This window comes from Nocardia sp. NPDC047654, assembly GCF_043205035.1.
In the GTDB taxonomy this organism is placed as follows: domain Bacteria; phylum Actinomycetota; class Actinomycetes; order Mycobacteriales; family Mycobacteriaceae; genus Nocardia.
In genome coordinates, this window is record NZ_JBIDDF010000007.1 from 57487 (window position 1) to 113177 (window position 55691).

The window sequence follows — 55691 nt, forward strand, 5'->3', positions numbered from 1 at the left end:
CGCTAAACCTTCTCGTCGACGTCAAGGCAAGCGGCCGAGAGCGCTGCCCGGCGTGGTCGCCCGAGCGCTACCGCGGTCTGCGAGTGTTCCGCTCCGGCGTGGTGTGGCGCTCGGCCAAGAACGCCGACATCGCCTCGGCGACCGCGGCGGGCTGGTCGAGCATCGAAAGGACGTAGGCGTCATCGATCTCGACCAGTCTCGCGCCGGGGATGAGTTCGGCGAGCCTGCGGCCGTGCTCGCGCGGCATCACCTTGCCCGCCGACGACCACAGGATCAGCGCGTCGCCCTGGAAGTCGCGCAGTGCCTCGGTATTCGCGATCAATTCCGGCTTGCGGAACCCCGACTTGGTGTAGGCGAGCAGGTCGCGCCGAATCCCGGCATCCCGCAGCCCCGGTTCGGTCCAGTCGCGCACCAGCGCGTCGGACAGCGGGCGCCGCGCCATCCAACCGAACAGCAGCGGCGAGCGACGCAGCCATCGAACGCGTAATTGCCGCAGCGCCAGTGAAACGCCGCCCGGCAGATAGGTGGCGACGGTGGCCATCTTGCCCGGCAGGCCGGGCGGGAAATTGTCGAACGCCTCGCACGGCAGCACGATGAGCCTGCCGACGCGTTCGTCGAGCCCGTAGGCGGTGAGGAACAGCGCACCACCCCAATCGCTGTGCACGAGCGTGACATCCCGCAGATCCAATGCGGCGAGAAGGTCGGCGACGAGTTGATTAAGGCCGCGCAAGCTCAGGTCCACACCCGGCCGCAACGGTAGGGGATGGGCGCCGAGCGGCAGGTCCGGCAGCACGTACCGGAAGCCGTCGGGCAGGGAGTCGATGACCTCGTCCCACACCGTGTGGTTCATCAGCAGACCGTGCAGCAGAACGACCGGCGGTCCTTCGCCGCGCTCGACGTAGTGCACCCGGCCCACCGGTAACTCGACAACGGGCATGTCCGCCTCCATCCGAGCGATCACTCTAGAGTAGTTGCTCTAGTCTGGAACGGTGACCGAGAAGATGTCAACCAGCACCCGGGAACGCCTCGTCACCGCGATGGCCGAGCTGATGCGGACGCAGGGCTACGCGGGCACCAGCGTCAAGCAGCTCACCGTGGCCGCGAGCGCGCCTATGGGGTCGCTCTATCACCACTTCCCCGAGGGGAAACCGCAGATCGCCGCCGCGGCGCTGCGCACGTCCGGAGCCGCGTATCTGCAGTTGCTCCCTCTGCTGTTCGACGCCGACGAAGACCTGCGCGAGGCGATCCCCGCCGCGTTCGCGTCGGCGGCCGAGCAGATCGAACAGACCGGCTGGATGAACATGTGCCCGGTCGGCACCGTCGCGGGTGAGGTCGCCGACAGCGAACCCGGCCTGCGCGAAGTCGCCGCCGAGGTCATCGCCTCTTGGATCGACGAGGGCGCCGACTACTTCGCCCGCCGCGGCTTGCCCGCACCGGACGCCCGCGAGCTCATCCTCGCCGTCCTCGCGGCGCTCGAGGGCGCTTTCGTGCTCAGCCGCACCCTTCGCTCGACCGAACCCTTGCACGCGGCCGGCCGGTCGTTGCGCGCCCGCATCGAGCAGATGCTGAACGGGGTGGGCGAATAGCAGATCGATCCGGCGCGAACCGATTCGACATCATCGACGCGAGGGCCTGCGGCGCGCGGGCGACCAACGGGCGTGATCCCGGAAGCCGGGGTTGACGACTCGCGGGTCTTCTCCGGTCTCGAGAATATTCCCGATGGACTCGACATCAGCCGTGAGCATCGCGCGGAAGGACTCCTCGGTAGCGCCCGCCGCGTGCGGCGTGACGAGAAACCTGTCGTCGCCCAATGCCATCAACCCGAGGGGATCGTCTTTCGCGGAAGGGGCGGGCACGATGTAATAGCCGTCCATGGCAGCGGCCGCGAGGCGGCCGTCGAGCAGCGCGGCTCGCAACGGCGCTGGATCCACGAGCTCCGCTTCGGAAGTGTTGAGCAGAATCGCACCGGGCTTGACGGCAGCCAGCTGCGCTTCACCGATCATCCGGGCCGTCTGCGGGCCGTATGAAGCATGGAGACTGATGACATCGGACTCGGCGAGCAGCTCGGCCAGCTCGACCCGGCGAGCGGGGATGTGCTGTTCCAGTTCCGGTTTCGCTGTTCGGCTCACGTAGACCACGCGCATCCCGAACCCATCGGCCGCCATCCGGGCGACGATAGCGCCGATGGTCCCCATTCCGACGATACCGAGCGTCTTCGCATGAAGGTTGCGTCCCTTGCTCTCGGGCCATCGACCGGCCTTCGTTTCCCTTGTCAGGTCCGTGATCCGGCGCCACGCGTCGAGCATGAGACCGATCGTGAATTCCGCGACCGCACGTGCGTTGGCTCCTGGCGCGTTGGTCACCGCGATTCCCGCCGCGGTCGCTGCCGCGATATCGATGTATGGCTGATATCCGACGCCCATGAACGCTATGACTCGGAGGTCGTCGGCAGTGGACAGCACGGTGGCGGTCGCACGCTCCACACCACCGAGAATGTATGCGTCCTTGCCTATCAGCGCGCGCGCCAATTCGGCTTCGGATAGGTCGTAGCGACGAACATCGACTTCGAGATTCCGCTGACGCAGCCATTCGATATCGGCCGGTGTCGGGTCGGCCCCGGTCAGCAAGGTGCGATAGCGGCTCGATCGAGCGCTCATCGTCATGCGTCCTTCGCGGTGAGCCGGGCGGCGGTGTCTCGCAGCAGTCGCGCGCCCTCCAGCACCAGCCGCGGGTCGCGGGCCAAGGCGACCCGGACGAACTCTCGCCCGCGCTCCGGCTGATTCCAGTAGAAGTTCGTTCCGGGTAGAACGTGGACTCCCTCCCGAATCGCCTCGTGGACGAAGAGCTCGCAATCGAGTCCCTCCCGCAGGCGCAGCCAGTCCACCGAAACAGGCGACCGCAAGTCGGTGAGGAATTCTAATTCACCGTCCGGCAGAATCGATCGGAGGATATCGCGGTTCTGTAGTACGGAAGGAAGGATGCTGCGCTCCATGCCATTCTTGCAGCTGTCCTCGATGAATTCTGTCAGCACTCGGAGATGGAAAGGGGAGACGCTCTGCAACAGGTCGTCGTGCAGCCGGTACATGTCTTTGTACATATCCGGACTGCATGCCGTCAATCCGACCTTGATTTCACTGGTCGGCCAGGTCTTGCCCGTGTCTTCGAGGACGATATAAGAGATTCCCGATTCCTCCAGGACCTCGTACTGCGACCAACCGATGGGTTGAGGCGAGAAGAAGCGGAAGGAGGCGTCGAGGACCAGGGTGCAACGACGGTCGGCGCAACACTGGACCAGCGTTCTGAACTCCGCTTGCGACAGTGTCCATCCGGTGGGGTTGTTGGGCGAGACCAACCAGATCACCGCGGGTTCGAGCCGGGTCATCGCCGCGGGCAGGCGTTCGACGGTGCAATCTTGTTCCGGCAGCGGTACGAGCTCGACATTCTCTCGGCGCAAGATCGATGAGATATTGTCGAAGACCGGCTCGATCAGGGCGACTCGCTTGCCCGCGCGAGCGCAATGACTTACCACCATCGTTATCGCGGACGATGCGGAATACGACAGCATATATCTGGACGCATCTCCGTGCATCGGCTCGCCGGCCAGACGCAGGAAAGCGGCGAGGAACGTTTCCTCCAGCTCGGATTGCGATTGCTCGCGCGCCTCGTAGAATAGCTCCGGGAACCGCTCGACGATGTTGTTCTGCGAGGCCGTCAGCGGTTGACGGCAATGGGCATCCGAAAGGTTTACGGCTCGATCGAGACTGCGTCGCTCATATGTAGTGCTGGTAGTGTGCCCGAGCGGGTTCGGAAGATTCGAACAGTGCGTGCGAATAGATGTCACGGTTGATAAACCTTCGAGATGGTAGGTGCATGCGGGGGCGTGTAGTTTTGTGGCCGTATCGGATGCTCACTCGGCTGAGGGCGAAATCCGGACAGCCGGCAGTTGGCAAGACCCGGGAGTTAAACCGGGCGTCCGCTCCATGGCGAGTCTTTTCGCTCGTGCGGTGACGGAGTTTCGGTCCAAGGTGTCGGGAAGCGTTGCCCGGTCCGGACGGCCTCGACGGCTTCGGAACCCATGGACGGTACGGCCGCGATCTCCGTTCGGTTTCGGTGTCCGGGAACGGGAGGGTCCGCATTCTTCTCGGAAGTGTCACTTCCGTCGGGCCGGGCGTCGAGGGAGCCATAGATATCGTCGCCGAGGACGGCGTCCACTATCCGCCTTGTCGTGGTGACGATGAGTTCTCGACTCACTTCGTCGGGCGCCCCGGGGGTAGGGGCAGCGCGCGCCGCGATCCGGCCCAGCCCGATTCCCGCCCCGATACCGATCGCGGTCGCGGAGAGGAAGCCGCCTGATGAACCGGCGAAGTCGACGGACTGGCTCGCCAGAATGCTTCCCATGGCCACGCCAACCCACATCAGGCTGAAATGAAAACCGAGGGCTTCACCGAGTGCGTCCTCGGAGACAACGGCATTCATCCGATCGGTGCTGGCCGGGAAAACAGCACCGGCCAGCACTCCGACGATGAAAACGGCTATGGCCAGCGAAACCGGCCCGGTGGCCAGGGCACAAGGCACCACGCCGATTCCGAGCCCGACCAGCAGGACATACGGCGAGATGGTTCTGGAGATCGCGCCGTAACCGTACCCGCCGGCCACCGCACCGGCTGCGCCTATGGCCAGCACCAGCCCGATCGACTTCTTGGCGTGGAAATCGTGCATGGCCGTGATGACACTCAGTTCCTCCGCACACAGGACTGCGGCGGCCGCGGCGTATCCGATATTCGGCGCCACGAAACCGATCTGCAACCAGAATCGCTGAGGGGTACGGCGTGATACTCGGCTCGGACCGGTTCGCAGCGGTGGATTCTGCCGCAAGAACACGACCCCGCAACCCACGGCCACCAATCGGACCACGAGCAGCACTACCCCCGTGTCCCAGATACTCATCGCCGCGACACCCAGCGGCGGCCCGACCAGGAGCGAGATATCCGCGGTCACCTCGTACGCGGCGAGCGCCGGTCGCCGCTCGCGTTCGGTCGTGGCGACCGTAATGGCCTGTTTCGCGACGTTGATGATCGGTATCTCGAACCATGCCGCCAACGCCGCCAGCAGCAACAACAGCGGAAAGGGGGCGAATGGTGCGACCAGCCAACAGATCCCGTTCACCACGATCGCCGGTGCGAGAGTGGGCCGCAGGCCCGAGCGATCCAGCCGCGGGCCGCGCTGTAGCTCGGTGCCCGCCATGCACAGGTAGACCACGGTGCTCAGAAGGCCCGCAGCGCCGTAGGAGAGGTCCAACGTGTGCCGCACATGCATGACCAGCAACAGCGATTGGGAGTTGAGAACAGTCCGGAACAGCAGACTGAACAAAATCATATTGCATACTGTTCGATTTGCCAGAAGCTCTCGGTAGGCTTTCACCCCCACTCACCTCTCGGGGCGGGAATCCTACTCTTGGAGGTGATCGGCACGGTTTCGCTCAGGCGAACTCTCTTCCCGTGTTCGCTACCATGCCTTCGTGATCTATACGCACCACGTCTTCGATTGTCGTGCGAGAACTGCCATATTCGACAAGTCATTCATCGACACGCAATGCTAGGCGACGGATGTCGTCTCGAGCAGACCGCACAACTCCGGGATCGCGACCGAGACAGCGTGCGCGAATCGGCGCAATGACTGTGCGATGCCCTCGGCCGCGCTGAGGTGGATGTTGACAGCGCCGGGCTGCACGAGGTAGCCGATCCCGATGCATCGGTCGGCTGTCGGCCCGAAACCGAAGAATCGAACGTTGACCGATGACACGGCACTCGTGCTGAGATAGTCATCGCGCAGAATTCGCCAACCGGGAGATTCGTGCAGCGCCAGCGGCTCACCGCCGTGGAGTCGCTGGATTCGCAGTAGCTCCGCGAGGTGCCGTTCGGGAGCACGCCCCGCCTGGCAGTCTCTGGTGTGAGCGACGTGTACCGCCGCGGCGGTGCGCAGCGCTTCGGCCCGAGCGGTGGCCGTAGCGGTCTCGTCGTTCATCAACGCGACGAAACGAACGACTTCGGGGGTGACCACACGGAGGGCTTCTGTGCGGCCGTGGCGGTAATGCCGCACGGCAACGGATTCATAGGTGGTGCCGAGCGATCCCCTGGACCGCTGATGAGCGAGTTGGTAAGCCATCTGTACCAACGCATCCGGTGATATTCCGAGCCGTTTGGCTGTGTCCGAGCCGAAGCCGTCGAGCGTGACGACCTCCGTGGCGGTCCCGCCCGCTTGCTCGGCGAAGTCGGCCGAGGCTTGCCGAATATCCTGCCGGATAGCCCCGTCGAGACGGAATTCGACCGGTGATATCGCGGGCGCCCGTCCCGGCTCGTCCGCCGAGATCGCTGTCGCACCCGCCAGAACCGCGTCGCACAAGCCGGCCACGGTGGTTCCGTCCAGGCCGGACTCCTCGATGTTGACGCCGGCGCGACCATCGGCGAACACGATGAATGTCAACGCTTTGTCGTACCAGCGGTTCCCGCCGTCGCCGTGCATGAGCTGGTTACACGCAGCGAGTTCGTCTCGGGGCGCGAAGTCGTCCAGCGCGAGGCAGAACAGCGCCGTTTCGATCGTCTCGAATGCGGCGACGTTGTCCGGATCTTCCATGAGGGCCTGGCGAGCCCTCGCCCAAGTGGTGCGTGGTCCAGTTGTCAGCGCACCCGGCGACACCTCCCCGGCCGGATCGGCTCTTCTGATCGCGTCCAGCCCGGCGATCAGGTCCTCGATGGAATGCGGGATGCCGTCCGCCGCGACGACGTCCATTCGGAACGCATGACTTCGGAAGAAGACGACGATGTGCCGGGCCGTCGACGGGCCGGGCTCGGCGGCACTGTAGGCGGAGCGCACGGTGTCGCACTCGATGCCGGGGATCCGGGTGGTGGAGAACAGGCGCCTGTTCTGATGCATGGACAGTGGCCGGCCGCGCAGCAGCACAGGCGCTACCATCTCGGCGTCGAGTTCGAATTTGTACGCGGCGGTACGGAAGATCAGTTCGGCGGCACGTTCGAGTTGCCCATGTTCCGAGTCCGGGAACAAGAAGAAGGAATTCGCGTTGTACGCGATACTGTCCCGATAGCCGAGATGGCGAGAGTTCCAGAATGCGTCGAGCCAACTATGGACGCCGGGTGTCCGATCGAATCGCTCGATCTCGCTTTGCCGAGTCCGCGCCGGACTGTCCGGTGCGAGGAACTGCTCCACGGCCGCTTTCGTGGCAGTGAGTTCCTCGTCGGTCAGCAACGGCGAGCACCTCTCGAGAAACCGTTCGCACGTTTCCTCCAATGTCGGGATGGGAAGCCGTGGCAATTGCTCGTCGTAATCGTATGTGCTGACGGACATCCCGGTGGCGAGTTTCTCGGTCACCGTGAGAGTGTCTCATCGCTACCGCAGCGACTGACTCCAACGGTGGGAATGCCGAAGGAGGCTTTTCCGCGGGCGGTACGCGGATCTTCGAGCTGGACTCACCGCGGTCGGCCGGCTCGGCGCGGGCATCGAACCCTGCTCCCCGCGCAGCCGCTGACCAGCGCGAACACCACCGTAATGGCCACCTTCGGCTCGTCGGCCGTGGCGGTGCCGCCGCCTTGCGAGCGCGGAGCGAACCTGAGGTGGCGGCGGCTCTGCCGGTGTCTGCAACCCTGCCGGTTCCCGCCCTCGAGGCAGCTCGGCGACAGCCGCGAGACATGCTGCGACACAACGAATCACGGTTGTGGTCTCGAACGGACCGGCACCGATGCCGGAAGCTGTCCATCGGCGGCGCGAAGGGAGGTGGCATCGGCAAACGCGCATCCCCCGTACGCATGCCCCCGAATATTCGGGCCGACCCATATCCATGTCGAGGGCCACCTCCTGGTCGCGTACGCCGAAGCAGTCTGTCCGACAGGAAGTTTCACAGTATCGGATGTCTCGAATCGCGCGCTCCCCACGAGTGGGGAGCGCAATGGGCTGTGGTCTGCCCGGTCCCCCCGGGCAGCCGACGTGAGACACAGTCTTATCGCTGTGTAATCGAGCCGGTCATAAACCAGACGGAAGCGGACAAAAACGGACGAAAACGGATCGCGATATGCATTGCCGCAGCGCTGGTTTCAGGGCCTTAATGGTTACAGCCGGGCAACCAAAAGGTCGAGCACCCCCCGGTGCAGGTAATCAACTCTGAAAAGGGGCAATGCCATGCCTACTATCACTTCGGTATCGCCGACCACGGGCCCGACTTCGGGGGGTAACAGTGTGGTTATCACCGGAACCGGATTCACCGGGCCGACCACGGTGCGATTCGGCGCGACCGCAACGACTTTCACCCTGGATTCCGATACGCAGATCACGGCGATCGCCCCGCCCGGCGCCGGCACCGTACAGGTCACCGTTGCCAATGCGGGTGGAACCAGCAATGGTTTTCCGTACACCTATGTCGTGCAGCCACCTGTGGTGGCCGCGGTGATTCCGAATTCCGGGCCGTCGACCGGTGGAACCCTGGTTTTGATCGTCGGAACCGGCTTCACCGGAGTTACTTCGGTCAAATTCGGTGCCACGCCGGCCACGCTCTTCTTCGGAGTCTCCAGCACGCTGATCATCGCGATCGCTCCGCCGGGAACGGGTACCGTGCCGGTCACCGTCACCACTCCGGCCGGTACAAGTCCGGGAGTGCCGTACACGTATGTCTCGGTGCCGACGCTGATTTCGATCACGCCGAATACCGGGCCGGTGACCGGCGGTACCGCGGTCACGATCACCGGCACCGGATTCACCGGCGCCACCGGTGTGTTCTTCGGTTTCCTTCCGGCAGTGTCGTTCACGGTGAATTCCGACACGCAGATCACCGCGATCACCCCGGTGGGATTCGGTCCGGTGCCGGTCACGGTCACCGGTCCGGGCGGCATCGCCACCGGCGTGTTCTTCATCTACAGCTGACGCCGCCGCCCGCATGTGCCCGAGCCTGAGGCAGTAGTACTGCGCAGGTGGCGGCATCCGAAGGCCGGAGGGGTCGACCCTGATGCACGGGTCGGCCCCTTCGGTCGTGGTGAGGTCGACTCGGGGTCGTCGGACGACTCGATCGTCGGCGGGCCGGAGACACCGGTACGGCGACCGCTGCGCGACGCGGAGCGGCAGGCGAGCTAGAGGATCGGTAACCGGTTCACGCGGTCGGAGCCGCGGGGTGGGGCCCGGGAGTATGTGGCGGGGCTCGAGCGGAAGAACGGGTGGACGCTGGCCGAGCAAGCCGGTGAGGTGAGCCCGGACGGGATGCAGCGGTTGTTGCGGTGGGCGGACCGGGACATCGACGGAGTCCGCGACGATGTGCGCTCGTATGTGACCGAGCGGCTCGGTGACCGGGACGCGGTGCTGATCGCCGATGACACCGGTTTCCTGAAGAAAGGCATCCGCTCGGCGGGGGTGCGGCGCCAGTACTCCGGCACGGCCGGGCGGACGGAGACCTGCCAGATCGGAGTGTTCCTGGCGTATGCCTCCCGCCATGGCGATGCTGGAACGGGCAGTGTCGGCGAAGGTGCCGTTTCGGTGGTTCACCGCCGACGAAGCCCACGGTCAGGTCAAGTACCTGCGGGTATGGCTCGAACAACACGACATCGCCCACGTACTGGCGACCCGCCGCAACGACACCCTGATCGCCGGCCTGTTCACCGAGGCCCGCGCTGACGAGCTCGTTGCCGCGCTCCCGCCCAAGGCGTAGCAGCCGATCTCCGCTGGTGCCGGTGCGCACCGCCCCCCGACTACGACTGGGCGCGGGTGCCGATCCGTATCGGGTGGGAACTCGGGCGCGGGCACTGGTTGCTGGCCCGGCGCAGCATCTCCAACCCTGCCGAGTTCGCCTACTACGTCTGCTACGGACCCCGCAGATCCACCATCGCCGATCTGGCCTGGATCGCGGGCGCCCGCTTGGCGCATCGAGGAATGCTTCCAGCAGGGTGGGTCAGCGGCTCGGCAGCATCTGGGCCAGAAATGCGGCTGTATCGTGGCGGGCGTGCGGCAAGAGTGTGAAGTGGTCGGCCGCGGGGTAGACAAGCAGGCGGCTGTCGGTGCCGCTTTGTTCGAGTTGTTGCTGGAGCAGGACGGTGGTCGGGATCGGTTGCACAGTGTCGGCTCCGCCCTGCAGAAGCAGCAGCGGCCGGTCGTAGCCGGTCATGGGCGCGGCCATGTACTCGCGCAGTGCGGCGGTCAGGGCCGGATCGGACAGGGGTTCGGCGAACAGCTGACCGAAGGGACGACCGGTGAGGGCTTGTTCCGCTGACCTCAGGCAGTCTTCCCCGGACTCCGCGATGGCCACCACATGTTTGCCTCGTTCGCTGAGGTGGTCGGCAACGCCCAGCTCCGGATGCGCGTGGTCGAGGCCGGCCAGGATCATCAAGACCCTGAGCTGCAGTCCCGCGGGGAGCGGCACAGCCAGGCCCGGTCCGGAGAGCGCGGAGATCAACTGCTCGTAGTTGCTCGTCGGAGCGAATGCGGCGGTGCCGCGCAGATCGAGTTCCGGTGCGTAGCTCGAAGACAACTGTGCCGCGTGCAACACCGCGTGCCCGCCGATCGAATGTCCGGCCAGCGCATAGGAATCCGATAGGTCCGGCTCGACGAGGCGGCCGGCGCGGACGATATCGAGCACCGCGTGTCCTTCCGCGCGCCCGGAAAGATACTCGTAGCGCCCGGGCGCCCCGAGCCCGATGTAGTCGGTGGCCACCACGGCGTACCCCTGGGCTAGCAGGTCTGTCAGCTGCGGTGTTTCGTCGTGTGTATCCGCGATCCCGCCGAGGAGATTGGGTGCACACCCCTGTGCCATCCCGCTCGTGCCGTGCGCCCAGGACACTACCCGCCACCCGCCCGGCGGTGCAGCCCCGGCGGGCAGGTAGACGTTTCCGCCGCTGATCGCCGGCTCGCCGTCGCGGCCGGTGGTTCGATAGACGAGCCGATACCCCTCGCCCGCCGCGGGAATGAGTTCGGTCGCCTCCAGCGACCGGGACGACACGATGGCTCCGGGGCCGCTCGAAGCTACCGGGTCCGCCGCTGCCACTCCTGCGACCGGTACCGCGCATCCGGCGACCAGCAGCGCCGAAATCGCGCGTCGTACGGCGATCCGCACGCCTGGCCCGGTTGTCGTATTTCGCATAGAACGCCTCTCATGTAATGGGGTGAACGAAAGGAAGGTGCCGGGTATGGCCGCTTCGCCGACCGGCCGTATAGCCCTCGACCGGCGGCCGGAGTCGGCACACCGCACTCGCGGGCACGAGCGACTACGCATGTCGGCCCGCTCGCCCGAAGGGGAACGGTGCCCTTTCACGAACCGCCGTGAGCCCGCCAGATCGCCGACGGGTTCGGCGACTGAGGCGGGCACGTCTGCTCGCTGGGCCGTGCCAGCAGGTGGGTACGGAGGTAACCGAGGATCTCGGCGCGGGCCGGCCGGGCCGCGGGAACCAGCCCGGGCATGGAAAGGAAGGCGTGCACCGCGTCCGGATAGTGCGTCAGCGTCGCGTCGACGCCCGCCTGCCGCAGGCGGTCGGCGTAGGCCGGGGCCTGGTCCGCCAGCGGGTCCAGCCCCGCGGCTTGGATGAGCGCCGGGGCCGCCCCCTCGAGGTCGTCACGCAGCAGGGGGGTGATCGTCGTGCGATCGAACGGTTCGGGAATCGCGAAACGCAGCATGGCACGGCAGAAGGCCGGCGTCGGGCTCGGTGCGTCCGCGTTCTCGGTGAACGAGTGATAGTCGAATATACGGTCGGTCCAATCGAGTTGCGGATTTATCAGCACCTGCGCCCGTACCGCCAGCCCGAGTTCGCGGGCGTGGATCGCAGTGAGCGCCGCGAGCGTGGCTCCCGCGCTGGCGCCCAGCAGGGCGATTCGGGCGGGGTCCGCGCAGAACGCCGGGGCCGATTCGGCCAGCTGGGCCGCGGCGTCGTGGGCGTCTTCGACGAATGCGCCGATGCGATGTTCGGGGGCCAGCCGGTAGTCGACGGAGGTGACCACGGCCGGAAGGTTCGCCGCCAAGTGCCCGAGCAGCCAATCGTCCTGATCCGGGGCACCGCCGAGGAATCCGCCGCCGTGGAACGCAATGATCAAAGGCAGCGCCGAGTCTTCCCGTTCGGGCCGGTAGACCCGCACGTCCACGCGTCGTTGTGGGAGATCGAGTGTGTGCGTGGTGATGCGAGCGCGCTGATCAGGCTTGCCGGTGACCAGCCTGCCCAGTGCCGAGCGGCGCTTGTGGGCCTGAGCCTCACGTACCTCGATGATCTGTTCGGGGGTGATCGAATCCCAGTCCGGCTCGGTGGTAAGCGCGGACAGAATGCGAACTCGCAGTGGAACTTTGCCTCTCACGCCATCGATTCTCGATCCGGTGGGCACGTCCCGCGTCCGTCAGCGGTCGGCACTGTCTACGTCGATCCGCGTACGCAGATCGCGAACGTCTGCGCGGGAGGTCGTAGCCGCGCGGACGTCGACGAGGACCGAGCCGTGTGGCGGCTGTGCCGGACGAATGCGATCGCCGCGGGCTGCCGCAGCCAGGGCTGGGTCAGCCCGGTCTGGTAGGCGATGACGACCAGCAGGGCGTCGCCGTCGGCGATCACCCGGATGGCGTGCAGCAGTTCGGCGGCTCGCGCGTCTTTGCGCAGGAATCCGCTCGCGCCCGCCCGCGAGGCATGGGCAGCCCGCTGTGGGTCGACACCTTCGATGTTCGCCCCGGAGAAGTCTGGGAAGTCGTGTTTCGAGCATCGAATCCGGGCATCTGGATGAATCACTGCCACAACCTGCCGCACGCACATCAGGGGATGATGCTGCCCGTACGCTACGACGGTGTCACCACTCCGTTCGGCGGCATGCGGGACGCAGGCTCCCGACGCCACCATTGACGAGCGCACCGGCCCGCAGCCCTGGCGCGGCGAGGTCCTGCTGCGTCCCGGCGTGCTCGCCTTCAGCGGATCGATCGGCCCGACCGGCACCCACGCCCACCACGCCGTCCAGGTGATAGTCGGGGCCGGCCCGATCACCGTTGCCGGCGACCACGCCGAGTGCACCGGTACCCACATGATCATCCCCGCCGATGCATCGCATCGCGTTCTGCGCGGCGCCCCCGCAGGTATCGCGGTGTTCCTCGATCCGGACAGCACCGCCGGTCGTGCCGCCACGCACCGCGCCCACACCGCCGGCTGGTCCGGTGGACCGGCGCTGTCCCTGCCCGATCAGGATGCGCCGGTGGCCGCGGCCGTCACCGAACTGATGGCGATCTTGGCGCCGCACAGCACAGCCGTCTCCCACGCCGTCCGCCACCCGGCGGTGGCCTCCGCGCTGCACTGCCTGCCGGTCGTCGTCGCCTCCGGGACCATTCGCACCGCCGATCTCGCCGCCCGCGTTGGCATTTCGGCGAGCAGACTGACACATCTTTTCACCGCTCAGGTCGGGCTGCCGCTGCGCCGCTACGTGCTCTGGTTGCGGCTGATGATCGCGCGGGACGCGGTGGCCGGCGGCGCGGACCTCACCACCGCCGCGCACGCCGCCGGGTTCGCCGACAGCGCCCACCTGACTCGCACCTGCCGGGAGACCTTCGGCCTGCCGCCCTCGGCGCTGAGCCGGAACCTGTCCTGGCACAACGATTCGCGTTAGCCGAATCGTTCAAGCCGGATGCGGTGTCGAGCCAGCACGCTCAACGCATGCACACGACCATACTGTTGGCGACACAACGAATCACGCGGTATGCCTACGTACCGTTCATGCTGCTCGGGCTCAACGGGCTCGGTATCGCCCTCTCGGCTGCGGGCGCCCCGAAATACTGGCTCCTCGCGATCCTGGCCTCGGCGATCGCAGCCTCGTTCCTGGCCGAACGGATCATCCCGTACGAGCAGGGCTGGAACCACGACCTCGGCGACAGTCGCCGCGACCGCATCCACGCGATGGTCAACGAAACTCTGATCCTGATCAGCGTCGCCGCCATTCCGCTGCTGGCCGCGATCGTCCCGAGCGCGCGGATCTGGCCCGGCGAGCTGCCCTTCGCCGGACAGGTCCTCCTTGCCGTACTGATCGCCGACTTCGGCATCACCACGGTGCATCTGGCCAGTCACAAGATCGGGCTGCTGTGGCGATTCCACGCCGTGCACCACAGCGTCACCCGGTTCTACGGACTCAACGGCCTGATGAAACATCCCGTCCACCAGACCGTCGAGATGGCCGCCGGCGTCGCGCCGCTGATTCTGCTCGGCCTGCCCGTCGACGTGGCCTCCGTCCTCGCCCTCGCCGTCGCGATCCAGCTGCTGCTACAGCACTCCAATGCCGACTACCGTGTCGGTCCCGCCGGATACGTCCTCGCGCTCAACGCGGGCCACCGCTTCCATCACCTCAAGTGGGCCGGTATCGGCGACGTGAACTTCGGGCTGTTCACCCTGCTCTGGGACCACCTCTACCGCACCTACTCCTACGATCCCGGCCGGCGCTTCACCTCCGAACAGCTCGGCATGGCGGCCAAACCCGATTACCCGGTCGACTACGCCCGCCAGCTGATCCACCCGTTCACCGCCGCGGGCGGCTGCGGGACGACCACCACGAACACATAGACGCGACGCTTCGCTTCGACCACGCCCAGCGCGCCGTGTCAGCTGTCTGGCATCTAGCCGACACCCAGCTCTCGGCCACCCACCCCGGATGCGAATTCCCGCCAGCGCCAAGCCCCGCCCGCGTCGCGAGCCAGAGGTGGGGTGTCTTCCCCCGCGCCGGCGCGCAAACCGGAGAGCAAATGCCGGATGGCATCGACCGCGGTGAACCGCGGCGTCCAGCCGAGCTCCGCCCGCGCGCGGCCGGTGTCCAGGATCGGCAGGCGCATCACCGCGTCGAACAGGTCCGGCGCCGCGGGCAGGGTCCGCGCGTGCCACCCCATGGCGAGCGCGGCGCGGACGAGTCCGGGCGGCACGGACACCACCCGGGCACCGAACAGCTCGGCCAGCCGGTCGCGGTCGATCACCGGTTCCGCGGCCAGATTGAACGGCCCACGCGCGTCGGTCGCGATCGCGAGCGCATAGGCGCGACCGACGTCGTCGCTGTGTACCGCTTGGAAGCGCAGGCCCCGTGGAAGCGGCAGGATCGGCGGGAGCCCCGGCCGGATCAGGCGATTCGGCAGCAGCGGCCCGGCGAACAAGCGCCGCTGCTGGCTGGCGGTCTCCCGGCGGAAGATGAACCCCGGGCGCATCCGCACCACGCGGCGATCCGGATTCTCGGCCTCGAACCGATCCAGCAGCCGTTCGACATAGGCCTTCTCACGGGTGTACGCGGCAGGCGGCCAGCCATCGGTCGGCCAGCTCTCCGGCACCGGCTCGTCGTCGTGGCACGGGGAGTAGGCGCCGACCGACGAGGCGTAGATGAAAGCCGGGACCTGCGCAGCGGCCACGGCACGCAGCACGCGCTCCGTGCCGCCCACATTCGCCCGCCAAGTGACCATGGGCTGATGGCTGGGCTGGAACAGCCATGCCAAATGCACCACCGCGTCGGCGCCGTGGAAGTGGGATTCCAGGTCGTCGGTTCGCACGTCCGCCCGCACCCATTCGACGCCATCCCACGACTTGCTCGGGACGCGTCGCGCGATTCCCACGATCGAACCGACCCCCGCTTCGGCCGACAGGGTCTCCAGCAAGCTCGTCCCCACGTTTCCGGTGGCACCGACCACGACTACGCGCATATCTGCTCCTCGGCTCGGCGGCGAGATTCGACAGCGATGTACCCAGCCTCCGGACGACGACACCCGGCCATCCGTTCCAGCTGGATAAAGATGGAAACAGGCGGGGAGGACGGCCGCGCGGCCGTCCTCCCCGCCTGTCGTCGGGAAAAGCTCAGATATCGGATTTGGCGAGGCGCTGGGACAGCAGCTCTTTACCCATCCGACCGCCTTTACGGCTGTCGGCCTGCGCCTTTCGGAAGAATTCCACCAGCTCGCTGTCTCCGTCGCGTTCCGCGTCCCGGATGAACGTATCCAGACGCAGAGCATTCTCCAGGGACGCTTCGACGAACCAGATCAGGTTGTAGTCCTTGTCCCTGGTGCCGGTAACGGTGCCCGTTTCCTGCTGCTCGGCCATCTCCACTCCTCTCGCTTCTTCGGCGTCGAGCGGCGCGCCTGCTCAGTCCCGTCCGAGCGCGTGCGCCAGCTCCTTCTTCGTCATCTTCGAGCGGCCTTCGACATTGCGTTTCTTGGCCTCGTTGTACAGCTGGTCGCGCGTCGGCCCTTGTGCGCCGCTGTGCGAACGCTGTCCGCCGCGCTGTTGCGGCGACTTGTCGTTGGTCGACGTCTTGCTCGCGGTCTTGGACTGCCCGGACTGGGCGCGGTTCTTGTTGACCGTGCGAGCGGCGATCTCCTTCGCGCGACCGGTGCTCGCGCCGCGGGTTTTCGCGGAGTCCTTGATGTGCTCGTATTGGCGTTCCTGCTTGTCCGACCAAGCTTTCGGCATGTGATCACCTCCTGTGATGGCGGTTTACCCCGCAGATCGCCGCGCAATCCGGCTCGGGTCTGCCGCTTGCTGCCTCCGCTCCCCGAGCGCTCGACGTCTGCCGTGGTCGTAGCGACGGGCAGTCGTCGAGCGGCTCGATTCGTCAGCAGTTGGAGGGCGCGGGCTCTCCGCGAACCCGGCCTTCGAGCCATGCCGCCACCGCGGGAGCGCCCACGGCCGCCGCGGACAGATGGTCGATCGCGGGCACGTGCACCATCTGAACCGGTACCCCGGCCCCGCACCACCGTCGGGCGGTGCTGTCGATGGCACCGATCGGAATCAGCGGGTCGGTCGGCGAATGCCATTCGAAGATCGGAGTTTCCGGCGCGCTGCCGTAGAGCTCGACGCTGTTCTCCTCCACCACCGACCAGGCCTCGGGCATGTTGAAGACCGAGGTGCTGTCGGTCATCTCGCGCGCGCTGCCGCCGGCGCCGATGGCAAGGATTTCGTTGGTGCAGCTGTTGGCCATGGCGTCACGGAGCGCGCGGCCGCGCCCGTTGAGATTCGAGCTGATCACCACGCGATCCGGGTACTCCCGCTCCAGGCCGATCGCCGCCGCCATGGCCAGACCGAAGGCAGGGTGCGGATTCAAACCCAGCCCCTCCGCCATCGCCACCAGGTTCATCGGAGCGCCGCCGAAGGCCGCGCCCGCCAGCCGCACGTCAGGTGCGTAGGACGGTTGGAGCGCGGCCGCCCAGGCCGTGGCGAGACCGCCGCCGGAGTAGCCGGCCAGCGCCACTGGGCTCTGCTGAACGGCGAGTTCGGGCAGTTGTCTCGCCGCCCGGATGCCGTCCAGCGTGATCTGGCCGCCCAAACGTCCGGCCCCGAGTGCGAACTGCGGTCCGAGATGGTCCGGCAGCGCCAGGCTCCAGCCCTGTTGGACCAACACGTTCAGCATCGGCGTCGCCATCGTCAAATTGAAATCGTTCTCGTAGAGCAGGTGCGATACCGCGCAGCCGGTACCGAGCGAATTGATGAAGTGCTGATACGACAACAGCGGCATGCCGGGCCGCTGGAAGGCGGGGGTGACGATCGTGGTGGTGGCCGCGATCGGCACGCCGTGCGAATTGGTGGAGCGGAACTCGACCAGCCGGACGGCGGCGCCCGGGAAGGACGCCAGCGGCGGCAAGGGCCGCACCGCGAGCACGTCACCTGGTCGGTGCGCCGCCAGATCGGCTGGGGCGGCGTAGAACGGGTCCGGATCGGGCAGCGGATATATCGGCTCCGCGGTTGCCGTCGTCGACAGCAGCAGGGTGAGTGCCATGCCGCCGACCGCACCGAGGGCACGGACCGAACCCATGCGCCCGCTGCCCAGGATACGAAGAAATGGACGAGTCACGACCGTTGACCTCCAAGGGTAGTTCGCCGCATTCGTCGATCAGCCGGCTGGGTTGATGTACCGCCAGCAAATTACCAGCGACACGAGGGGGTGAAACCGGAATCGGTCAGAAAGGCCGTTTTACGGGCGGTAGAACTTCGAATTCTTCCGATCGAACGCGGGTATCGTGATGACCAGCAATCAGTTGGCCATCCTTGTTCGTCGCGTCGATTCGAAGGCGCCGGCGACATCCGCTCGACTGCGGCGCGCCCTGCGTGCGGTCGAGCGGCCCGGCAAGCCCGGGGGTTGCGACGAGGGGCGAGCACGGCTTGGCTGGATCACATACACAGTGATGAGGTGCAGGACGAAGGAAGGAGCGGTCATGTCCAAGACAGCAACCGAGAAGGTCCGCGCATCCGGCTCCGAGGCGCGGGAGACGGCACCGCCGGTGCCCGGCACCGAGACCGGATCGAAGGCCGAATCGAAGACCGGGTCGCGCCCCGCGACCACCGCGCGCGCCAGGTTGCGCGTGCCGGTTCCCACGGTCGGCATGCGGATGGCCCGCATTCCGCTTCCGCCCGGGCCGCGCACCGTCGCGACCGGAGTTTCGTCGGCGACCACGGCGGTGCGCAATCGGGTACCGGATCGGGAGTCGTTGCTCTATTTCGGCGGGCTCGGGGCGGCGGCCGTCACCGGGCTGGTGTCGTGGCCGGTCGCCGGGGCGATCGGCGTCGGCGTCTGGGTGGCCGAGCATGCTCGTCGTGCTCCGGAGACCGTGCGGAGTGGGAGCGAAGGGTGATCTGACGTCGGCATCGCTCGCCGCGGCTCCCTGGCTTCGACGTGCCGCCCGAGTGCGGCGGTTCGCGCGATCCGGCCACCGGGTTGCGTAACCCGGTGCACGTCACGTCGTCGTTTGGCCGATTTCGATGGCCGAATCCGGTTCCGCCACAAGCCGCCCCGCTCTGCGTGACGAACGGAGCCGTCCGGCGCCACGGGCGTAAGAATGTCGTTCACCACGAGCACCCGCGCTGCAAGGACGGTGCCCCGGACGGAGTTCGCGAGGACTACCAGTCGACCACGCCGAGCTCGTGGAGCTTGCGGAAGACCAGCATCGAACCGGGTGCCACGTGGTCCATCGCGGCGTACTCGCTCACGGTGAAGTAGCGCAGTTCAGCGATCTCGCTGGTCGGGCGCGGGTCGCCGTCGAGTTCCGCGGTGAAGCAGGTCATGTGCAGGCGGGTGCCGGGGGAGTGGCCGTACGCCTCGGCGTGGAACACCCCGAGTTCGTCGCAGGAGACGACGCCGACACCGAGTTCCTCGCGCACTTCGCGGTGCAGTGCCGCCTCGGGCGTTTCGCCGGGGTCGATCTTGCCACCGGCCATGTAGAAGACGTCTTTGCCTGCCGAGCGCGCCTGCAGCAGGCGGCGATCCCGGATATGGGCCAGCGCGGACGTGCGAATCACCGGCCCACTGTACTGAGCGGCCCGGACGGGACGCCAACCGGATTTCGCGCGGATCGGCCGGCTCAGCGCTCGAGGACGGCGCGGTGCAGCAGTTCGCCGATGCGCCGGTGGATCAGCGCGGTGTCGTCCCCGTCGGCGACGAACTCCAGGAACAGCGCCGCACCCGCCGCCAGTGCGATGACTGCCCTGGCGTCGAGTTCGGCCTGCCCGCGGGGTTCGGTGGCACCCGGCCGGGCAGTCCCGCCACGGCGTCCGGTCGTGTCACCCGCGGCGAAGAGCGCGGCCGCCGGTGTGCTGAACCCGGCCCACAGCCGGTGGCGCAAGTGCGGGTCGTGATCGAGCGCGGTCAACAGCCCCGGTACGGCGGCGCGAACATCGGCGCGCGCGAACAGTTCCCGGCTGCCGCGCAGCACCCACTCGATCCACCCGTACTGGTCGGTGCCCTCGAACGGGCCCAGGTCGGGTGTCTCACCCAGAACGGCGTGCAGCACCAACTCCGCCTTCGATTGCCAGCGGCGACCGATGGAAGCCCGGCCGACTCCGGCGCGTGCCGCCACCGCCCGGACGCTCAACTCGTCCCATCCGACTTCGGCCAACATCTCCCGGACGGTCGCCAGCACGCGCTGCTCGACCGACTCGTCCCGAGGCCGGCCGACGCTCCGGGGCCCCGACCGCGGGTCCTGTGCCGTTTCGCCCATGCCGCTTCCCGCCTTCTATTACGATGCCACTGGCATCGAATTTATGCCGATGCTTCGGGCAATTGTCGCGGCGCGCCGAAGGCGCCCCGTGGCCGACCCGGACAGGTGAGCTCAGGGTGACGAAGGAATGTGATGGGCGGACGAAACGGTCGACCGCGGACGGCGGGGCGGGGAACGGAAACGCGGGAGCGGTCGACCGGAAACGACAAGGGGTAGCCGGGATGCGAATCGCGGTCACCGGCGGCACCGGCTACCTGGGTGCGCATACCGTTTCCGCACTGCTGCGCGCGGGGCACAGCGTCGTCCTGCTGGTCCATCCGAGCGAATCGGTCCCGGCGGCGGTCGGCATGTTCGATGCCGGGCCCGAAGCGCTGTCGGTGCTGCCGGGCGACATCCGGGATCCGAAGGTGGTCGAGGCGTTGCTCGACGGATGCGACGCCGTCCTGCACGCGGCGGGCGTGGTTGGCACCGACAACCGGCGCGAGCAGTTGATGTGGGAGGTCAACGCCGACGCGACGGCCACCGTGCTGGCCCGCGCGACAGCGCTCGGACTGGATCCGATCGTGCACGTCGCCAGCTACAGCGCCCTTTTCCCCAGCCCCGATCCGGTCATCACGCCCGACAGCCCGACCGCGCGCGGCCGCAGCGCCTACGGCCGCACCAAGTCGGCCGCCGATCGGATCGCCCGGGCGTTGCAGGCCGCGGGTGCGCCGATCGTCATCACCTACCCCTCCAGCGTCGTCGGCCCCGGCCTCGGCGCGCAGGCCGGGATCACCTCCGACGGCTGGGGCGCGATTCTGCGGGCCCGGATCGCACCGCGGATTCGCGGCGGGATGCAGATGATCGACGTCCGGGACGTGGCCGCCGTGCACGCCGCCGTCATGCGTCCCGGTCTCGGACCGCGGCGCTATCTGTGCGGCGGTCACCTGGTGGCGTTCGACGAGATCGTGGACATCCTGGAAAGCGCTGCCGGACAGCGGATCCGGCGGGTCCCGGTGCCGAAGGCCGCGCTGCTGGGACTCGGGCGGCTCACCGACGCAGCCGCCCGCTTCCTGCCGATCAGCGCCGGGCTCGGTTACGAGGCCGCGTGGTTGCTGACCACCGCCACGCCGACCGACGATTCCCGGACCCTGGCCGAGCTCGATCTGCGATGGCGGCCCATCCGGGACGCCATCGTCGAATCCGTACGGCGCGAGAACGGTTCGCGCACATGAGGGACCGCGAGCCGGTCAGATCAGCTCGCGGGATACGGCGGCGACCAGACCGCCGTCGATGATCAGATCCTGGCCGTTGACGTAGGACGCCTCGGCGGACGCGAGGAATGCCACGGCGTCGGCCACGTCGTCGGCGGTACCCAACCGGCGGCTCGCCACTTCGGCCAGCACGGCGGTGTGCGCGTCGGGGCTGACGTTGTCGTGGAACATCGGAGTCTCGATGTACCCGGGGCTCACGGAATTGACCCGGATCCCTCTGGGTCCCAGCTCCGCCGCGAGGGTACGGGCCAGGTTGTGCACGGCCGCCTTGGTCGCCGCGTACAGCGAGGCGCCGGGCAGGCCGCGATGCAGCGTCCACGACGCGTTGATGACGACCGCGGCGTGCGCGGACAGCAACGGCAGGGCTTTCTGGATGGTGAAGAACACGCCTTTGAAGTTCGTGTCCACGACGCGGTCGAACTCGTCTTCGGTGATCTCGGCGTTCGGCTGGAAGGACGCGACCCCCGCGTTGGCGAACACGACATCGAGGCGGCCGTGCCGGTCGCGGATGGCGGCGGTGAGCGCGTCGAGGTCGGCCAGACGCGCCGCGTCGGCTCGGATCGCGAGCACGCGGTCGCCGCCGTGCAATGCGTCGGCCGCGGCGTCCAGCCGGGTCCGGTCCCGTCCGGTGATGACCACCCGCGCGCCTTCGGCGAGCAGCCGTCGTGCGGTCGCCAACCCCATGCCGCTCGAGCCGCCGGTGATGAGGGCGACCTTGCCGTCGAATCGGGAGATGTTGTGCGTCATGGGAATCAGCGTGCCGAAGCGTCCCGGAACCGAACAGTGTCCAGTTGACCTAGGTGTGGCACCACCAGGTTGCGGTCACACCGGGGCGAGTCGGCTGCGCATCAGCCCGTCGACCCGCTGCGCGGTCTCGGTGCCGGGTTGCGGGTTGTAGAGCACCAGGAACCAGTCCGGATGGTCGGCCACCGCGAGGGTGGTCGTGTCGAACAGCAAGTCACCGGCTTCGGGATGGCGCACCGCCTTCACGGCTTGGACGGCGGCGTCCACGTCGTGGCGGGCCCACAGCCGCGCGAACTCGGGACTCGCGGCGGTGAGTTCGCCGACCACCCTGCTGAACTCGGGATCGCCGGGGGCGTGCGCGGCGTCGGCGCGGAAGGCGGCCACGACCGCGGGCGCGATCGCGGTCCACGCCACGTGCATGGCTCGGTACCTGGCGTTGGTGAAAAAGCTGATCAGGCAGTTGTGGTCGGCGTCGCTGAAGCCGAAGACAGTTCGTGCCGCGTCGTTGACCGCGAGCAGATTCCAGTAGCGGTCACGCAGCACCGCCGGGCGCGATCCCCACGCGTCGAGCAACCGGAGCAGCTCGGGGGTGACCTCGGTGTCGCGGGCCCGGCCGGGTGGCGGCGGGTTGAGACCGGCGAGCAGATACAGGTGTGAACGTTCCGGCCCGGAAAGGCGCAGTGCCGCGCCGACCGCGTCGAGGACCTCCGCCGACACGGTGATATCGCGCCCCTGCTCCAGCCACGTGTACCAGGACACGCCGACACCGGCGAGCATCGCGACCTCCTCCCGGCGCAGGCCGGGTGTCCGCCGCCGGCCCACCGCCGCCAGGCCGACGTCGTGCGGGGTGAGCCGTGCTCTGCGGGTGCGGAGGAAGTCACGGAGCTGGGCGCGCCGGTGCGGCGCCGCCGAGGTTTCGCCGGTCATAGGCACGGCAACAACCGGCGGAACGGATCAGTTCCCGAGGTACACCGGGAATGCTTCGAGGTCGTTCTGGGTGAGCACGGGGAGGTTGCGGATCTCTTCGACCGGCACGGCGAAGCGCAGGCCGGGGAAGCGGGCGAACAAGGCGGGTAGCGCGATCCCGGCTTCCAGGCGGGCAAGGGCCGCGCCGGGGCAGATGTGCGGACCGTATCCGAAGTCGCCCAGGCCGACAGCGCACCCCTCGCGAGCCGGAGTTTGTTGTTGCAGTGCGCCTATCGCCGCTGAGCAGCGGACAGCGCAGCTTCAACGGCTGCCTGTGGGCTTGACGTCACCACGGCGGACTCGATGGGTTTGCCGTCGCTGTCGAGGATTTGCCAGCCACCTATCGAGACGATTGGAACGTTGCCGCGCCTGTTCGCCAGCGCCAGTTCGGAAAGGGTGCCCCACGAGCCGCCGACGACGATCACAGCATCAGCGGACCAGACGAGGATGGCGTTGCGCGCCTCACCCATGTTCGTGTAGAGGACTGCGGACAGACCTTCACATATATGGTCGGGATCAGTGTCGGGCCGCACACCGATCACCAGACCGCCAGCGGAGGACGCTCCTTCGGCTACTGCGGCCATCACGCCAGCTCCGCCGCCACACAGGACGGTTGCGCCCGCCTCCGCGAGAAGCCTGCCGATCTCCCATGCGTTCGTCGCATCTGCGGCGGCGGCATGTCGGGGACCGCATACCGCAACCTGTGTCGGGGGCATCTCACTCCTTGCTCGCCTGTTGTGCTGTGTTGCTCGTGAACAGGCTAATCCGGCTCGGGAGCTCCCGCGCGACCCGCGTTGTGGCAGAGATTGTGCGCAGTTCGTCGGCGGCCTTCACGACCCGCTCGACGATCGGGATGGTCCGCAGCTCCACCGGCAGCTCGAGAACTGTGCCGATACGGCCAGTCGCGGCATCCAAGTCACCGAGGCCGAGGTGTGCTCTGGCCGCGTCGAGTTCGGCCGCTGCGACGAATTCCGGTGGGCTGGTGTCGTCGAAGACTTCGAGCGCAGCTTCGGCGTGTTCGAGGGCGAGCCTGCTGTGGTGATGGCCGCCGAGAGCGAGATGGACCTCTGCGGCGTAGTACCGAGCCTTGCCGGGGTCGAACCACATCACGCCCGGCGCGTCGGTGGCAGCTGTCTGTACCCGAGTAATGGCGTCCATAGCAATGTTCAGAGCCTCCAAAGCCGCTCGCTCGTCGAGCAGAGCGGCTCGTGCACGTGCGAGCTGGCTGGCAAGGCGAAGCCGGGTGGATGGGTCGGTCATGTCGCCGAGCCCGTTTTCCGCGTACTGTGCGGCGCGGCGGTGGTCACCGGCCCAGTACGCGACGTTGGCTTGAACCCATCGGACGTAGGCGCGCAGATATTGATCTTCGGCGAAGTCGGCTGCGACCCAGGCGGTTCGGGCATGGGTATCTGCGTCGTAGGGGCGGCCGAGGTCGGCGCAGGCGTGCGCGAGCAGCGCACAGACCTGTCCGGCGATCAAATACAGGTCGCGGATGTAGCGGGGCCGTTGACGGGCCTCGAGCAACTCGAATACCTCGCGCCGCATCTGAGTCAGTCCCGGAATCAGCTCCAAGGGGGGCTTGGTCAGGTAGTCGGCGGCGAAGTGGCGGACGTCGACATGTAGCTGTTCAAGGACATTCTCGTCGACCCCACCAGCGCCGCGTTTGACCCAGCGTGCAGAGTCTTCCGTGGACATCTCTATCTCCTGATTCACCTGATCGAGCGTGGACAAAGCCGCTTGTGGTAGGCCCCCTCTGACGTCGGGAGGCGATACGAGGACCTCAAAAGCCAGTTTCCACACTCGTTGTGCCACACGCCGCGCGGCTGGGCGTGCATCTGGTACGTCTCCAGCCATCCAGCGACGCAACTGACGCTCGGACAGCGTCGCGTTCTCCTGGCTCTGCTTGGCCAGTTCGTTGAAGGCTGTGCACCATTCGGCATTGCTCCGGTCGCCAGCGCGGACCAGCGCTTCTAGCACGGTGCGGGGGGCTGCACTTTCCATCGCCGTTTCACCTCACGCTCTGCATCGAATCCACGGTATCCCTCCGATTCAGGGCGGTCGGTCTACGAAGCACGAAGTCCGGGAAAAGTCCGGGAAAAGTCCGGGTGCCGACATTGTTACGACCGGGGCTGTCACGTGAGGCTGATCACGGCACGCGCCGCCGGGTTGATCCGGTGTCCTCATCGCTCCCCGGCGGCGGGTGCACACCAGTACATCGAGCAGGGGAGGCGTTAGTGATTTCATCTGGACAGCTTGGGCATACACCGTTGTCTGCGTGTCATTTCTACCGGCAGGTATGCGATCTGCCCGCTGAGGTCCAGCCGCCGCATCTGGGGCGGATCACGATGCGGGCGGGGCGGGTGTGCGGGGTGATGATGCCCGCGTTTGTCGGCTCGAAAGTCAAAACGTGGATGCACCGGCACGGCCAGCAGGCCGGGCCGGTACTGACACACCCTCGCTCGCAGCACTGGACCTTTCTCACTGGCCCGGACCTGCCGGAGGACATTCGGTTGTACGCGGAGATGTCACGCTTCGGTGTGTCCATCCTGCGTTCTGGACAGATCGCGCTGCCCGGTCCCGGACAGCGCCCCGGATTGTTCCGGGCGTGGGTGCAACCACCCCGCGACCCCTACCGGCCACCGGGACGGCTCGTCATCGAAGCCATCCGGGGATGCGCCGCCAAGCACGCACGGCAGCGAGGGGCGGTGAGGGCGTATGCCTGACACCGCAACCGCCGCAGTGCCCTATGGGTGCGGTCCGGCGTGTGGGCCGTGGATCACTGTCGAACAATGCGGCCTGTTCACCTTCGACCAGCAGACCGGGGAGGTGCTGTCGGTCAAGTGCCCGTCGATGAACTGCTTCGGGCAGATGGTGAAGGTCGTTCTCGGTCGCATGGCCGACCACGACTCCCCGATGGACATCGCACTCGGAGGCCAGAAATGCCCGTGGATCGGTATCCGCGTCGTGTTCGACTCCACCCGATACCCCGACCTCGCCACCCGCCCCGCCTCGCCTCCGACCCAGCCGCCGCAGGCCGGTCGGTGACCGGGGACCAGGACGCCGAACGCTCCGCCGCCGAACTCGACGTCCTCGTCGACGTGATTGGCACCCTCATGACCGCCACCGCGGATGCGGTGCGGGACGGGATGAGCGCCACCACTCGTGTTCGTGTGATGGCGATGGTGATCTACGAACTGATCAGCAGCGCCCGCACCGCCGCCGGACCCCACACCGGCCGCTTGTACGCCGGGCCACTGCTCGATCCGATTATCGACAACATCCCTGCCGCCGAGGACATCACCTTTCTGGACCTGTTGATACCCGCAATCATCGGCCAGCACCTCAACAACACCTGAAGCACCCAGACCGCCCCGGCAACGATGCGCGACCCCTGGTCCCCCCTTTGCACCACAGGGGAAGCAGCCACGTGCCGGGGCACCCAAAAGGGGGAGGGCTGCGCGGATGGGTCTCCACATCGGTGTGCCCAACCGAACCCGCCCGCCAGCCTTCCCCCGACCTACTAGATCCATTGAGCAACAACGTTATTCACTCGGCTAGCCCCATCTCCGGAAGGTCCGGCTATGCACACTCCCGAAACGCCCCACCCGCCAGCAGCGCACACCGTGTTGCTGTCGCAGTGCACCGCAGCGGTATTCCGCGCCAGCACCCTCACTCTCATGTCGGTGACCTGCCCAGCACCGGAGTGCCGGGTGACGGTGCCGGTAACCGCAGGCGGCATGATCGGCTCTCATCTCGGCCTACACGGAGAATGCCCAGCCGTCGGACTCCGGGTGATCGATGACCGCGTATCCCCGAGACCGGTCGAACCAGGGTGGCATCCGGCGGGCGACACTCCATCACCCTCCGCCGTTTGCCCGGCTACGAGGGCGGAGGCGAAACTGTAGCCCGGAAACTCGATCCCAGACAGTCAGCAAGAGGGGAAGGCCCGGCCAGTGGACCACGAACAATTCGGTTTCGATATAGAGTTCGATGACAAAACCCAAGCATTCCTCGATTGGGTAGCGCCAGAACGCATGGAATCAGGGGTACGTGAATTTCTCGCGACCACGGCTCCGGATATAGCGGACGATGCGGCCTGGTGGAAGCCGCCGCTTTCGACCCGGATCATGGAAGCGGCGAAACAGTTGTTCGGTGAGCCCGGACTGACTGCCACTCCAAACCGCGAACTTGCGGACGGGTTTATCCGATTCCTGGGCGAATGCTATGTGCGACGTGGCGGCCTGCAATGGACGAACCGCCCCGAGTGGGGTCCACCCCTGTACACCGATTTCGGCCCGGCTGTGCAGGGCGACGATACCCGCAGCATGGTGGCGATAGCACAAGATCTAGCCGACAGTGACGGCCCAAGACTGATCGAATACAACATCGCCGAAGCTGTGCGCGAAACACGGAAATCGCGCACTACGCCCTGACTCGCTCAATGTAAACGGGGGTGGGCGCAGCCGTGCCCGACGAATACGATGCCGTCCGTAGAAGATTGACCAATTACGAAAAAGGGCTGTACTTCGAACTCGGCAGGGCGCACGAACTAGGGGAAACACCAGACAAGGGATGGACCCGCCAGTTCAGGGTCGAAACTGATCGAGGCGCGCGAATCTTGGATTCAGCCCGCACCCAAGGGAAGGGCGTCCAAGGTGTCGAACGCAAATCAGGTCGAATCAACGAGGCAGATGCTCGCCTCCAGCTACGAAAAGATCGGGATGGACTCAATTCCGGCCTGATTACTCGCTCCCGGTGGGAAACGGTGGCCGGTGAGAAGATTCCGGATAAAGTCCGCGAAGACCTGCGAGACATGGCCCGTGATTTCGGTGACAAATTCCAGCACGTGATCATTTCTCGCGCTGATGCACTACGCGCAATGCAACTCGGCCGGTCGCTGGTATCTCAGCAATTGGAGCTGATCCGGCCATACGAGTTGAACCGAGCCGACCGAGCGCGGGAACGTTTAGCGAAGCTGCGTGAGATAGTGCGGGCGCAGGAGCGCGCCGAGAAACTCCGGAAGATGCAACAGTTCCGAGAAGCTGCTGCGCGTGGCCGGGCGGATGCCACGCAGCAGGTCGAACGCGACCGGCAGGCCCGCGAGCAAGCCGAGCGAGCCAGGCAAGCAGGCCGAACGCCGGAAACCGAGCAGGCGCGGGTGGAACGGCAGGCAGCCGAACGGGTGGCACAGGAATTCCCACCACCCAGCCAGTACCCGCAACGGGAAGCCGCCGACGCTGGAGAACAAGCGGCCCGAGAAGCGGCCGACACCGCCAGAGCGGAACGGGAAGCAGCCGAGGCACGCACGGCAGCGAATGAACGTGAAGCCGCTGCCTTGCAGGCCCTGAACGCGGCGCGCAACGCGGCGTTCAGGGAGTTGGACGCGAAAGGGCGTCTGTCGGAGGTGGAAAGAGTTCTCTGGTTGGGGCAGGCGCAGCATCCACTAGCAGCGGTGAGACAGCCGCCTGGTTCTGCGCCGAGCGTTGAGCGTGGCGGCACCGGACACGGACAGGACCGCGCACGCGGGCTATCCCGCGAACAATAGCCATCCGCGCTCGCTCGGCTCACCTTGTGGTCGCCCCCTGGCGCAGTGCGTAACCGAGATGTCACCCCCAGCGCGTGGCACAGCCTCGACACCCGATGTGCCGGGGCTGGAGCGTAGGCGCAAGATGAGGTTCACCCCTGGTGGTGGACACCGAGTTAGCAGGATCGATGGTTGATGTCTATTCCTGCCTAGAATCGACGCTTTTTCAATCGGCGATCAGCCTCGTATACAAAGTACAATTGGCTCTCTTTGATATCATCACGTGACTTCACAGCTGCGCTAAGAGCCTTCACAAACGGGTACGCGCCTGCCGCCAAACCGGGAACCAGCGCTGCCAGCCCCGCAAAAATACTTCCTCCCGCTATAGTCACAGCGGCACCGGCAGCCGCAGCCATTGAATCCTTAGATGATGAAAACTCGTCCAGTATATGTCGTCGAAACTTCCCTTTCCTGGCCTGATGATGTAACTCGGACAATGCTGGATTAATCGCACTGTGCCAGTGTTTGTCGATAACTGCTTCGATCGTTTCGGGAGCTTCAACTGACACCTGAGATAATTCATCAGCAAGAGACAAGACGGCCTGTCTGAAATGAGGAAGGTACTCGATCAGACCCTGTCTAACATCCAGCACCTCAGACATTGGAGAATTTCTCAAGCTCGGGAGCATTGCAAGGTGTGACATCGCGACTTTCGCGGCCGATACTCGATCGCTGATCCGATAAATAATTTCAGATTGATCCGGTGCATTCGGAATAATGCGACGAGAACCAGGCTCAAACATGATCGCGCTACCAGCTTCGGAAGCCTTTTGCACGCGTTTCAGTGCGTGTTCTGCCAGTCGGTCATAATATTCCTGCGGGCCTTCCAAGTGCATCATAGCCAGATCAGGTACTCCGTCAAACCAGCCTTCAACCTTAAGAAGTCCTGACCTTTCCGCCTCTTCGGTCTCACTGGAAGTCAGAAGCGCTATCCGCTCAAGACTTTTCTCTTCGGCCTTGGTGCCGAACTGCTCGAATTGCGCGCCGAATTTTTTCTCAAACTCAACGATGTCATCCAATATTTCATGGTCCGGCTCACTAATTCTATCCAATAGCCTCTGCGCCTCTGAGGCGGTCGGAATATCGCCCGCGGCGAGGCCGAAGAATTGCATCTCAGCCGAACTGGGGGCAAGGCACATTTTTAGGAACGAAACATAGCGCGGCACTAGAAGATGTCTAGAGAATACGAGATTGCTTTGAGCCAAACTGATATATTCTATGCGAGCGCTAACCAAGGAAACCGTGTCGGAGAATAGAAGTGCTGGCTTAAGCAGGTCGACATCATACTGCGTGAATGCTCTCAGGTCTGCACGCCAAACGTCCTCACCGGGGTTCAACGCAACTCCCGGATCGCTAATTATAGTGAGATCGAACGTTCCCATTTCATCGACCTTTGCCTGTGTTAAATGTGTTGCGCTTTGCCTGGCTATGTGCACGGCGAAATTTGAGGCTGCCATCCTTTCTGGGGTTGCAGCAATGTCCGTACTCGGTGTCATATAATATAGCCGCCGTAACCAGCAAACGGCGCTTTCCCGCTCCCGTGACTCACAGTCGTGCTGCCGCGATCCTTCGGGGCTTGCCACGTGTCTACTTCGATCAAGCGGACACACGCAACACCGCCGACGATAGACCTGGAATCGACCCCAACGACTCGTTTGAAACGGGTGACCGATCGACCGGCCTTGCGACTCCTTCTGTTAGGGAGCGTTAACCGAGATGTGTCCCCGGCGAGCATCGCGACCTCCTCCCGGCGCAGACCGGGTGTCCGCCGCCGGCCCACCGCCGCCAGGCCGACGTCGTGCGGGGTGAGCCGTGCTCTGCGGGTGCGGAGGAAGTCACGGAGCTGGGCGCGCCGGTGCGGCGCCGCCGAAGTTTCGCCGGTCATAGGCACGGCAACAACCGGCGGAACGGATCAGTTCCCGAGATACACCGGGAATGCTTCGAGGTCGTTCTGGGTGAGCACGGGGAGGTTGCGGATCTCTTCGACCGGCACGGCGAAGCGCAGGCCGGGGAAGCGGGCGAACAAAGCGGGTAGCGCGATCCCGGCTTCCAGGCGGGCAAGGGCCGCGCCGGGGCAGATGTGCGGGCCGTATCCGAAAGCCAAATGGCGGTTGGCGGTCGCGCGGGAGGCGTCGAACTCGTCGGCGTCCGGGCCGTGCACGGCGAAATCCCGGCCGATCGCACGGTAGGACATGACCACGCCCTCGCCCTTCTCGATGACGGTGTCGCCGACGGCGATGTCCTCGGTGGCGAAACGCATCAGCAGGTGCGTTACCGGGCTGTCCCAGCGCAGGGTCTCCTCCACCGCGGCCTCCCAGGTGAGGTCACCGGCGCGGATGGCGCTCAATTGGTCCGGCCGCCCCAGCAGGGCGCGCACGGCGTTGAGGATGAGTCCGATGGTGGTCTCGTGCCCGGCGGCCACCAGTGCCTTCAGGTTGCCCACCACCTCTTCCTCGGTGAGCGGCTCGGTGCCGTCGCCGCCGACGATGAAAGCGCTGGTCAGGTCGTCGGCCGGGACGGCGGTCCTCTTGCGCACGAGGTCGGTGAAATAGAGGTCCAGCTCGTCGATCACCCGCAGTCGCTCCTCCTGCGGGGTCAGCAGGGAGAAGAACGCTTTGTACCGGTCGAGCAGCATCGGATGGTCGGCACGGTCCACGCCCATCAGCTCGCTGATGACCCGCATGGGCAGCGGATAGGCGAACACCGTCTTGAGGTCGGCCACCGCGCCCTCGCGACCGGCCTCGGCGAGATCGTCGAGCAGCTCGGCGGTCATCCGCTCGATCGTCGGCCGCAGCGCGTCGAGCCTGCGCTTGGTCAGCGCCTGGGTGGTCTTGATCCGCAGCCTGCGGTGCTCGGCGCCGTCGACGGTGAACATGGAGCGGCCCGCGTCGATCATGCCGATCAGCGGCCACTGCCTGGTCACCGCGCCGGACTGCCACAGCGACCACGCGTTGATGTCCTTGACCAGCCGGGTGTCGACGAGCAGCTGCCTGGCGAGCGTGTGCTGGGTGACGGTCCAGGCGGGCACGCCGAGCAGTTCGATCCGGGCGAGCGGGCCTCCGGCGCGTAGCCGGCGGGTCTCCGTGCCCAGGTCGCCGACCATCGGATCGATGACAAGGGTGGCTGCGTGCGGGCATTCGGTGCTCACGGGGTACCTCCGACGGCGCGAACGGGTGTGAAGCGGACTGGCAGGGATGTCATGCCGCGCAGGAAGGCCGACGGTCGCCGGACCAGATTCCGGGCGGGTACCGCCAGATCGAGGTCGGGCAGCCGGTCGAGCAGGACCTCGATGCCGGTGCGCGCGATGACCTCGGCGATCTCCTGCGCGGGGAAGGGGCAGCGGTATTCGCCGTAGCTGAACGCGAAATGCGCGCTGTTGCCGGTGTGCGCGGGCTCGGCGCCGTCGGAGACGTGCTGGCGCACATGCGGATCGGCATTGGCCGCGGCCAGGCCGAGCAACAGCATGTCCCCGGCGCGGATCACCTTGTCGCCCAGGCGCGTGTCGCGGGCGGCCCAGCGTCCGGCGAGGATCTGGGTCGGCGTGTCCTCCCACAGGACTTCGTTCATCGCCTGGCCAACGCTGTGGCGCCCGCCGCCGAGGGCGGCGGCGAACCGGTCGTCGGTGAGCATCAGCCGCACCGAGTTCCCGATCCAGTCGGCTGTGGGCAGATACCCCGCGGCGGTGATCGCCATCAGGTCGAGGACGTATTCCTGGTCGGTGAACGGACCGGGATGCGCGAGCATCCAGGACACCAGATCGGCGCCCCGCGCGGCCTTCTTGCTCGCCAGCAGGCGCTGCATGTGCTCGGCGAACTGCTGATGCGCGGCCTGCGCATCGGACCCGCCGTCCGCGAGGGTCTTCATCGTCCACGCCACCTGCGGTCCGTCCTCGTCCGGAAAACCGAGGATCCGCGCGAGCGCCAGCACCGGCAGCGGCTCGGCGAAATCGGCGACCAGTTCCGCTTCACCCCGGCCGCAGAACGCGTCGATCAAGCGGTCGGCCAAATCCTCACAGGCGCGGCGCAATCCGAAGGTGTCGACCGCCTCCAGCGCCGGCTCCACCATCGCCACGTGCCTGCGGTGCTCCGCGCCCGCGGTGAAATAGATCGATGGCATCGGCTGCCCGACCATCGGCAGCAGCGGCCAGTCCGGCGGGATGTTCGGCCACTGGTTCCATCGGCCGACATCGCGCGGGAACAGTTCGGGATCGCTGGTCACCTGGTGCACTTCCCGGTAGCCGATGACCAGCCACGCGGGGACGCCGCCGGGCAACTCGACGGCGACCACCGGACCGTGCTCGCGGCGCATCTCGTGATAGAGCTGGTGCGGATCGGTATGGAAACGCGGGCCGCTCAACGTCACCGGGGCGGCGTGAACGGGGCAGCTGTCGGTGGAACTCGGCGCGGGCGTGGTCATGACGCGGCCTCCGGAGTCGGGAGCAGGGGGCGCCGGGCCGCCGGGGGCGGGGCGAGGGAGTAGAGGTGCTCGACGAGGGTGATGAGGACGCCCTTGCCGGACTCGCGGGAGCGGGCGTCGCAGTCGATCACCGGCACGTGCGGATCCAGGTCGAGCGCGTCGCGCACCTCGTCGGGGCGGTGGCCGCCGCCGAAGTCGTTGCAGGCGACGACGAACGGTGTCTTCTGGTGTTCCAGCCGGTCGACGGCGTACCAGGAGTCGGCGATCCGGTGCGGGTCGACCAGCACGATCGCGCCGAGCGCCCCGGTGAACAGCCGGTCCCAGAGGAACCGGAACCGCTCCTGCCCCGGTGCGCCGAAGAGGTACAGCACGTGTTCGTGGTCGATGGTGATCCGGCCGAAGTCGAAGGCGACGGTCGTCGTCGACTTGCCCGGCGCGCCACTGGGATCGTCGATGCCCAGCCCCTCGTCGGTCATCATCGCCTCGGTGTCCAGCGGCCGGATCTCGCTGACCGCCCGGACCATCGTCGTCTTGCCCACGCCGAAACCTCCGACGATGACGATCTTCAGTCCCCGCGTGGTCGCACGATGCAGGGGCGCGTCCGCGCGGGCCGGGCGCGGGTCAGAGTTTGCGAAGTCCAACGAGCACCTTCTCCAGCGTCGTGGTGTCGGGCAGGGAGTGCCAGGGCGAGCCGGGCGGACCGGCCAGCGGCGGACGCACGGTGATCTTGCCCGCGTGCAGCAGGTCCGAGAGCAGGATGGTGGCGATGCCGACCGGAATCCGCAGCTCCGCGGCGATTTCCACGACGGCGGTCGGGGTGCGGCACAGATCGAGGATCGCCACGTGCTCGGACTGCATGCCCGCGGTCGGCGCGCATTCGCTGACCACCAGGGTGACCAGATCGAAGGTGTCGGAGTCCGGCATGCTGCGGCCACCGGTCAGCGTGTAGAGCCGATCGGGGTCGTCGTCGCGGCCTGGCCTGGTCACGACACGCCCGCTCCCGGGAAGCGCGGCGCGGCCGCCAAATACTCACCCAGCTGCTCCACCAGTTCGCGCATGTTGTGGCCGACCAGTCCCGCGTCCGCGTCCTCGGCGGCGACGACCGCGATGTGCGCGCCCAGCCCGGCTTCGACGATGAACAGGATGCCGCCGTAGAACTCCGTCATCGACTGGCGCACCCCGGCCCGGCCGTCGCCGAACTCCACCGACGCGCCGTGCGAGAGGCTCTGGATGCCCGCCGCGATGGCGGCGAGCTGGTCGGCCCCGTCCACGGTGAGTTCGGGCGTGTGGCAGATCTTCAACCCGTCGCTGGACAGCAGCAGGGCATGCCTGGTGCGCGGGGTGCGGGTGAGCAGCTGTTCCAACAACCAGCTCAGCCGAGCGGTCTCGGAGGTCGTCATAGTTCGTTCTCCACGGAGCCGGAAGGGGCGGGGGTAGGGGTGGCGGCACGGCCGGTCGCGGGCCCGCTCACCGCGCGCTGGAACGCGCCGAGCGAGTCGGGGCGTGCCGCAGGGGGAGTCGGCGCGGCGGGCTCCGGTGCGGCGAGCCCGCCGGGATGGACAGCGGCCAGCGTGCTGCCTCGGCGGCGCTTGGGCAGCGCGGGGCTCGCGCCGGCCGGAGCGTTCTCGGCGGTGGACGGCCGCGCCGAGGCGGATCGCACAGGCGCGGGATCGGCGTTCGTGTGCTCCGGCGGCGCGGTGTTGCGGGTGCGTGCGACGGGCAGCGTGCCGGTGACGGTGGACGCCTGCGGCCGCTCGGCGCGGGTGGTGAGATCCCGCGGGATGACCACGACCACGGCGGTGCCGCCGATGGCGGAGGGCCGGTAGGAGACGGTGAGCCCGTGCTTGCGCGCGAGGTTGCCCACCACGGCGAGGCCGAGCCGGGTCCCGGTCAGCGACGACAGGTCGACTCCGGCGCCGCGTGCGTCCGGACCGGTGGCCGCCACCGCCGCCTCGGCGCGGCGCAGCGCCGACTCGCTCATGACCAATCCGCTGTCCTCGATGGTGATGATGACGCCCGCCGGGACCTCGGCGGCGTAGACGTGCACCTCGGTGGTGGGCGGGGAGAAGTTGCAGGCGTTGTCGAGCAGCTCCGCCAGCGCGTGCATGACGCCTTCCGCGGCGTGGCCGGAGATCGCGATGTCGGCGACGGCGCGCAGCCGCACCCGTTGATAACCCGCGACGCGCCCCATCGCGCCGCGCAGAATCGATTCCATGGCAATCGGTTTGGCCCATCGGCGGCCGGATCGCGCGCCGCTGAGCACGGCGATGCTGTCGGCCAGCCTGCCCGCCTGGGCGGTGTGGTGATCCAGTTGCAGCAGATCGGCGAGCACGGTGGGATCGCCGTGCCGGTGCTCCATCTCGCGCAGCTCCGCGAGCATGCTGGTGGTCATCGCCTGCATGCGGCCCGCCGCGCCCGCGAACGCCGCCATGGCCGCGGCGCGGCGGTTCTCGCTGCTCTCGGCTCTGGCTTCGGATGCGGCGAGCGCCTCGGTCGCGGCGGTGACCTCGGCTTGCGCGCCCGAGGCGGCGAGCGCGCGCCCGTCGCGGGCGCGGCGGGCATCCCGTCGGGCGTGCCGGGCTTCCCCGCGGAAGTGGACCGCCGCCGTCACGGCGGCGCACAGGGCGACGGCCGCGGCGGTGGCGCCCGCGGCGAGTGAGATCCGGAATTCGACGGGTGCGTAGTACACCGCCGCCGCGACGACGGCCGCGGTCGCGATAACGCAGGCCGATAATGTCGCGTACGGCGGTTTCGGTCGGCGAACAGGGTCTTCGCCGGACTCATTCGCCGCCGCATTCAACAACTCTGACAAGTTCAGTACTTCCGCACTCGCGCTCACCGCCGGGAAATGGCATCGTTGCCCCCTTCTGCGTGCCCCATCCCCCAAATACGCAGACCGACAAGCATTTTCGAAACTTCGCGGCCCGAGCATAGCGGGAGGGGCGGTGCGGCGCCACTCGGATGGATTCCGGGAGGCACGCGGTAAGAGCGTGAATTCGCGCTGCCGTGCCGATGCTCGGATTGCGCTGGCGACGGCCGAAAAGCGCGCTGCGGCAGTGCGGTCAGTGCGGAATTGCCGAATTCTCGTTTGCCTGGAATTCACCGACGGCGGTCTGCGCTCCTGCGGGCAGCCGTAATACCGACGTGATATCGGAAATCAGATCATCGGCGCGCTCGGCGGCCGCATCGGCGAGTGGCGTACGGCGCGAGTGCGCCGAGGAAACTGCGGTGTGGCCGGCCCGCCGGGCTTGCCGAGCCGGGGGCCGAAACCGAGCCGCTGTCGTTCGATCAGAGTTGTGCGGTTTGCTCGCACGGAGGCAGGCCGTCGGCCTCGCGCAGTACTTCGGCGACGGACTCCAGGTACAGCAGCGTGCGCAGCGACACGCCGTTCACGGCCAGCCCGAGGCGGCGCAGAGCCGAATTGTCCAGGTGCGCGATCACTTCGGCGTCGTCGTCCCGATCGGGCCCGGGGTCGAAGACGAAGTAGTTGGGGTCGAGCCCGAACACATGGGCCAGTCCCGCGCGAGCCTGCTCGGGCAGCGTGGTGAGCTGTCCGCGCCGGACGCTCGCGAGGTAACCTGGCTCCAGGTCGTACCCGGCTGCGGTCACCCACATCTCGACCGTGTCGTCGGCGAGCGGGCGTCCGTGCGCGCGCTCCCACATCTCGAACGCTAGGTTCAGCCGGGCAGTGATATCGATGTCCACGACCGCCTCCACCTTCTGGGGACATTTGCCTCTTGACGGGTCAAACATTCACTCGACCGTAGCGTGGGAGCAGTCGATCGCCGTGATTTCACGGCAAATGTCCGGTTGCATAGGGGAGGGAACAGACTCGATCCCCGATTTACGGGGACTACGGCCTCGAGGAGATGGGTGTGCGACTGAGTTCCGAGGAGGCGCGCAAACGATTCGCGACCAGTCCGGTCGCGCGGTTGGCGACCATTTCGGCGCAGGCGCGCCCGCATTTGGTGCCCATCGTGTTCGTCGTGGCGGGCGAGGTGATCTACACCAGTGTGGACGCGAAGCCGAAGACGACCACCGCGCTGCGCAGGCTGGCGAATATCGCGGTGCACCCGGCGGTCACCGTGCTCGTCGACCGCTACGGTGACGACTGGACCCAGCTGTGGTGGGCCCGCGCCGACGGAGACGCCCGCGTCGCGGAGGGCGCCGAGGCGGAAGCGGCGATCCGCTTATTGACCGCGCGCTATCACCAGTACGAACGACAGCCGCCCCCGGGGCCGGTGATCGCCATCGATGTGGCGCGCTGGTCGGGATGGTCCGCGCGCTGAGTGGGCCGCGCCCGTTCGGGTAAAGTCCGATTCACCGCCTCCCGCTGCGAGGCGGTGAGCCGGACCGAATGTCGAGCCGATCGTGAGGATCGCATGCCCCCGAATTTCGCGCTGAAGACTATGAATACAGTGCATCGTGCCCTGCTGAAGGTCAGTTTCGGGAAGTTGGGCAACGAGTTCGGCGGCATGCCGTCGCTCGAACTCACCACTACCGGCCGCAAATCCGGTCGGCCGCATGCGGTGATGCTCACGGCGCCGGTCGTCGACGGCGACACCTACGTCGTCGTCGCCTCCCGTGGCGGCGACCCCGTGCACCCGGCGTGGTTCTTGAACTTGCGCGACAATCCGGACGTCGTCGTATCGGTGCGCAGCGGTCCGAAGGTGCCCATGACGGCTCGGGTGGCTACGGCCGAGGAACGGGCCGCGCTGTGGCCCCGCGTCACCTCCGCGGCGAAGAACTACGCCGACTATCAGACGAAGACCACGCGCGAGATTCCGCTGGTCCTGCTGACGCCGAAGAGGTGAGCCCGCCGCCGGGTGACGGTCGGTCCCGGTAGTCGCGCAGCACCAGGCCGAGGCATCCGGCCGCCGCCAGCGCGCCCGTGCCGAGCATCGCCGGATAGCCGAGGCCGTAGGTGTCGTGCAGGAACGACAGCAGTGCCGGAGTGCCGAAACCGAGGTAACTGGCCGAATAGAACACCGCGGTCAGCCCGGCGAGATCGTCGGGGCGGGCGATGCGCTCGATCTCTTGGAGCCCGGCCACCAGACCGATGCCGTAGCCGGCCCCGAGCGCCACGGCGGCGGCCAGAGTCGCCCACAGGGTCAGCAGGTCGGAAGCCGCCGCCGCGAGGATCATCCCGACCGTGACCGAGCTCAGCGCCACTACGGCCGCCCGCGCGGTGCCGGTCCGGTCGATCCGCCGCGCGACGGACTGGATCGCGAATCCGCAGCCCAGCGTGGTGACACACAGCACGGCGGAGAACGCGATCGGCGCCGCGCCGATTTGCGGTGCCATCAGCGCGGGCAGTACCGCGTACGCAGTCGCGCCGGAAGTGAACAGCCACAAGGCGACCGGAATCGCCACCATGCGGAAGCGGCGGTGCCCGGCCGTGGGAATCCGCAGGTCATCACGGAGCCGACGCGGATCGCGGCGGTACGGGACGGTTTCCGGCGCACGCCTGACCCACACGGCAGCGATCAGGCACAGGCCCACGTTGATCAGGTACGCCAAGGAGTTCGGCCACGGCGCCCATTGCGCGAGCACGCCGGCGCAGCAAGCGCCCACGGCGAAGCCGCCGGTGAGGCTCATCGCGGAGCGGCGCGCGCCCGTGCCCGCGGGCAGCCGCGGACCGTGGGGCGGTTGCGCCAGCTCTTTGAGCCAGCTGCCGCCGACCGCCATCGCCAGCCCGAGCGCGACGCCGCACAGCACCCGCCCCGCCGACAGCACCGGTACCGACCCCGACCCGAGCGCGAGCAGCAGCGATCCGGTCGCGGCGATCAGTGGCGCGGGCCGTAGCAGGGCGCGTCGGCCGTGGCGATCCGACAGCGGACCGCCGATCAGCAGCGCGGGCACGATGCCGAGCACGTAGTAGAACAGCAGCAGATCGACGGTCGTGGCTGCCAGGCCGTCGTTCTTGTACATCACCAGCAGTGGCGTGAATTCGTTTCCGCCCCAGGCGATCGCGAACATCGCGGCCGCGACGCCGCGCCACCGTCCGGCGACAAGCGATGCGCGGGGCGCTGTGCCGGTGAGTGTGGCCATCACCGGCCGCGGAGTTGCAGTTGGTGCACGCCGGACAGATGCTCGACCAGCGCGTCGGCGAACCCGTCGACGTCCGCCGCGGCGACCAGATCGGCCAGCCGCGCATGTTGCTCGATGATCCGGGTGATGTCGACCGGGCCGCGGCGCAGGGCGACGCTGTTCATCCGGCGCTGGCGCTCGCGCAGCGAGTCGTAGAACCCCGACAGCAGCGGATTGCCACCGGCCAGGACGTAGGTGCGGTGGAAGTCGGTGTCCGCCACGGCGAATCCGTCGAGGTCGCCCGCGGCGGCCAGGTCGCGCTGCCGTTCGATCGAAGAACGCAACGTCTCGATCAGCATGCCGGTGTCGTTCGCGGTAGCGCTGCGGACCGCCGCGGTCTCCACCACGTACCTGGCATGCGCCACATGCTCGGCCTCGTCGGGCGGGATCGGCACCACGAGCGCGCCGCGCTTGGGGTACAGCTTCATCCAGCCCTCGGTCTCCAGCCGCAGGAACGCTTCCCGCACCGGCGTGCGGGAGGTGCCCAGATCGGCGGCGATCTCGCCCTCGCTGATGAGCTCGCCCCCGGCCAGCGCGCCGGAGAGGATCCGCTCCTTCACCGCGCGATAGGCCTGCTCAGCCGATGAATACGTCTTAGACACAAGTTGTATCCTACAGATGGGTTTCGCGGCGGGTTTGCGGCGTGTGGGGACGAATGGCATTTCGCGGAGGCGGCACCGAACCGTGTGCCGATCACCGCGGGTATCCGGCAGCCCGCTCCGTCTCGGCACCGACGTCGTGCTGCGCCGACGCGCGACGTCACGAGGCGGCGACCTTACTCGCGGTAAGAGGGCACGCCGCCGCGAGGCGCTGGTGTGGCCGATGCCCGGCGGCGGTGCCGGCGTTCAGGCGATGATCAGCACGGAGCGCGCCCGTGCTGCCACCTCACCGAACCCGCCTGCCGTAGGTTCTCCGGGGGCGAGGGCTGCGGCCGGGCTACGAGGCGCCGAGCGAATCGGGTCTGTCATCCGGCAGATCGGACCCCCGGACGCGGATGCGGGCGCGCCTGCTCGAGCTGCGCGGCGATCGGGAGGATCGTCGTCTCGCCGTTGCTGGGGCCGACCAGCTGAACCGACAGTGGAAGCCCGTCGTCGCCGACACCGGCGGGCACGGAGGCGGCGGGGTGGCCGGTGACGTTCCAGATGGCGGTGTAGGCGACCATCGGCACGGAGGCGAGCTGAGCGCGCACCGTGTTCGCCCCGTCGAGCACCCCGAGCAGGGGTGGGCGGATCGCGATGGTGGGAGTCAGCAGCAGATCGCACTCGGTGAAAATGCGATCGGCCTTGCGCGCCACCGCCTCGCCGCGCCGGATCGCCCATTCGACGACCGGCCTGCGCGCCCAGGCGCCGAGCGTGAGGGTCTGCCTGGTGCGGTGTTCGAGCAGTTCCGGGTGATCGACCTCCGGCAATTCGGCGCGCACGCCGCCGAAGAACTGCGGATAGAAGGCGTGCGTGGAATCCGGGTAAGCGGGATCGATCTCCATCACGGTGTGGCCGAGTTCGGTGAGCAGCTTCGCGGTGTCGCGTACGGCGCGGACATGCTGCGGATCGAGTCCGACCAAGGGGATGGGTGATTTCGTGCTGTAGCCGATGCGCAGCGGCCGGGCCGGTCCGCGCGCCGCGGCCTCGAACGAGGTCACCGGTTCCGGCGCCCGGAACCGGTCGGTGGGGCTGCTGCCGCGGATGACGTCGTAGACGACGGCGGAGTCCAGCACACCTCGGGTCAGCGGCCCGGCGACCCCCAGTGCCCACCACAGATGCTCGTTCGGGGCGATCGGCACGCGCCCGCGTTGCGGTTTGAGGCCGAACAATCCGCAGCACGCCGCCGGGATCCGGATCGACCCGCCGCCGTCGCCGCCGAGCGCGACCGGCACCAGACCGGCCGCCACCGCGGCGGCGGACCCGCCGCTCGAACCCCCGGCCGAGCGGCGCGTGTCCCACGGGTTGTGGACCACGCCGAAGGTGCTGGACTCGGTGAACGGCCACTGCCCGAATTCCGGCATCGCGGTCTTGCCGACGATGATCGCTCCGGCCGCGCGCAGCCTGCGCACCGCTTCGGCGTCGGCCACGGCGGGCGTGGAGTTGGCTCTGGTACCGAAGGTGGTCACCACGCCGGCGACGTCGAATTCGTCCTTCACCGCGACCGGCACCCCGTGCAAGGGGCCGACCGTGGCGCCCGCGGCGCGCTCGCGATCCCGCTCGACGGCCTCGGCCCTGGCCTCGTCCCGCAGGACGTGGGTGAAGGCGCCGAGGTCGGCGGCGGCGTCGATACCGTCGAGCGTCGCCTCGACCAGCTGTTCCGCGGTGAGCGCGCGCTGCGCGAGCAGTTCGCGCTGTTCGAGCACCCCCGACGAGACGACCTCCTGGAGATCCATCCGCTACCGCTCCTTCCGGGCTCGCGCCGCGCGGCCGTCGCCGATGCCGACATTCCCGACTCATGCAGTCGAACGACCATTCTGCAATGGATATCGCCTGGTGAGCCCGTTCGGTTGCCTGGGCGTGTCAGGAGGTCGCCGGACCTTCCACCGCGGCGGGGCGGGTGCGCTCGAGTTCGGCGTGGTTGCGTGAGTAGGTGAAGTAGACGATCAGGCCGACGAAGAGCCAGATCACGAAACGCGCCCAGGTCTCCCAGGGCAGCGACCAGATCAGGTACACCGAGAACCCGATGCCGATCAGCGGCACGACCGGCATGAACGGCAGGCGGAACTCGCGCGGCTCGTCGGGGCGGGTGCGCCGCAGCACGATCACGGCGACGGACACCACGATGAACGCCATCAGGATGCCGATATTGGTCAGTTCGGCGACCACGGTGATGTCCAGCAACCCGGCCATCAGCGCCGATCCGATGCCGACGATCCAGGTCACCCGCGTGGGCACCTTCCGGACCGGATGGGTCTTGGCGAACCACTCCGGCAGCAGCCCGTCGCGGCTCATGGCGAACCAGACCCGGGTGACTCCGAGCATGAAGGTGAGCACCACGGTGACGATGCCGACGATGGCGCCGACCGCGATGATGTTCGCGACGCCCGGTTGCCCCACCGACTCGAAGGCGGTGGAGAATCCACTGGTCGGACTGATCTCGGTGTATTTCTGCATGCCGGTCAGCACCAGGGTGGCCAGCACGTAGAGCGCCATGGCGATGGCCAGCGAATAGATGATCGCCTTCGGCAGGTGCTTCTTGCCGTCGGTGGACTCCTCGGCGGCGGTGCTCATCGCGTCGTAGCCGAACACGGCGAAGAACACGGTGGCCGCGCCCGTCCACACCGCGCCGGTGCCGAACGGGAAGTAGGGGGTGTAGTTCGAGCTGTCGATATGGAACACGCCGAGCACGATGATCAGCACGACGAGGGCGACCTTGATGCCGACGGCGACGGTCTCGAACCGGCCGACGCTGCGGATGCCGCGCGAGAGCAGCCAGGCGGTGCCGAGGCAGAACAGCATGGCGAACACGTCGACGACATGCCCCTCGCCGGTGCCCGCGGCGCCCATCATCCAATCCGGCAGCGTGATGTCGACCTGCTCCAGCAGGAATTTGAAGTACCCGGACACGCCGATGGCCACCACCGCCGCGACCGCGACGTACTCCAGCAGCAGATCCCAGCCGATGAACCAGCCCGCGATCTCGCCGAGCGACACATACCCGTAGGTGTAGGCGGATCCGGCTTTGGGCACCATCCCGGCGAATTCGGCGTAGCACAGCGCGGCGGCGGCGCTCGCCACACCCGCGATGAGGAACGAGATCAACACCGAAGGTCCGGTGACCGAGTGCGCGACCGCGCCCGCCAAGGTGAAGATGCCCGCGCCGATGATGCCGCCGACACCGATCGCGGTGAGCTGCCACAGGCCCAGCGACCGTGACAGCTGCTCGTCCGCGGGAGCGCCTTCGTCCTCGACCGCACCGAGCGGCTTCCGGCGCGTCATCTGGGTGCGTAACCGCGCGAGGGACATATCGGTCCTTTCGTCCACTGCGTACGCGACGAGGCAAGGATCGCCTCTCGTGCTCACCTCAATACGACCACAGGGAGGGGGGATCGGTCGGCGGAAGAAAATAAAGTTCGCTCTCCCGCTCAGCGGTCGCGGCCGAAGGAACGCAAGAAGAAGGCGATGTTGGCCGGGCGCTCGGCCAACCTGCGCATGAAGTAGCCGTACCACTGGTCACCGTAGGGCACGTAGACGCGCAGCGAATGGCCCGCTCCGACCAGGCGTCGCTGTTCGGCGTCGCGGATGCCGTGCAGCATCTGGAACTCGAAATCGCCGGATTTCCGTCCGCTTTCGCGCACGTGGCCCAACGCCGCACCGATCAGCGCCGGGTCGTGCGTGGCCACCATCGGATAGCCCTTGCCCTCCATCAGGATCCGCAGGCAACGCAGGTAGGACTCGTCCACCGCGGAGCGGCTCTGGTAGGCCACCGCGGCGGGTTCGCGATAGGCGCCCTTGCACAACCGGATCCGTGCGCCCGGACCTGCGAAGGTCCGGCAGTCCTCCTCGGTGCGTTTGAGATAGGCCTGCAAGACCGTTCCGAGCCAGGGGAAGTCCAGCCGCAGCTCGCGCACGATCGCCAGTGTCGATTCGGTGGTGGTGTGGTCTTCTGCGTCCACGGTCACCCAGATCCCGGCCGCCTTCGCCGCCGTGCAGATCTCGTAGGCGTGCTCGCGCGCGATGGCGTACCCGTTCTGCGGAAGCCGCTGGCCGAGCGCGGAGAGCTTGAGCGACACCTCCAGCCGGGGCACCGGCGCCTCGTTCGCGGCCCGCAGGTCGGCCAGCGCCGACAGCAGCCGCAGGTAGTGCGCGACGGTTCCGCGGGCGCGGTCGAGATCGGTGGTGTCCTCGCCGAGGTAGTCGATGCTCACGAACCGGCCGGAGCCCAGCAGCGCCGAGGACGCGGCGACCGCGTCGCGCTCGGTCTCGCCCGCGACGAAACGGTCGACCATTTTCTTGGTGGCAGGCATGCGGGTGATCGCGCGCTCGACGCGCGGGGAACGAGAGGCCGCCAGCACGGCGGGCCGCAGCAGTCCGGAGAAGGCCATCACAGCTCCTGGTGCGGGTAGCGGTGGTCGGTCGCGGGGACGAAGGTTTCCTTGATCGTGCGAGCGGAGGTCCAGCGCAGCAGGTTCTGTGCCGAGCCTGCCTTGTCGTTGGTGCCGGACGCGCGCGACCCGCCGAACGGCTGCTGGCCGACAACCGCTCCGGTGGGTTTGTCGTTGATGTAGAAGTTGCCCGCCGCGAAGCGCAACCGGTCGAGCGCGGCGCCGATCGCCGCGCGATCCTGGGCGATGATCGCGCCGGTCAAGCCGTAGGGCGAACCCCGATCGATCCGGTCGAGCATGGACTCGAACGATCCGCGGACCGAATCGTCGTAGACGTGCACGGCCAGGATCGGGCCGAAGTACTCGGTGCGGAACGCCTCGTCGGCCGGGTCGTCGCCGAGCAGGACGGTCGGCTCGACGAAGTAGCCGACGCTGTCGTCGGCGTGGCCGCCCGTGGCGATGGTCAGGCCAGGGGTCGCCTTGGCGCGCGCCAGGGCGTCGGTGTTCCGGACGAAGGCGCGCCGATCGATGAGTGCTCCGCCGAAGTGGCCGAAGTCGGTCACGTCGCCGTAGCTGAGCGCGGCCACTCGGTCGATGAACTCGCGGCCCATCCGGTCCCACAGCGATCGCGGGAGAAATGCGCGTGAGGCGGCCGAGCACTTCTGGCCTTGGTAGTCGAACGCGCCGCGGATCAGGGCGGTGCTCAGCACGTCCGGATCGGCCGAGCTGTGCGCCACCACGAAGTCCTTGCCGCCGGTCTCGCCGACCAGGCGCGGATAGGAGTCGTAGCGGTCGAGATTCGCCGCGACGGTGCGCCAGAGGTGCCGGAAGGTCGCGGTGGACCCGGTGAAGTGGATACCCGCGAGCCGGTGATCGGCCAGCGCCACCTCCGACACCTCGGGCCCCGCGCCGTGCACCATATTGATCACCCCGGGCGGAAGTCCCGCCGCCTCCAGCAGCCGCATCGTCCAGTACGCGGCCACCGATTGGGTGACGGCAGGCTTCCACACCACTGTGTTGCCCATCAGCGCGGGCGCGGTGGGCAGGTTGCCCGCGATGGCGGAGAAGTTGAACGGCGTGATCGCGTAGACGAAGCCCTCGAGCGGCCGGTAGTCCACCCGATTCCACACCCCCGGCGCCGAGATCGGCTGGTCCGCCAGGATCCGGCTCGCGAAGTGCACGTTGAACCGCCAGAAGTCGACCAGTTCGCAGGGGGTGTCGATCTCGGCCTGGTAGGCCGTCTTGGACTGCCCCAACATCGTTGCGGCGGAGATCGTTTCGCGCCACGGTCCGGCCAGCAGGTCGGCGGCGCGCAGGAAGATCGCGGCGCGATCGGCGAAGGACAGCGCGCGCCAGCCCGGCGCCGCCGCGCTCGCCGCCGCGATGGCGTCGCGGACCTCGCCCGGCCCGGCCGTGGTGAGCGTGCCGAGGACGGCGGCGTGCCGGTGCGGCTGCACCACCGTGACGCGCTCACCCGAACCCCGGCGGTGCGCACCGCCGATGACATGGGCGACGTCGGTCGGGGCCGCGGCGAGTTCGGCCAGCTTCACCCGTAGGCGTTCGCGTTCGCCCGTGCCCGGCGCGAAGCTGCCCACCGGCTCGTTGACCGGCGGGGGCGGGGACACGACGGCATCCATGAGACCTCCTACTACCAGGTGAATTTCCGGCAATTGGAAGTCAACACCGGAAAACTGCCCGAAGAATGAGCCAACCAGACAAAGATGGGGCAAGTGCGTTGTCGAGTTGGCCGAAGGACGGGAACGTGGCGAGGGAAGGTGATCAGGTCGCCGCGGATATCGATCTCTTCGCGCTGGCGCAGATGATCGCGGACAACGCGGGCGGAATGGTGTCGATCGAGGACCCGCGGTCGCATGTGCTCGCGTACTCGGCCTCCGACGAGAACGCCGACGAATTGCGGGTGCGATCGATCCTCGGCCGCGAGGGCCGCGGGAGTATCTGACCCTGCTGCGGCGCTGGGGGGTGTTCGGTCGTCTGCGCGACACCGACGAGGTCGTCGACGTGCCCGCGCATGACGAGCTGAATATCAAGCGCCGATTGGTGATCGGCATCCGCCGTCCCACGGACGCGCACACGCGCGCTGCTCGGGTGCTCGGCGCGATCTGGCTGCAAGAGGGCGGCCGGCCGTTCAAGCCGGACGCGGCCGAGATCCTGCGCGGCGCGGCGGCCATCGCGGGACGCCTGATCTCCCGCAGTCTCGACGCACCCACCACCGAGGCGCTGCTGATCCGGCGGCTGTTCGGCGCGAGCGGGCCCGTGATCGACGCCGCGGCCGTGGTGAACGCGCTCGATCTGCCGACGACCGGCCCGGCGGCGGTGATCGGATTCGCGCTCATGGCGGGGGAGCGGGCGCCGGGCGTCGAGCCGGCTGCGGTGGGCGGCGTTCTGCGCCTACGCGCCTGCTCTTTCCGCGGTGACTCGGTGACCACCACGATCGGTGACCGCGTCTACGTACTGCTGCCCGGCTACCGTTCCGCTCAGGCGGTGACGGCTTGGACCCGGCAGTTGATCGAGCAGCTCGAAGCGAAGCGCGCGCTGTCGCTGCGGGCCGCGATCGCCTGTCCGGTGCCCGATCTCGGCCGGGTGGCCGACGCGCGCGCGGAGGTCGATCGGGTGCTGGCCCGCACCTTCGCGGCATCGGGAAGCCGGGTGACCACCCTCGCCGAGGCGCGGACCGCGGTGCTGCTCGGCGAGACCCTGGATCTGATCGGTGCACGGACGGAACTGCACGATCCGCGGCTGCGCGCGCTGTTCGACTACGACCGCAAGCATTCCGCGAGCCTGCGCGACAGTGTCGAGACCTATCTACGCGAACACGGCGACGTGCGCGACGCCGCCGCGGCACTGCGCGTACATCCGAACACGCTGCGCTACCGGCTTCGCCGGGTCGAGGACATTCTCGGCATGAACCTCGACGACCCGGCCGACCGCCTGCTGTTGCAGATCCAGCTCGCCCTGCATCGCCGCCCCGGCCCGCCCGAGGCCCGGAGTTGACGGCGGTGGCGCTGCCCCGGGCACGCTCGCCGAACGGGTACCGGCGCGGTGCCCGGCCGCGCTTCGGACCTGCGTAGACATGCCCCGGAAGGCGAACCGGCGGCTGACCGGCCCGCTGCGCGATACGCCTGCCGAAGGGGTCCGCGCGGCCTACAGTTGAGCGCGGGAACCCGGGTCACGGCCCCGGGGAGGCGTCCGGCTCGGATCGTGACGGACACCCTCCGGGTCCCCGTCACGGAGGACGAGATGACGACGCCACGTCAGACGCTCGAGGTGGGTTCGCGGTTCGGGCCGTATCGCCTGGATCGCCTGATCGGTCGTGGCGGGATGGGGGAAGTCTTCGAGGCCTACGACACCGTCAAGGACCGCGCCATCGCCTTGAAGGTGCTGCCCGAGCGGCTGCACGACGACCCGGTGTTCCGGGAACGGTTCCGGCGCGAATCGCACGTCGCGGCGCGGTTGCAGGAACCGCACATCATCCCGATCCACGACTACGGCGAGATCGACGGCAGGCTCTACATCGACATGCGCCTGGTCGGCGGCGACAGCCTGCGCGCGCTGCTGACCGAGCGGGCGCCGCTGGATCCGGAGCGGGCGGTCGCGATCGTCCGGCAGGTCGCCGCGGCGCTGGACGCCGCGCACGCCGACGGCTTGGTGCACCGGGACATCAAGCCGGACAACATCCTGCTCACCCCGGACGGCTTCGCCTACCTGGTGGACTTCGGGATCGCCCAGTCGGCCACCGGGGAGAGTCTCACCAGCGACGGCTCGGCGATCGGATCGTTCCACTACATGGCGCCGGAACGGTTCCACTCCCGCGTGGTCACACCCGCCGCCGACATCTATGCCCTGACCTGCGTGCTGTATGAATGCCTGACCGGTTCACGGCCGTACCCGAAGGACACCGACGCGCAGATCATCTCGGCGCACCTGTTCGAGCCGCCGCCGCGGCCGCACTCGTGCCGTCCGGGACTGCCCGCCCGGCTGGACGCGGTGGTCGCGCGCGGGATGGCGAAGGACCCGCAGGCGAGGTACGGCACGGCAGGTGAGCTGGGGGCGGCCGCGCAGGCGGCGGTGGCCGAAGCCCCCACGCAGGCGACTTCCGCGGCGGGTGACGCGGTGACCGATGCGGGGCCACCACCGGACCGGTCGGGCGCGACGGCCGTGCCAACGGAGCCGGGCGGCGACAACGGCGAGCGACCAGGCCGCCGCGGCGTACTCCGCGTGCTCGCCCTGCTGTGCGTCGTCCTGCTCGCCGCCACCCTCGGCTTCTTCGGCTGGGAGGCGACCCGGCCGAACACCGGCGCCGCCGTTCCCGACGCGAGCGCTCCGAACGGCCCGGACGTCGAATTGCTGTCGCTGGTGGGCCCGTCGGGCTACAAACGCGCCAACTGCGTGCACGAAGACCCCGACCCGCCCACCGCCGCCGTCGTCTTCTGCACCGCGAATCCGGCCGCGAGCGATCCCGCGGCGCGATTCCTGCGATTCCGCAACGTCGACCAATTGCGCGGTTACACCTCCGCATTGCTGGCGGGCCTGCAAGGGCGCAACTGCCCCGGCGACCCGCCGGGGACGGACGGACCGATGCTGCGTGACGGCGCGGAAGTCGGCCGCAAGTCGTGTTTCCTGAGCAAGGTGGACGATCCCACCGCGCCACGGCCCGCGCTGCTGGTCACGGACGAGCGGGCGCTGGCGGCCGCGGTGTACATCTGGGAGCCTGCCGAGCAGCAGTACCGCGACTATGTGGCCGCGCGCAATGGTTTCTCGTTCCGTGCCGCCGATCTAGCCCGTGATCCGGACTACTTCACCCAGGCCGATCGTGCGGTGCTGAACCATCTGGCCGGTGATTTCGGCCCGGCCAACTGCCGCCACTCCGACCCGCCGCCCGGTCCGGTGGACGCGGTGCTGGCCTGCGGCACCAAGATCGGATTCCCGTCCGCGGAGTTCTTCGGGTTCCCCGACCAGGAGTCCGCGATGTACCTGTACGAGGCGAACCGCGGGCAGTTCTCGGGACATGTGTGCGGTCGCGGCGACGTGGGCGACGACGTCTGGCGGCAGAACGGCAATGTCCTCGGCCGTTTCTTCTGCTATCCGAACACCGATCCCGCGCTCGGACCGAGCTGCCTGTTCCTGATTCACCAGAAGTTCGGCATCGCCGGGCATTTCTGCGCGTTGCGCGCCGATCACCCGGACCAGGGACCGAAGAGCGAAGCCGAGCTGACGGCGTGGTTCCACCGGTACTTCGACTAGCGCCTCGGCCGCCTGCATCGGTCCCGCCCCGGGCTGCGGCGAGCACGCCTCGTTCGCCAGTGGTGGCACGCCGCCGCCGGACACAGCTGGGCAGATCACGGCGCGCAGGCATCGATTCCAGTGCCCCGACGGAGTGCTGTGCCCGGCCGTCGTGTCGACGAGACAATGCTGGACAATAAGTACGGTCGACCGTATGGTTACTGCATGGACAGTGGCTGGATGATGGACCTGGCGAGGGAACTCGCCGTCGTCAAGAGCAGGCAGGACGTGCCCGCGGCGTTGCGGCTCATGCACGACGGGATGGTGCTGGAAGCGCCGGCGTTCGGGACGGTGGCGCGTGGGCTGGAGGCGAACGAATTCGCGCTGCGGGCCTTCTTCGCGTCGTTTCCGGACTATGACGTCGACTTGGGCGGACACGCGGCAGAGGGGGAGACGCTGGTCTGCTGGGGAACGGCGCGAATGACCCTGACGGGCAGCCGATTCGGGGTGGAGCCGAACGGCCGGCGGGCCGAACTGCCGGTGTTCCTCCGCTTCGCGTTCGCGGACGGGCTGATCGCGCAGGAGTACTTCCACTTCGATCTGTCGGAGCTGTGCGCCCAATCGGGCGTCTCCACCGCCGCGGTACGGCAGACGTTGTTCGGCGGGAGATGATCATGGACGCACGGGTCGAGGATGTGGCGGGGATCGAGACCAGGCAGCTGTTCGACGTCGTGGTGGATCTCGCGCCGCCGCTGAACATCGGGAAGGGCCGGGTGTTGTTCGGCGCGACCGGTGGGTCGTTCGAAGGTCAGAAGCTGCGTGGCGTGGTGCTGCCGGGCGGCGGCGACTGGGCGTTGTTCCGGCAGGACGGGAGCATGGTGCTCGATGTCCGGCTCACCTTGCGGACCGACGATGACGCCCTGGTCCAGCTGACCTACGGCGGGCGGTGGACCATACCCGAGGAGGTGCGCGATCGAATGGGTGATCCGGCCACGCGGCATCTGGTCGATCCCGGAAGCTACTACTTCCGCACGACGCCGGTATTCGAAACCGGTGCGCGAAACTATCTGTGGCTCAACGACATCGTCTGCGTCGGATCGGGGTATCCGGTCGAGGGCGGCATCGCCTACCGAGTCTTCGAGGTCGTCTGACGTCGAAACCTGCCGTCTCCTTCGACCCCGACCGCACGAACGTGTCGACGATCGATCAGCCCGAGCACGCGGCGGCGGGAGCCGCCGCATGCGGGCGTACGTCGCCGGGGTCAGCGCTGCCAGTTGCCGTGGGGGCCGGGCTGTTGCTGCCAGTGGGACTCGGGCGCGCCCAAGGCGGGCTGCTGAGGGTTGGGAGCGGGCTGCTGGGGCCACTGCGCGGCAGGGCCGCCTGCGGCAGGCTGCTGGTATTGGGCGGGGCCCATGGTCTCGGCGTTGGCGCGGGCGAGAAGATCGGGGACCTGCGGGCCCGCCACCGGTGAGGATGCGCCGCACCAGGTGCATTCCAGGTGGTGCTTGGTGCTGAGCGGGAAGAGCGGGATGAAGAAGAGCGTGAACTTGGTGACGAGTTTGCGCAGCGCGTGTGCGGCGGGATTGCCGCAGCGACCGCAGACCAAGGTGATCATGGCGAGCGTGTGAATACGCTTCTGCCAACCCCAGATCAGCATGTGAAACCCCCGGAAGTAGGAAACCTGATGTCGGTCACAGTAGTAGATCGGCGGGCGCGACTCCGGCCTCACCGCGCTTGTCTCCTGATGGCGAGCCATTCGAGCACGAAAAGAAGCGAATCTCGTTCCCTTGCGGCGACGGACCGGTGGACGTGCGGTTCTGCCGGGTGCGGCTCAGAACCGCAATTCGCGGACCGTGTCGAGATCGATGCCGTGCCGGGCGTAGATCTTGATCGTGTTCTCGCCGGTGAGATCGGCTTCGGTGTAGCCGAGCAACTCGGCGATCCGGATCACTTCGTCCTCGGTCGCGGCTTCGATCTCCAGGTACGGCGGGATCCGCGGCCAGGTGTCCACCTCGAGCTGCGCGCCGTCGAGCACGAAGCTGACACGCTTGTTCTCCTGATAGGACTTCGCGGTGTAGCCCAGCCTCTCGAGTAGCGCGTTGGTGGCGCTGAAGTCGTCGACGCCCACCTCGACTTCGTGGGTGCCGCCGATGGCGTCGCTGGTGATCTCCTTGACCGCGAGCGTGGTTCCTTTCCCGTTGTCACGCAACCGGATCCATTTCGATTCGTCCCCCGGCGTGATGTCGTAGACATAGCGGCGCATGAACCGTTCACCGAGTTTCCGCCCACCCGTGTCCACGATGTGCTGTTCGATGGTGTCGGGATCGATGTCGAGAATCTTGGCTTCGTGCTCGATGGGCACCGCTGGCTCCTGTCCGGGTCGGTCCACAAGCCATCGACGAACTGCGAGAGCAGTGGCCGAGGGCAGTTCTATGAGTCAGACGTCTTCATCTTGTCCAGTATTCTGGGTTGCCATTGGTAGAACCAACTGAATTTGTAGGACTCCCCCTGCGGGGACGAGGTCGCGGCATAGGTGAATCGACGGTCGGTCGTGCTGATCGGGACTTCGTCGACGAGTCGCTCGAAGCGCGGTTCGATCGGAACCGGGAGCGTTCTCGGGTCCGGCGTTATCACCGGGAAACAGAGGCGCTCGATCCGAGGCGATTCCCAGCTGATGGTGGCGTATATGTCGAATGCTTTCTCGGTGAGCGACAGGAATTGATCGCTCGGGTCCGGAAGTCCGGCTTCTCGGTGCAGCGACACGATGGCGCGGCGTTCGAAGAAATCGGCCGGCAGCCCGGGGAAATAGACGTTCATCGTCTTGTCGTGGTAGTCGATGCCGAGCAAGCCGACTTTGTCCTCCAAGCCGTGACGTGCGAACATGCGGGCGTGGTCGGCGAGACTGGGCGGCATGGACGGGAGTGCGGCAAGTTCCGATACCTTTTGCACGGCATCGGCAGGAAAGAACGGCCAGATCTTCTTGAAGCCGCCGACTACACCGATGTCGATTCCGTAGCTGTCGATGGGGCACTGTTTCCGGACCTGGTCCAGCAGAGAGCCGATCGGATGATCGGTCTCGGCAAGCAGTTCGTTGGACAGGGCGATGTCGTAAGGGTCGATGTCTCTCGGCAGCGTCAGAAAACGGTAGTCGAGGTCTCCCGAGCGGCGGGCGTCGGTGACCACTCTGAGGGAGATCACCGAACGCGTGAGCATCGTGCCGTATGCGGTCAGGGTGGGCCAGACATTGTCTCGCGCGCAGGGGACGTCCACTATCCGCGCGGATTTCTCGATGGCCGCGTAGAGATCGCCCAGCTCGGATTCGGTGGTGGTGAACATGCGTCCTTCCGGAGATGAGTGCTACGGAACATCGCGGTCTCGCCGATCCCGTTCGGCCGGAACGCAAGTCGTGTCCGGCTGAGTCGAATGCGGAACGCGGACAGCACTCTACGCTGCGGCGTAGCCGGGGATTTCCCGCCGAGGGGAGTACCGAGATCTGCGCCAGTAGCACGGGTCGGCCGGGCCGAGGGTTCGTTCCGCACCAGCGGCTTCGGTGACTTCTGCCCCGGTCGTGCGCGCACATCGACCCGGTCGCGGCGACTACGTCAGTGGGACTCGGCGACGTTCAGCAGCACTCGCAGTAGATCCTCCGGTGCGTCTCGCATCAGGTTGTGCCCACCGTCGAGCGCGTGGGTGGTCCACGCGTCGTCATCGCGCAATCGCTGATAGATCTCGGTGAACGGTGAGGGAGTTTCCCATCCCGCGGCGTAGACGTACTCCCTGCGCCGGATATGGCCGAGATCGCCGCTGAGCGCGAGCGGTTGGAGGACCGATGCGATCGGGTGGGGTGTGGCGCGCGGATCGAAGAAGGGGAGCGGGCGTACGGCGTCGCCGGTATCGACCACGTCGAGGTACCACTGCCGCTCCCGGTCCGAGACCAGCGTGAAACAGGAGTCCCCGGGGCCGGGTACCACGGCATCGATGTACACCAGTGAGCCGACCCGATCGGCGGCGCGATCGGCGGCGCCGGTGATCACCATGCCGCCGTAACTATGGCCGACCAGGACCGCGTCGGTGATGTTCTCGGCCGACAGCACCGCGGTGACATCCTGGATGTGGGTGTCGAGATTTACTCCGTGGCTCAGGTGGACGCGCTCGCCGACTCCGGTCGGAGTCAGCGGAAACACGCGATGGCCGTGCGCGCGCAACTGCTCGGTGAGCTGCTCGAAGCACCAGCCGCCGTGGCACATGCCGGGGATCAGGACGAACGTCGTCACTGTCGTTCTCTCTTTCATCTGGTGTGCGGAGCGATCCGGTGCCCGCGACCGCGGACGCGGGGTCCGCGCGAATCCCGGTGCCGCGATGCCGAGGGCGAGGCGCGCGGTTTGCCATACCGGGATCACGGGGGCAGTCACCCCGTAGATCGAACCGATCAGTACGACCTGGATGGTAGCAGGCGATCGAACTGATCGTTACCATCTAGGTATGCCTGTGGCCAAAGGTTCGACGATCGACCCGGCGCGCACTCGCGCCGCCATTCTCGAAGCGGCGCAACCGCTGCTGTACGAGCGGGGGCTCGACGGGGTCGGTGTGGCCGAACTGTGTGCACGGCTCGGAGTGTCCAAGGAGACGCTGTACCGGCACTTCGGCACCAAAGACGGGCTCGTGCGCGCGATGCTCGAGGCGCGCGGTGAAAAGGTGGGGGCATGGCTGGCGAGGGCGGTCGAATCGGCCGGTGGCGACCCCGCCGAACAGGTGGCCGCGATCTTCGACGCGATGAGCGAGTGGTACGCGGAACCGGGCTTCCGGGGTTGCGCGATGGTGAACGCGGCGGCCCAGCACTACGACGATGCGGTGCGGGCCATCACCGCACGGCACCTGCACCGCTATCTCGACCTCTTCACCGACATCGCCGCCCGCGCCGGAGCGCGGGATCCGGCTGTGCTGGGCCGTCAATTGCTGATGCTGGTGGAGGGCGCGACCGTCGTCGCGGCGATGCACGGTGCGGTGGGTGTCGGCGAGCAGGCTCGCGCCGCCGCGGCGGCGCTGCTCGCCGCGGCCGGGTGAGCCACCCTTCTACAACTGTAGGTCTACAACGTTGACATCTCGCCCGGAGCGGCGTGTACTGAGAGCACCTACAGATCTGAGGGATCGTCATGATCGTCATCATCGGGCTCGTCATCCTCGTCGCCGCCGTTCTCGTCGGCGTCGCGGGAGTCTTCGCCAACGGCGGCAGCAATCACGCGTTGACCGACAACTTCGCGATATTCGGCTATCACGTCACGGGTTCCACCGGGGTGCTGTTCCTCTACGGCATCGTCGTCGGTGGCATCGGAATCGCCGGGCTGGGCATGCTGCTGGCCGGCGCCCGGCGCACCGCCCGTCGCGGACGTGCCGCGCGCCGTGAACTCGCCGCGCGCCGCGATCTCGACGCCTCCCGCCGAGACACCCCCATCTATTCCAGCCCCACCGGCACCACCGATGCCGCACCCGATGCGCCGGGCACCTTTGCCGGCCACGGAACCGGTAACCAGCCCACACGCCGCCCGCGTGGCCTGGGCAAGTTGTTCGGACGCAGCCCGGCCGCCCGCTGAGGACCCCTAGCGGCCGATGCTCGGAAAGAAGCATTCATCATGACAACTCGAACGACCCTGCCCGGTACCGGGCGCGATCCCCCTGCGGCATCGGCTGCGCGGTTGGGACTACGGTCCGACGCCCCCGCGCCGGGCCATGTCGACGGCGCATGGTGGCCACGCGGCGACGACCTCGTCGCGGAGCTGCCGGATCTGCTCGCAACGCTGCGCCCGCGGCTCGGCCCCATCCATCGAGTGACCTACCATCTCGGCGAATGGCCGCACGCGCCACGAGGAATCGATGACGCCGGGCGGCGAGTCCGGCTCGACGGGTATCGGTTCAAGCAGGCGCACTCCTTGGATGTCCTCGGTGTCAGCGGGGCCCGGATCGCCTTGCTCGTCGTCCCGCCGAAGACCACCCGGGATGCCGCGCACGCGACCATCGACACCGCCGCACACGCCGCGATTCCTTCGACCGTCGACGAACTGCGAACGGTCACCGCACGAGCTCAGGTCGATCGCACCGAGAGGGAGGCCGCGGAGACCAGCTGGGACTCCGAAGGGGGAGCCGCGCTCGGCTGATCAACCCGGATGCTCGCGGCCCTTTTGCCCGAGTCGACGTCGGTCATGAATGACGCGGCCGTAGTCAAGGCCCGGCGGATGTGAGTGGGCAGGCTCGCCGCGCGGTGGCTGTCCGATCGACCATTTCGGTCTCGTGCGCGAGCGCAGACCGACCCCACCGATCGTTCTCGAGCCGTTGCGGCCGGGATGCTGTCGTCCGGAGACGATTCGTGCTATCGAGAACGGATGACGCCGACGCGTTCCTTCTACGATGTCGTGATCGTCGGCGGTG

General features: G+C 67.5%; 57 protein-coding genes and 3 pseudogenes (1 of these 60 running past the window's edge). 23 read left to right on the forward strand and 37 right to left on the reverse strand.

Going from position 1 to position 55691, the window contains the following annotated elements:
* Nucleotides 1-67 precede the first annotated feature (67 nt).
* On the reverse strand, nt 68-937 hold the full coding sequence (locus tag ACGF7Y_RS20035; RefSeq protein ID WP_393235834.1) for an alpha/beta fold hydrolase: 870 nt from the start codon (nt 935-937) through the stop codon (nt 68-70).
* Between the two features lie 64 nt (nt 938-1001).
* Between ACGF7Y_RS20035 and ACGF7Y_RS20040 the strand changes: the two genes are divergently transcribed.
* Nucleotides 1002-1586, forward strand: coding sequence for a TetR/AcrR family transcriptional regulator (locus ACGF7Y_RS20040; RefSeq protein ID WP_393236171.1), 585 nt, complete (start codon nt 1002-1004; stop codon nt 1584-1586).
* A gap of 30 nt (nt 1587-1616) precedes the next feature.
* Here the strand turns inward: ACGF7Y_RS20040 and ACGF7Y_RS20045 are convergent, their stop codons facing one another.
* The 4 genes from ACGF7Y_RS20045 to ACGF7Y_RS20060 all read right to left on the reverse strand — a co-directional run bounded on the left by ACGF7Y_RS20045 (nt 1617) and on the right by ACGF7Y_RS20060 (nt 7386).
* The gene (locus tag ACGF7Y_RS20045) at nt 1617-2657 is read right to left on the reverse strand and encodes a 2-hydroxyacid dehydrogenase (RefSeq protein WP_393235836.1); all 1041 of its coding nucleotides are present in this window, start codon (nt 2655-2657) and stop codon (nt 1617-1619) included.
* A gap of 2 nt (nt 2658-2659) precedes the next feature.
* Nucleotides 2660-3841, reverse strand: coding sequence for a pyridoxal phosphate-dependent aminotransferase (locus ACGF7Y_RS20050; protein WP_393235838.1), 1182 nt, complete (start codon nt 3839-3841; stop codon nt 2660-2662).
* Between the two features lie 119 nt (nt 3842-3960).
* Entirely contained in the window at nt 3961-5376 is a 1416-nt protein-coding gene (locus ACGF7Y_RS20055) for an MFS transporter (RefSeq protein ID WP_393235840.1), read from the reverse strand.
* A 219-nt stretch (nt 5377-5595) separates the two neighbouring features.
* Nucleotides 5596-7386, reverse strand: coding sequence for a choline/carnitine O-acyltransferase (locus ACGF7Y_RS20060; protein ID WP_393235842.1), 1791 nt, complete (start codon nt 7384-7386; stop codon nt 5596-5598).
* A gap of 804 nt (nt 7387-8190) precedes the next feature.
* Between ACGF7Y_RS20060 and ACGF7Y_RS20065 the strand changes: the two genes are divergently transcribed.
* Nucleotides 8191-8928, forward strand: a complete 738-nt coding sequence (locus ACGF7Y_RS20065) for an IPT/TIG domain-containing protein (RefSeq protein WP_393235844.1) — start codon at nt 8191-8193, stop codon at nt 8926-8928.
* Between the two features lie 210 nt (nt 8929-9138).
* Nucleotides 9139-9952, forward strand: a pseudogene (locus ACGF7Y_RS20070) (IS701 family transposase); the annotation flags it as partial.
* On the opposite strand, the gene ACGF7Y_RS20075 reads toward ACGF7Y_RS20070, so the two are convergent.
* The 3 genes and pseudogenes from ACGF7Y_RS20075 to ACGF7Y_RS20085 form a co-directional block, all read right to left on the reverse strand.
* Nucleotides 9944-11260: a lipase family protein gene (locus tag ACGF7Y_RS20075; protein ID WP_393235846.1), complete on the reverse strand. Its 1317-nt coding sequence runs from the start codon at nt 11258-11260 to the stop codon at nt 9944-9946. The pseudogene ACGF7Y_RS20070 and the gene ACGF7Y_RS20075 overlap by 9 nt on opposite strands.
* Nucleotides 11261-11295: 35 nt before the next feature.
* Nucleotides 11296-12327, reverse strand: coding sequence for an alpha/beta hydrolase (locus tag ACGF7Y_RS20080; protein WP_393235848.1), 1032 nt, complete (start codon nt 12325-12327; stop codon nt 11296-11298).
* Between the two features lie 221 nt (nt 12328-12548).
* A pseudogene (locus ACGF7Y_RS20085) lies at nt 12549-12647 on the reverse strand (DNA-binding response regulator); the annotation flags it as partial.
* Between ACGF7Y_RS20085 and ACGF7Y_RS20090 the strand changes: the two are divergent.
* The 3 genes from ACGF7Y_RS20090 to ACGF7Y_RS20100 are packed head-to-tail and all read left to right on the forward strand — an operon-like array spanning nt 12648 to nt 14552.
* Nucleotides 12648-12857 (forward strand): multicopper oxidase domain-containing protein, encoded by a 210-nt coding sequence (locus ACGF7Y_RS20090; protein WP_393235849.1) that lies wholly within the window; start codon nt 12648-12650, stop codon nt 12855-12857.
* On the forward strand, nt 12802-13608 hold the full coding sequence (locus ACGF7Y_RS20095; RefSeq protein ID WP_357040615.1) for a helix-turn-helix domain-containing protein: 807 nt from the start codon (nt 12802-12804) through the stop codon (nt 13606-13608). Before ACGF7Y_RS20090 ends, ACGF7Y_RS20095 begins: the two co-directional genes overlap by 56 nt.
* Before the next feature lie 47 nt (nt 13609-13655).
* The gene (locus tag ACGF7Y_RS20100; protein WP_393235851.1) at nt 13656-14552 is read left to right on the forward strand and encodes a sterol desaturase family protein; all 897 of its coding nucleotides are present in this window, start codon (nt 13656-13658) and stop codon (nt 14550-14552) included.
* Nucleotides 14553-14605: 53 nt separating this feature from the next.
* Here the strand turns inward: ACGF7Y_RS20100 and ACGF7Y_RS20105 are convergent, their stop codons facing one another.
* From ACGF7Y_RS20105 to ACGF7Y_RS20120, 4 genes are all read right to left on the reverse strand, one after another.
* Complete coding sequence (locus ACGF7Y_RS20105; RefSeq protein ID WP_393235853.1) at nt 14606-15667, reverse strand: NAD-dependent epimerase/dehydratase family protein; 1062 nt, start codon at nt 15665-15667, stop codon at nt 14606-14608.
* Nucleotides 15668-15818: 151 nt separating this feature from the next.
* Nucleotides 15819-16061 (reverse strand): hypothetical protein, encoded by a 243-nt coding sequence (locus ACGF7Y_RS20110; RefSeq protein WP_062973520.1) that lies wholly within the window; start codon nt 16059-16061, stop codon nt 15819-15821.
* Nucleotides 16062-16103: 42 nt separating this feature from the next.
* Nucleotides 16104-16430 carry a plasmid stabilization protein gene (locus ACGF7Y_RS20115; RefSeq protein ID WP_393235854.1) on the reverse strand — a complete coding sequence of 109 codons (327 nt, stop codon included), beginning with the start codon at nt 16428-16430 and terminating at the stop codon, nt 16104-16106.
* Between the two features lie 142 nt (nt 16431-16572).
* The gene (locus ACGF7Y_RS20120; RefSeq protein ID WP_393235856.1) at nt 16573-17769 is read right to left on the reverse strand and encodes a lipase family protein; all 1197 of its coding nucleotides are present in this window, start codon (nt 17767-17769) and stop codon (nt 16573-16575) included.
* 400 nt (nt 17770-18169) lie between these two features.
* On the opposite strand from ACGF7Y_RS20120, the gene ACGF7Y_RS20125 reads away from it, so the two are divergent.
* Nucleotides 18170-18586, forward strand: a complete 417-nt coding sequence (locus ACGF7Y_RS20125) for a hypothetical protein (RefSeq protein WP_393235858.1) — start codon at nt 18170-18172, stop codon at nt 18584-18586.
* Between the two features lie 265 nt (nt 18587-18851).
* On the opposite strand, the gene ACGF7Y_RS20130 is transcribed toward ACGF7Y_RS20125, so the two are convergent.
* Both ACGF7Y_RS20130 and ACGF7Y_RS20135 read right to left on the reverse strand, forming a co-directional pair.
* A complete protein-coding gene (locus ACGF7Y_RS20130; RefSeq protein WP_040866298.1) occupies nt 18852-19250 on the reverse strand; it encodes an NUDIX domain-containing protein in 399 nt (132 codons plus the stop codon).
* A gap of 62 nt (nt 19251-19312) precedes the next feature.
* On the reverse strand, nt 19313-19948 hold the full coding sequence (locus tag ACGF7Y_RS20135) for a helix-turn-helix domain-containing protein (RefSeq protein ID WP_393235860.1): 636 nt from the start codon (nt 19946-19948) through the stop codon (nt 19313-19315).
* A 221-nt stretch (nt 19949-20169) separates the two neighbouring features.
* On the opposite strand from ACGF7Y_RS20135, the gene ACGF7Y_RS20140 reads away from it, so the two are divergent.
* Nucleotides 20170-21162 carry an NAD-dependent epimerase/dehydratase family protein gene (locus tag ACGF7Y_RS20140; RefSeq protein ID WP_393235862.1) on the forward strand — a complete coding sequence of 331 codons (993 nt, stop codon included), beginning with the start codon at nt 20170-20172 and terminating at the stop codon, nt 21160-21162.
* Between the two features lie 15 nt (nt 21163-21177).
* On the opposite strand, the gene ACGF7Y_RS20145 is transcribed toward ACGF7Y_RS20140, so the two are convergent.
* From ACGF7Y_RS20145 to ACGF7Y_RS20160, 4 genes are all read right to left on the reverse strand, one after another.
* Nucleotides 21178-21948 (reverse strand): glucose 1-dehydrogenase, encoded by a 771-nt coding sequence (locus ACGF7Y_RS20145; RefSeq protein ID WP_393235864.1) that lies wholly within the window; start codon nt 21946-21948, stop codon nt 21178-21180.
* Between the two features lie 75 nt (nt 21949-22023).
* Nucleotides 22024-22872, reverse strand: a complete 849-nt coding sequence (locus ACGF7Y_RS20150) for a helix-turn-helix transcriptional regulator (protein WP_393236173.1) — start codon at nt 22870-22872, stop codon at nt 22024-22026.
* A 269-nt stretch (nt 22873-23141) separates the two neighbouring features.
* The gene (locus ACGF7Y_RS20155; RefSeq protein WP_393235866.1) at nt 23142-23627 is read right to left on the reverse strand and encodes an LOG family protein; all 486 of its coding nucleotides are present in this window, start codon (nt 23625-23627) and stop codon (nt 23142-23144) included.
* Between the two features lies 1 nt (nt 23628).
* Nucleotides 23629-24912, reverse strand: coding sequence for a hypothetical protein (locus ACGF7Y_RS20160; protein WP_393235868.1), 1284 nt, complete (start codon nt 24910-24912; stop codon nt 23629-23631).
* A gap of 714 nt (nt 24913-25626) precedes the next feature.
* On the opposite strand from ACGF7Y_RS20160, the gene ACGF7Y_RS20165 reads away from it, so the two are divergent.
* The 4 genes from ACGF7Y_RS20165 to ACGF7Y_RS20180 all read left to right on the forward strand — a co-directional run bounded on the left by ACGF7Y_RS20165 (nt 25627) and on the right by ACGF7Y_RS20180 (nt 28456).
* Nucleotides 25627-25956 (forward strand): hypothetical protein, encoded by a 330-nt coding sequence (locus ACGF7Y_RS20165; RefSeq protein ID WP_393235870.1) that lies wholly within the window; start codon nt 25627-25629, stop codon nt 25954-25956.
* Nucleotides 25953-26267 (forward strand): hypothetical protein, encoded by a 315-nt coding sequence (locus ACGF7Y_RS20170; RefSeq protein ID WP_393235872.1) that lies wholly within the window; start codon nt 25953-25955, stop codon nt 26265-26267. Before ACGF7Y_RS20165 ends, ACGF7Y_RS20170 begins: the two co-directional genes overlap by 4 nt.
* A gap of 597 nt (nt 26268-26864) precedes the next feature.
* Nucleotides 26865-27344, forward strand: a complete 480-nt coding sequence (locus ACGF7Y_RS20175; protein WP_393235874.1) for a hypothetical protein — start codon at nt 26865-26867, stop codon at nt 27342-27344.
* A 32-nt stretch (nt 27345-27376) separates the two neighbouring features.
* Nucleotides 27377-28456 (forward strand): cell envelope integrity protein TolA, encoded by a 1080-nt coding sequence (locus tag ACGF7Y_RS20180; protein WP_393235876.1) that lies wholly within the window; start codon nt 27377-27379, stop codon nt 28454-28456.
* Between the two features lie 188 nt (nt 28457-28644).
* Here the strand turns inward: ACGF7Y_RS20180 and ACGF7Y_RS20185 are convergent, their stop codons facing one another.
* From ACGF7Y_RS20185 to ACGF7Y_RS20225, 9 genes and pseudogenes are all read right to left on the reverse strand, one after another.
* Nucleotides 28645-29877 (reverse strand): hypothetical protein, encoded by a 1233-nt coding sequence (locus tag ACGF7Y_RS20185; RefSeq protein ID WP_393235878.1) that lies wholly within the window; start codon nt 29875-29877, stop codon nt 28645-28647.
* Nucleotides 29878-30218: 341 nt separating this feature from the next.
* A pseudogene (locus ACGF7Y_RS20190) lies at nt 30219-30380 on the reverse strand (transcriptional regulator); the annotation flags it as partial.
* Between the two features lie 27 nt (nt 30381-30407).
* The gene (locus ACGF7Y_RS20195; protein WP_393235879.1) at nt 30408-31643 is read right to left on the reverse strand and encodes a cytochrome P450; all 1236 of its coding nucleotides are present in this window, start codon (nt 31641-31643) and stop codon (nt 30408-30410) included.
* Nucleotides 31640-32911, reverse strand: coding sequence for a cytochrome P450 (locus ACGF7Y_RS20200; RefSeq protein WP_391468267.1), 1272 nt, complete (start codon nt 32909-32911; stop codon nt 31640-31642). The genes ACGF7Y_RS20195 and ACGF7Y_RS20200 overlap by 4 nt, the downstream gene beginning before the upstream one ends.
* On the reverse strand, nt 32908-33552 hold the full coding sequence (locus ACGF7Y_RS20205; protein ID WP_393235881.1) for an ATP/GTP-binding protein: 645 nt from the start codon (nt 33550-33552) through the stop codon (nt 32908-32910). The genes ACGF7Y_RS20200 and ACGF7Y_RS20205 overlap by 4 nt, the downstream gene beginning before the upstream one ends.
* Nucleotides 33533-33898, reverse strand: coding sequence for a DUF742 domain-containing protein (locus ACGF7Y_RS20210; protein ID WP_393235883.1), 366 nt, complete (start codon nt 33896-33898; stop codon nt 33533-33535). The genes ACGF7Y_RS20205 and ACGF7Y_RS20210 overlap by 20 nt, the downstream gene beginning before the upstream one ends.
* Nucleotides 33895-34311: a roadblock/LC7 domain-containing protein gene (locus ACGF7Y_RS20215; RefSeq protein WP_040866307.1), complete on the reverse strand. Its 417-nt coding sequence runs from the start codon at nt 34309-34311 to the stop codon at nt 33895-33897. The genes ACGF7Y_RS20210 and ACGF7Y_RS20215 overlap by 4 nt, the downstream gene beginning before the upstream one ends.
* Nucleotides 34308-35600 (reverse strand): sensor histidine kinase, encoded by a 1293-nt coding sequence (locus ACGF7Y_RS20220; protein WP_393235886.1) that lies wholly within the window; start codon nt 35598-35600, stop codon nt 34308-34310. Before ACGF7Y_RS20220 ends, ACGF7Y_RS20215 begins: the two co-directional genes overlap by 4 nt.
* A gap of 599 nt (nt 35601-36199) precedes the next feature.
* Nucleotides 36200-36664, reverse strand: a complete 465-nt coding sequence (locus ACGF7Y_RS20225; protein WP_393235888.1) for a hypothetical protein — start codon at nt 36662-36664, stop codon at nt 36200-36202.
* Between the two features lie 116 nt (nt 36665-36780).
* On the opposite strand from ACGF7Y_RS20225, the gene ACGF7Y_RS20230 reads away from it, so the two are divergent.
* On the forward strand, nt 36781-37200 hold the full coding sequence (locus ACGF7Y_RS20230) for a TIGR03668 family PPOX class F420-dependent oxidoreductase (protein ID WP_393235890.1): 420 nt from the start codon (nt 36781-36783) through the stop codon (nt 37198-37200).
* A 93-nt stretch (nt 37201-37293) separates the two neighbouring features.
* Entirely contained in the window at nt 37294-37725 is a 432-nt protein-coding gene (locus ACGF7Y_RS20235; protein WP_393235892.1) for a nitroreductase family deazaflavin-dependent oxidoreductase, read from the forward strand.
* Here the strand turns inward: ACGF7Y_RS20235 and ACGF7Y_RS20240 are convergent.
* The 6 genes from ACGF7Y_RS20240 to pruA form a co-directional block, all read right to left on the reverse strand.
* The gene (locus tag ACGF7Y_RS20240) at nt 37640-38962 is read right to left on the reverse strand and encodes an MFS transporter (RefSeq protein ID WP_393235894.1); all 1323 of its coding nucleotides are present in this window, start codon (nt 38960-38962) and stop codon (nt 37640-37642) included. The two genes, ACGF7Y_RS20235 and ACGF7Y_RS20240, sit on opposite strands and share 86 nt — an antisense overlap.
* Nucleotides 38962-39603: a GntR family transcriptional regulator gene (locus ACGF7Y_RS20245; RefSeq protein ID WP_393235896.1), complete on the reverse strand. Its 642-nt coding sequence runs from the start codon at nt 39601-39603 to the stop codon at nt 38962-38964. Before ACGF7Y_RS20245 ends, ACGF7Y_RS20240 begins: the two co-directional genes overlap by 1 nt.
* A gap of 362 nt (nt 39604-39965) precedes the next feature.
* Entirely contained in the window at nt 39966-41375 is a 1410-nt protein-coding gene (locus ACGF7Y_RS20250) for an amidase (protein WP_393235898.1), read from the reverse strand.
* A gap of 127 nt (nt 41376-41502) precedes the next feature.
* Nucleotides 41503-42948: an amino acid permease gene (locus tag ACGF7Y_RS20255; RefSeq protein WP_393235900.1), complete on the reverse strand. Its 1446-nt coding sequence runs from the start codon at nt 42946-42948 to the stop codon at nt 41503-41505.
* A gap of 119 nt (nt 42949-43067) precedes the next feature.
* Nucleotides 43068-44027, reverse strand: a complete 960-nt coding sequence (locus ACGF7Y_RS20260; protein ID WP_393235902.1) for a proline dehydrogenase family protein — start codon at nt 44025-44027, stop codon at nt 43068-43070.
* Nucleotides 44027-45664, reverse strand: coding sequence for an L-glutamate gamma-semialdehyde dehydrogenase (gene pruA, locus ACGF7Y_RS20265; protein ID WP_393235904.1), 1638 nt, complete (start codon nt 45662-45664; stop codon nt 44027-44029). Before pruA ends, ACGF7Y_RS20260 begins: the two co-directional genes overlap by 1 nt.
* 125 nt (nt 45665-45789) lie before the next feature.
* On the opposite strand from pruA, the gene ACGF7Y_RS20270 reads away from it, so the two are divergent.
* From ACGF7Y_RS20270 to ACGF7Y_RS20290, 5 genes are all read left to right on the forward strand, one after another.
* The gene (locus tag ACGF7Y_RS20270; protein ID WP_393235906.1) at nt 45790-45987 is read left to right on the forward strand and encodes a hypothetical protein; all 198 of its coding nucleotides are present in this window, start codon (nt 45790-45792) and stop codon (nt 45985-45987) included.
* A gap of 20 nt (nt 45988-46007) precedes the next feature.
* Nucleotides 46008-47039 (forward strand): PucR family transcriptional regulator, encoded by a 1032-nt coding sequence (locus ACGF7Y_RS20275; protein ID WP_393235908.1) that lies wholly within the window; start codon nt 46008-46010, stop codon nt 47037-47039.
* A gap of 246 nt (nt 47040-47285) precedes the next feature.
* The gene (locus ACGF7Y_RS20280; protein ID WP_393235910.1) at nt 47286-49289 is read left to right on the forward strand and encodes a serine/threonine-protein kinase; all 2004 of its coding nucleotides are present in this window, start codon (nt 47286-47288) and stop codon (nt 49287-49289) included.
* A gap of 204 nt (nt 49290-49493) precedes the next feature.
* The gene (locus tag ACGF7Y_RS20285; protein ID WP_393235912.1) at nt 49494-49940 is read left to right on the forward strand and encodes an ester cyclase; all 447 of its coding nucleotides are present in this window, start codon (nt 49494-49496) and stop codon (nt 49938-49940) included.
* A 2-nt stretch (nt 49941-49942) separates the two neighbouring features.
* Nucleotides 49943-50419 (forward strand): DUF3237 domain-containing protein, encoded by a 477-nt coding sequence (locus ACGF7Y_RS20290; RefSeq protein WP_393235914.1) that lies wholly within the window; start codon nt 49943-49945, stop codon nt 50417-50419.
* A 110-nt stretch (nt 50420-50529) separates the two neighbouring features.
* On the opposite strand, the gene ACGF7Y_RS20295 is transcribed toward ACGF7Y_RS20290, so the two are convergent.
* From ACGF7Y_RS20295 to ACGF7Y_RS20310, 4 genes are all read right to left on the reverse strand, one after another.
* The gene (locus tag ACGF7Y_RS20295) at nt 50530-50925 is read right to left on the reverse strand and encodes a hypothetical protein (RefSeq protein WP_393235916.1); all 396 of its coding nucleotides are present in this window, start codon (nt 50923-50925) and stop codon (nt 50530-50532) included.
* A gap of 174 nt (nt 50926-51099) precedes the next feature.
* On the reverse strand, nt 51100-51630 hold the full coding sequence (locus ACGF7Y_RS20300) for a class IV adenylate cyclase (protein ID WP_393235918.1): 531 nt from the start codon (nt 51628-51630) through the stop codon (nt 51100-51102).
* Nucleotides 51631-51698: 68 nt separating this feature from the next.
* Nucleotides 51699-52604: an aromatic prenyltransferase gene (locus ACGF7Y_RS20305; protein ID WP_393235920.1), complete on the reverse strand. Its 906-nt coding sequence runs from the start codon at nt 52602-52604 to the stop codon at nt 51699-51701.
* A gap of 266 nt (nt 52605-52870) precedes the next feature.
* The gene (locus tag ACGF7Y_RS20310) at nt 52871-53542 is read right to left on the reverse strand and encodes an alpha/beta fold hydrolase (protein ID WP_393235922.1); all 672 of its coding nucleotides are present in this window, start codon (nt 53540-53542) and stop codon (nt 52871-52873) included.
* Between the two features lie 208 nt (nt 53543-53750).
* Here ACGF7Y_RS20310 and ACGF7Y_RS20315 point away from each other — a divergent pair, with 208 nt between their 5' ends.
* The 4 genes from ACGF7Y_RS20315 to ACGF7Y_RS20330 form a co-directional block, all read left to right on the forward strand.
* Nucleotides 53751-54332, forward strand: coding sequence for a TetR/AcrR family transcriptional regulator (locus ACGF7Y_RS20315; RefSeq protein WP_393235924.1), 582 nt, complete (start codon nt 53751-53753; stop codon nt 54330-54332).
* A gap of 89 nt (nt 54333-54421) precedes the next feature.
* Entirely contained in the window at nt 54422-54859 is a 438-nt protein-coding gene (locus ACGF7Y_RS20320) for a hypothetical protein (protein WP_393235926.1), read from the forward strand.
* 39 nt (nt 54860-54898) lie between these two features.
* Nucleotides 54899-55420 (forward strand): DUF5994 family protein, encoded by a 522-nt coding sequence (locus ACGF7Y_RS20325; protein ID WP_393235928.1) that lies wholly within the window; start codon nt 54899-54901, stop codon nt 55418-55420.
* Nucleotides 55421-55645: 225 nt separating this feature from the next.
* Nucleotides 55646-55691, forward strand: partial view of a phytoene desaturase family protein gene (locus ACGF7Y_RS20330; RefSeq protein ID WP_393235930.1) — the 5' end (the start) only. The gene runs 1514 nt beyond the window's last position; only the first 46 of its 1560 coding nucleotides appear in the window; the start codon lies at nt 55646-55648; the stop codon falls past the right edge of the window.

Excerpts from the sequence above, each read along its gene's own strand:
- ACGF7Y_RS20230 (WP_393235890.1), top strand. The coding sequence starts at position 36,781 with ATGGGTGTGCGACTGAGTTCCGAGGAGGCGCGCAAACGATTCGCGACC.
- ACGF7Y_RS20260 (WP_393235902.1), bottom strand. The coding sequence starts at position 44,027 with ATGGCCTTCTCCGGACTGCTGCGGCCCGCCGTGCTGGCGGCCTCTCGT.
- ACGF7Y_RS20235 (WP_393235892.1), top strand. The coding sequence starts at position 37,294 with ATGCCCCCGAATTTCGCGCTGAAGACTATGAATACAGTGCATCGTGCC.
- ACGF7Y_RS20325 (WP_393235928.1), top strand. The coding sequence starts at position 54,899 with ATGACAACTCGAACGACCCTGCCCGGTACCGGGCGCGATCCCCCTGCG.
- ACGF7Y_RS20250 (WP_393235898.1), bottom strand. The coding sequence starts at position 41,375 with ATGGATCTCCAGGAGGTCGTCTCGTCGGGGGTGCTCGAACAGCGCGAA.
- ACGF7Y_RS20200 (WP_391468267.1), bottom strand. The coding sequence starts at position 32,911 with ATGACCACGCCCGCGCCGAGTTCCACCGACAGCTGCCCCGTTCACGCC.
- ACGF7Y_RS20155 (WP_393235866.1), bottom strand. The coding sequence starts at position 23,627 with ATGCCCCCGACACAGGTTGCGGTATGCGGTCCCCGACATGCCGCCGCC.
- ACGF7Y_RS20120 (WP_393235856.1), bottom strand. The coding sequence starts at position 17,769 with ATGGGTTCGGTCCGTGCCCTCGGTGCGGTCGGCGGCATGGCACTCACC.
- ACGF7Y_RS20100 (WP_393235851.1), top strand. The coding sequence starts at position 13,656 with ATGCACACGACCATACTGTTGGCGACACAACGAATCACGCGGTATGCC.
- ACGF7Y_RS20055 (WP_393235840.1), bottom strand. The coding sequence starts at position 5,376 with ATGATTTTGTTCAGTCTGCTGTTCCGGACTGTTCTCAACTCCCAATCG.
- ACGF7Y_RS20165 (WP_393235870.1), top strand. The coding sequence starts at position 25,627 with ATGCCTGACACCGCAACCGCCGCAGTGCCCTATGGGTGCGGTCCGGCG.
- ACGF7Y_RS20225 (WP_393235888.1), bottom strand. The coding sequence starts at position 36,664 with ATGTTTGACCCGTCAAGAGGCAAATGTCCCCAGAAGGTGGAGGCGGTC.
- ACGF7Y_RS20075 (WP_393235846.1), bottom strand. The coding sequence starts at position 11,260 with ATGCGTAGTCGCTCGTGCCCGCGAGTGCGGTGTGCCGACTCCGGCCGC.
- ACGF7Y_RS20115 (WP_393235854.1), bottom strand. The coding sequence starts at position 16,430 with ATGCCGAAAGCTTGGTCGGACAAGCAGGAACGCCAATACGAGCACATC.
- ACGF7Y_RS20290 (WP_393235914.1), top strand. The coding sequence starts at position 49,943 with ATGGACGCACGGGTCGAGGATGTGGCGGGGATCGAGACCAGGCAGCTG.
- ACGF7Y_RS20105 (WP_393235853.1), bottom strand. The coding sequence starts at position 15,667 with ATGCGCGTAGTCGTGGTCGGTGCCACCGGAAACGTGGGGACGAGCTTG.
- ACGF7Y_RS20185 (WP_393235878.1), bottom strand. The coding sequence starts at position 29,877 with ATGGGAACGTTCGATCTCACTATAATTAGCGATCCGGGAGTTGCGTTG.
- ACGF7Y_RS20150 (WP_393236173.1), bottom strand. The coding sequence starts at position 22,872 with ATGACCGGCGAAACCTCGGCGGCGCCGCACCGGCGCGCCCAGCTCCGT.
- pruA (WP_393235904.1), bottom strand. The coding sequence starts at position 45,664 with ATGGATGCCGTCGTGTCCCCGCCCCCGCCGGTCAACGAGCCGGTGGGC.
- ACGF7Y_RS20040 (WP_393236171.1), top strand. The coding sequence starts at position 1,002 with ATGTCAACCAGCACCCGGGAACGCCTCGTCACCGCGATGGCCGAGCTG.
- ACGF7Y_RS20280 (WP_393235910.1), top strand. The coding sequence starts at position 47,286 with ATGACGACGCCACGTCAGACGCTCGAGGTGGGTTCGCGGTTCGGGCCG.
- ACGF7Y_RS20140 (WP_393235862.1), top strand. The coding sequence starts at position 20,170 with ATGCGAATCGCGGTCACCGGCGGCACCGGCTACCTGGGTGCGCATACC.
- ACGF7Y_RS20295 (WP_393235916.1), bottom strand. The coding sequence starts at position 50,925 with ATGCTGATCTGGGGTTGGCAGAAGCGTATTCACACGCTCGCCATGATC.
- ACGF7Y_RS20320 (WP_393235926.1), top strand. The coding sequence starts at position 54,422 with ATGATCGTCATCATCGGGCTCGTCATCCTCGTCGCCGCCGTTCTCGTC.
- ACGF7Y_RS20240 (WP_393235894.1), bottom strand. The coding sequence starts at position 38,962 with ATGGCCACACTCACCGGCACAGCGCCCCGCGCATCGCTTGTCGCCGGA.
- ACGF7Y_RS20035 (WP_393235834.1), bottom strand. The coding sequence starts at position 937 with ATGCCCGTTGTCGAGTTACCGGTGGGCCGGGTGCACTACGTCGAGCGC.
- ACGF7Y_RS20315 (WP_393235924.1), top strand. The coding sequence starts at position 53,751 with ATGCCTGTGGCCAAAGGTTCGACGATCGACCCGGCGCGCACTCGCGCC.
- ACGF7Y_RS20160 (WP_393235868.1), bottom strand. The coding sequence starts at position 24,912 with ATGGAAAGTGCAGCCCCCCGCACCGTGCTAGAAGCGCTGGTCCGCGCT.
- ACGF7Y_RS20065 (WP_393235844.1), top strand. The coding sequence starts at position 8,191 with ATGCCTACTATCACTTCGGTATCGCCGACCACGGGCCCGACTTCGGGG.
- ACGF7Y_RS20305 (WP_393235920.1), bottom strand. The coding sequence starts at position 52,604 with ATGTTCACCACCACCGAATCCGAGCTGGGCGATCTCTACGCGGCCATC.
- ACGF7Y_RS20135 (WP_393235860.1), bottom strand. The coding sequence starts at position 19,948 with ATGGGCGAAACGGCACAGGACCCGCGGTCGGGGCCCCGGAGCGTCGGC.
- ACGF7Y_RS20215 (WP_040866307.1), bottom strand. The coding sequence starts at position 34,311 with ATGACGACCTCCGAGACCGCTCGGCTGAGCTGGTTGTTGGAACAGCTG.
- ACGF7Y_RS20145 (WP_393235864.1), bottom strand. The coding sequence starts at position 21,948 with ATGACGCACAACATCTCCCGATTCGACGGCAAGGTCGCCCTCATCACC.
- ACGF7Y_RS20255 (WP_393235900.1), bottom strand. The coding sequence starts at position 42,948 with ATGTCCCTCGCGCGGTTACGCACCCAGATGACGCGCCGGAAGCCGCTC.
- ACGF7Y_RS20090 (WP_393235849.1), top strand. The coding sequence starts at position 12,648 with ATGGGCAGCCCGCTGTGGGTCGACACCTTCGATGTTCGCCCCGGAGAA.
- ACGF7Y_RS20110 (WP_062973520.1), bottom strand. The coding sequence starts at position 16,061 with ATGGCCGAGCAGCAGGAAACGGGCACCGTTACCGGCACCAGGGACAAG.
- ACGF7Y_RS20125 (WP_393235858.1), top strand. The coding sequence starts at position 18,170 with ATGTCCAAGACAGCAACCGAGAAGGTCCGCGCATCCGGCTCCGAGGCG.
- ACGF7Y_RS20285 (WP_393235912.1), top strand. The coding sequence starts at position 49,494 with ATGGACAGTGGCTGGATGATGGACCTGGCGAGGGAACTCGCCGTCGTC.
- ACGF7Y_RS20045 (WP_393235836.1), bottom strand. The coding sequence starts at position 2,657 with ATGAGCGCTCGATCGAGCCGCTATCGCACCTTGCTGACCGGGGCCGAC.